The sequence below is a fragment of the Delftia sp. S65 genome (assembly GCF_016516495.1).
Taxonomy (GTDB): domain Bacteria; phylum Pseudomonadota; class Gammaproteobacteria; order Burkholderiales; family Burkholderiaceae_C; genus Comamonas; species Comamonas acidovorans.
Map to the genome: position 1 here is coordinate 1 of NZ_JACVUR010000009.1, position 56,255 is coordinate 56,255.

49 protein-coding genes and 1 pseudogene (1 of these 50 running past the window's edge) are annotated in these 56,255 nt (G+C 68.6%); 22 read left to right on the plus strand and 28 right to left on the minus strand.

Features of this window, described 5'->3' with window-relative positions; genetic code table 11:
• Window positions 1-175: 175 nt before the first annotated feature.
• From IAE24_RS10260 to IAE24_RS10270, 3 genes are all read right to left on the minus strand, one after another.
• Window positions 176-1,090: a nucleotidyl transferase AbiEii/AbiGii toxin family protein gene (locus IAE24_RS10260; RefSeq protein ID WP_097203877.1), complete on the minus strand. Its 915-nt coding sequence runs from the start codon at window positions 1,088-1,090 to the stop codon at window positions 176-178.
• Complete coding sequence (locus tag IAE24_RS10265; protein ID WP_065347312.1) at window positions 1,087-1,824, minus strand: type IV toxin-antitoxin system AbiEi family antitoxin; 738 nt, start codon at window positions 1,822-1,824, stop codon at window positions 1,087-1,089. Before IAE24_RS10265 ends, IAE24_RS10260 begins: the two co-directional genes overlap by 4 nt.
• 161 nt (window positions 1,825-1,985) lie before the next feature.
• A complete protein-coding gene (locus IAE24_RS10270; protein ID WP_012203091.1) occupies window positions 1,986-2,714 on the minus strand; it encodes a Crp/Fnr family transcriptional regulator in 729 nt (242 codons plus the stop codon).
• Window positions 2,715-3,033: 319 nt separating this feature from the next.
• On the opposite strand from IAE24_RS10270, the gene IAE24_RS10275 reads away from it, so the two are divergent.
• From IAE24_RS10275 to IAE24_RS10310, 8 genes are all read left to right on the plus strand, one after another.
• Window positions 3,034-4,971: an AMP-dependent synthetase/ligase gene (locus IAE24_RS10275; RefSeq protein WP_199962441.1), complete on the plus strand. Its 1,938-nt coding sequence runs from the start codon at window positions 3,034-3,036 to the stop codon at window positions 4,969-4,971.
• A gap of 14 nt (window positions 4,972-4,985) precedes the next feature.
• The gene (locus IAE24_RS10280) at window positions 4,986-5,771 is read left to right on the plus strand and encodes an ABC transporter ATP-binding protein (RefSeq protein ID WP_012203089.1); all 786 of its coding nucleotides are present in this window, start codon (window positions 4,986-4,988) and stop codon (window positions 5,769-5,771) included.
• A 10-nt stretch (window positions 5,772-5,781) separates the two neighbouring features.
• Entirely contained in the window at window positions 5,782-6,711 is a 930-nt protein-coding gene (locus tag IAE24_RS10285) for a branched-chain amino acid ABC transporter permease (RefSeq protein WP_012203088.1), read from the plus strand.
• Between the two features lie 21 nt (window positions 6,712-6,732).
• Window positions 6,733-7,797, plus strand: a complete 1,065-nt coding sequence (locus IAE24_RS10290) for a branched-chain amino acid ABC transporter permease (RefSeq protein WP_012203087.1) — start codon at window positions 6,733-6,735, stop codon at window positions 7,795-7,797.
• Window positions 7,798-7,876: 79 nt separating this feature from the next.
• Entirely contained in the window at window positions 7,877-9,193 is a 1,317-nt protein-coding gene (locus IAE24_RS10295) for an ABC transporter substrate-binding protein (protein ID WP_013804351.1), read from the plus strand.
• Window positions 9,194-9,366: 173 nt separating this feature from the next.
• Complete coding sequence (locus IAE24_RS10300) at window positions 9,367-10,200, plus strand: ABC transporter ATP-binding protein (RefSeq protein WP_016446597.1); 834 nt, start codon at window positions 9,367-9,369, stop codon at window positions 10,198-10,200.
• A 53-nt stretch (window positions 10,201-10,253) separates the two neighbouring features.
• Window positions 10,254-11,501: a phenylacetate--CoA ligase family protein gene (locus tag IAE24_RS10305; RefSeq protein ID WP_012203084.1), complete on the plus strand. Its 1,248-nt coding sequence runs from the start codon at window positions 10,254-10,256 to the stop codon at window positions 11,499-11,501.
• Window positions 11,502-11,742: 241 nt separating this feature from the next.
• Window positions 11,743-12,732, plus strand: a complete 990-nt coding sequence (locus tag IAE24_RS10310; protein ID WP_012203083.1) for a tripartite tricarboxylate transporter substrate-binding protein — start codon at window positions 11,743-11,745, stop codon at window positions 12,730-12,732.
• Window positions 12,733-12,840: 108 nt separating this feature from the next.
• Here the strand turns inward: IAE24_RS10310 and IAE24_RS10315 are convergent, their stop codons facing one another.
• A complete protein-coding gene (locus IAE24_RS10315; protein ID WP_016446600.1) occupies window positions 12,841-13,356 on the minus strand; it encodes a hypothetical protein in 516 nt (171 codons plus the stop codon).
• A 64-nt stretch (window positions 13,357-13,420) separates the two neighbouring features.
• A complete protein-coding gene (locus IAE24_RS10320; protein ID WP_063327373.1) occupies window positions 13,421-14,323 on the minus strand; it encodes a LysR family transcriptional regulator in 903 nt (300 codons plus the stop codon).
• A gap of 135 nt (window positions 14,324-14,458) precedes the next feature.
• Between IAE24_RS10320 and IAE24_RS10325 the strand changes: the two genes are divergently transcribed.
• Complete coding sequence (locus IAE24_RS10325) at window positions 14,459-15,442, plus strand: aldo/keto reductase (RefSeq protein ID WP_199962442.1); 984 nt, start codon at window positions 14,459-14,461, stop codon at window positions 15,440-15,442.
• 22 nt (window positions 15,443-15,464) lie between these two features.
• Here IAE24_RS10325 and IAE24_RS10330 read toward each other — a convergent pair whose 3' ends face one another.
• From IAE24_RS10330 to IAE24_RS10340, 3 genes are read right to left on the minus strand one after another with little or no spacing between them, the layout of a single operon-like run.
• Window positions 15,465-15,794, minus strand: a complete 330-nt coding sequence (locus IAE24_RS10330; protein ID WP_013804357.1) for a DUF1840 domain-containing protein — start codon at window positions 15,792-15,794, stop codon at window positions 15,465-15,467.
• Between the two features lie 33 nt (window positions 15,795-15,827).
• A complete protein-coding gene (locus tag IAE24_RS10335) occupies window positions 15,828-17,156 on the minus strand; it encodes a class I SAM-dependent methyltransferase (protein ID WP_071954256.1) in 1,329 nt (442 codons plus the stop codon).
• A gap of 24 nt (window positions 17,157-17,180) precedes the next feature.
• Window positions 17,181-17,789 carry a hypothetical protein gene (locus IAE24_RS10340; protein ID WP_043825798.1) on the minus strand — a complete coding sequence of 203 codons (609 nt, stop codon included), beginning with the start codon at window positions 17,787-17,789 and terminating at the stop codon, window positions 17,181-17,183.
• 22 nt (window positions 17,790-17,811) lie between these two features.
• Here IAE24_RS10340 and IAE24_RS10345 point away from each other — a divergent pair, with 22 nt between their 5' ends.
• Window positions 17,812-19,095, plus strand: coding sequence for an aminopeptidase (locus tag IAE24_RS10345; protein WP_199962443.1), 1,284 nt, complete (start codon window positions 17,812-17,814; stop codon window positions 19,093-19,095).
• On the opposite strand, the gene IAE24_RS10350 is transcribed toward IAE24_RS10345, so the two are convergent.
• Both IAE24_RS10350 and IAE24_RS10355 read right to left on the minus strand, forming a co-directional pair.
• Entirely contained in the window at window positions 19,047-20,474 is a 1,428-nt protein-coding gene (locus IAE24_RS10350; protein WP_099752567.1) for an ATP-binding protein, read from the minus strand. The genes IAE24_RS10345 and IAE24_RS10350 overlap by 49 nt on opposite strands.
• Complete coding sequence (locus tag IAE24_RS10355) at window positions 20,467-21,141, minus strand: response regulator (protein WP_013804362.1); 675 nt, start codon at window positions 21,139-21,141, stop codon at window positions 20,467-20,469. Before IAE24_RS10355 ends, IAE24_RS10350 begins: the two co-directional genes overlap by 8 nt.
• A gap of 163 nt (window positions 21,142-21,304) precedes the next feature.
• Between IAE24_RS10355 and IAE24_RS10360 the strand changes: the two genes are divergently transcribed.
• The gene (locus IAE24_RS10360) at window positions 21,305-22,915 is read left to right on the plus strand and encodes a phosphoethanolamine transferase (RefSeq protein ID WP_325100524.1); all 1,611 of its coding nucleotides are present in this window, start codon (window positions 21,305-21,307) and stop codon (window positions 22,913-22,915) included.
• 24 nt (window positions 22,916-22,939) lie between these two features.
• On the opposite strand, the gene IAE24_RS10365 is transcribed toward IAE24_RS10360, so the two are convergent.
• From IAE24_RS10365 to IAE24_RS10390, 6 genes are all read right to left on the minus strand, one after another.
• Window positions 22,940-23,455 carry a nucleoside deaminase gene (locus IAE24_RS10365; RefSeq protein WP_199960491.1) on the minus strand — a complete coding sequence of 172 codons (516 nt, stop codon included), beginning with the start codon at window positions 23,453-23,455 and terminating at the stop codon, window positions 22,940-22,942.
• Window positions 23,456-23,469: 14 nt separating this feature from the next.
• Window positions 23,470-24,237, minus strand: coding sequence for an ABC transporter permease (locus IAE24_RS10370; protein WP_012203071.1), 768 nt, complete (start codon window positions 24,235-24,237; stop codon window positions 23,470-23,472).
• 16 nt (window positions 24,238-24,253) lie between these two features.
• Complete coding sequence (locus IAE24_RS10375; protein ID WP_012203070.1) at window positions 24,254-25,096, minus strand: ABC transporter ATP-binding protein; 843 nt, start codon at window positions 25,094-25,096, stop codon at window positions 24,254-24,256.
• A gap of 69 nt (window positions 25,097-25,165) precedes the next feature.
• A complete protein-coding gene (locus tag IAE24_RS10380; RefSeq protein WP_071954252.1) occupies window positions 25,166-26,203 on the minus strand; it encodes an ABC transporter substrate-binding protein in 1,038 nt (345 codons plus the stop codon).
• A 55-nt stretch (window positions 26,204-26,258) separates the two neighbouring features.
• Complete coding sequence (locus IAE24_RS10385) at window positions 26,259-26,774, minus strand: nucleoside deaminase (RefSeq protein ID WP_199960492.1); 516 nt, start codon at window positions 26,772-26,774, stop codon at window positions 26,259-26,261.
• Window positions 26,775-26,784: 10 nt separating this feature from the next.
• Window positions 26,785-27,813, minus strand: a complete 1,029-nt coding sequence (locus IAE24_RS10390; RefSeq protein WP_043780730.1) for an ABC transporter substrate-binding protein — start codon at window positions 27,811-27,813, stop codon at window positions 26,785-26,787.
• 597 nt (window positions 27,814-28,410) lie between these two features.
• Between IAE24_RS10390 and IAE24_RS10395 the strand changes: the two genes are divergently transcribed.
• Entirely contained in the window at window positions 28,411-29,433 is a 1,023-nt protein-coding gene (locus IAE24_RS10395; RefSeq protein WP_199960493.1) for an isopenicillin N synthase family dioxygenase, read from the plus strand.
• 226 nt (window positions 29,434-29,659) lie between these two features.
• On the opposite strand, the gene IAE24_RS10400 is transcribed toward IAE24_RS10395, so the two are convergent.
• The 4 genes from IAE24_RS10400 to IAE24_RS10415 all read right to left on the minus strand — a co-directional run bounded on the left by IAE24_RS10400 (window position 29,660) and on the right by IAE24_RS10415 (window position 33,263).
• Window positions 29,660-29,914 carry an acyl-CoA-binding protein gene (locus IAE24_RS10400; protein WP_012203065.1) on the minus strand — a complete coding sequence of 85 codons (255 nt, stop codon included), beginning with the start codon at window positions 29,912-29,914 and terminating at the stop codon, window positions 29,660-29,662.
• A gap of 115 nt (window positions 29,915-30,029) precedes the next feature.
• A complete protein-coding gene (locus IAE24_RS10405; protein ID WP_199960494.1) occupies window positions 30,030-30,809 on the minus strand; it encodes an ABC transporter ATP-binding protein in 780 nt (259 codons plus the stop codon).
• A 61-nt stretch (window positions 30,810-30,870) separates the two neighbouring features.
• Window positions 30,871-32,079 carry a M20 aminoacylase family protein gene (locus tag IAE24_RS10410; protein WP_013804369.1) on the minus strand — a complete coding sequence of 403 codons (1,209 nt, stop codon included), beginning with the start codon at window positions 32,077-32,079 and terminating at the stop codon, window positions 30,871-30,873.
• A gap of 26 nt (window positions 32,080-32,105) precedes the next feature.
• Complete coding sequence (locus IAE24_RS10415) at window positions 32,106-33,263, minus strand: ABC transporter substrate-binding protein (protein ID WP_199960495.1); 1,158 nt, start codon at window positions 33,261-33,263, stop codon at window positions 32,106-32,108.
• A 197-nt stretch (window positions 33,264-33,460) separates the two neighbouring features.
• Between IAE24_RS10415 and IAE24_RS10420 the strand changes: the two genes are divergently transcribed.
• Together IAE24_RS10420 and IAE24_RS10425 are read left to right on the plus strand one after the other, a co-directional pair.
• The gene (locus IAE24_RS10420) at window positions 33,461-35,539 is read left to right on the plus strand and encodes a molybdopterin-containing oxidoreductase family protein (RefSeq protein ID WP_199960496.1); all 2,079 of its coding nucleotides are present in this window, start codon (window positions 33,461-33,463) and stop codon (window positions 35,537-35,539) included.
• A 90-nt stretch (window positions 35,540-35,629) separates the two neighbouring features.
• Window positions 35,630-37,369, plus strand: coding sequence for an ABC1 kinase family protein (locus IAE24_RS10425; RefSeq protein WP_199960497.1), 1,740 nt, complete (start codon window positions 35,630-35,632; stop codon window positions 37,367-37,369).
• A gap of 252 nt (window positions 37,370-37,621) precedes the next feature.
• Here the strand turns inward: IAE24_RS10425 and IAE24_RS10430 are convergent, their stop codons facing one another.
• From IAE24_RS10430 to IAE24_RS10440, 3 genes are all read right to left on the minus strand, one after another.
• The gene (locus IAE24_RS10430; protein ID WP_016446620.1) at window positions 37,622-38,596 is read right to left on the minus strand and encodes a Bug family tripartite tricarboxylate transporter substrate binding protein; all 975 of its coding nucleotides are present in this window, start codon (window positions 38,594-38,596) and stop codon (window positions 37,622-37,624) included.
• A gap of 79 nt (window positions 38,597-38,675) precedes the next feature.
• Complete coding sequence (locus IAE24_RS10435; protein ID WP_199960498.1) at window positions 38,676-39,689, minus strand: TraB/GumN family protein; 1,014 nt, start codon at window positions 39,687-39,689, stop codon at window positions 38,676-38,678.
• A complete protein-coding gene (locus tag IAE24_RS10440) occupies window positions 39,686-40,708 on the minus strand; it encodes a fumarylacetoacetate hydrolase family protein (RefSeq protein WP_034390060.1) in 1,023 nt (340 codons plus the stop codon). The genes IAE24_RS10435 and IAE24_RS10440 overlap by 4 nt, the downstream gene beginning before the upstream one ends.
• Window positions 40,709-40,834: 126 nt before the next feature.
• Between IAE24_RS10440 and IAE24_RS10445 the strand changes: the two genes are divergently transcribed.
• The 8 genes from IAE24_RS10445 to IAE24_RS10480 all read left to right on the plus strand — a co-directional run bounded on the left by IAE24_RS10445 (window position 40,835) and on the right by IAE24_RS10480 (window position 50,314).
• Window positions 40,835-41,614, plus strand: coding sequence for an IclR family transcriptional regulator (locus IAE24_RS10445; protein ID WP_012203056.1), 780 nt, complete (start codon window positions 40,835-40,837; stop codon window positions 41,612-41,614).
• Entirely contained in the window at window positions 41,607-42,779 is a 1,173-nt protein-coding gene (locus tag IAE24_RS10450; protein ID WP_199960499.1) for a DUF3108 domain-containing protein, read from the plus strand. The genes IAE24_RS10445 and IAE24_RS10450 overlap by 8 nt, the downstream gene beginning before the upstream one ends.
• A gap of 205 nt (window positions 42,780-42,984) precedes the next feature.
• A complete protein-coding gene (locus IAE24_RS10455) occupies window positions 42,985-43,278 on the plus strand; it encodes a BTH_I0359 family protein (RefSeq protein WP_012203054.1) in 294 nt (97 codons plus the stop codon).
• A 241-nt stretch (window positions 43,279-43,519) separates the two neighbouring features.
• Window positions 43,520-44,968, plus strand: a complete 1,449-nt coding sequence (locus IAE24_RS10460) for an MFS transporter (protein ID WP_034390051.1) — start codon at window positions 43,520-43,522, stop codon at window positions 44,966-44,968.
• Window positions 44,969-44,981: 13 nt separating this feature from the next.
• Complete coding sequence (locus tag IAE24_RS10465; protein WP_141830596.1) at window positions 44,982-46,523, plus strand: FGGY family carbohydrate kinase; 1,542 nt, start codon at window positions 44,982-44,984, stop codon at window positions 46,521-46,523.
• Complete coding sequence (locus IAE24_RS10470; protein WP_199960500.1) at window positions 46,520-48,202, plus strand: glycerol-3-phosphate dehydrogenase/oxidase; 1,683 nt, start codon at window positions 46,520-46,522, stop codon at window positions 48,200-48,202. Before IAE24_RS10465 ends, IAE24_RS10470 begins: the two co-directional genes overlap by 4 nt.
• A complete protein-coding gene (locus IAE24_RS10475; protein ID WP_199960501.1) occupies window positions 48,196-49,746 on the plus strand; it encodes an FAD-binding oxidoreductase in 1,551 nt (516 codons plus the stop codon). The genes IAE24_RS10470 and IAE24_RS10475 overlap by 7 nt, the downstream gene beginning before the upstream one ends.
• A gap of 1 nt (window position 49,747) precedes the next feature.
• Complete coding sequence (locus IAE24_RS10480; RefSeq protein WP_034390045.1) at window positions 49,748-50,314, plus strand: glycerol-3-phosphate responsive antiterminator; 567 nt, start codon at window positions 49,748-49,750, stop codon at window positions 50,312-50,314.
• 30 nt (window positions 50,315-50,344) lie between these two features.
• Here IAE24_RS10480 and IAE24_RS10485 read toward each other — a convergent pair.
• The 5 genes and pseudogenes from IAE24_RS10485 to IAE24_RS10505 form a co-directional block, all read right to left on the minus strand.
• A pseudogene (locus IAE24_RS10485) lies at window positions 50,345-50,497 on the minus strand (DUF1016 N-terminal domain-containing protein); the annotation flags it as partial.
• Entirely contained in the window at window positions 50,494-50,943 is a 450-nt protein-coding gene (locus tag IAE24_RS10490) for a hypothetical protein (protein WP_199960502.1), read from the minus strand. The gene IAE24_RS10490 and the pseudogene IAE24_RS10485, both read right to left, overlap by 4 nt.
• Window positions 50,944-51,276: 333 nt before the next feature.
• Window positions 51,277-52,374, minus strand: a complete 1,098-nt coding sequence (locus IAE24_RS10495; protein WP_199960503.1) for an AbrB family transcriptional regulator — start codon at window positions 52,372-52,374, stop codon at window positions 51,277-51,279.
• Between the two features lie 71 nt (window positions 52,375-52,445).
• Window positions 52,446-53,024 (minus strand): hemerythrin domain-containing protein, encoded by a 579-nt coding sequence (locus tag IAE24_RS10500; protein ID WP_123694286.1) that lies wholly within the window; start codon window positions 53,022-53,024, stop codon window positions 52,446-52,448.
• A protein-coding gene (locus tag IAE24_RS10505) for an LAGLIDADG family homing endonuclease (protein ID WP_199960504.1) crosses the window boundary here: on the minus strand, window positions 53,021-56,255 show its 3' portion. The gene runs 359 nt beyond the window's last position; only the last 3,235 of its 3,594 coding nucleotides appear in the window; the start codon falls outside the window, past its right edge; it ends in the stop codon at window positions 53,021-53,023. Before IAE24_RS10505 ends, IAE24_RS10500 begins: the two co-directional genes overlap by 4 nt.

Below are 56,255 nucleotides of genomic sequence, written 5' to 3' on the forward strand. Positions count from 1 at the left end.
CCTCACCGCCCCCGCGCCCGTACCCCGCTTCACGGGCCGCCAGGCCCCTTCGCCCCGCAGCGGCCCGGCCACCGGCCAGGACAATGCACGCATCTATGCGGCGCTGGGGCTGGATGCGCAGCAGCAGGAGCGGCTGCGGCGCGAAGGCGTGATCTGAAGGTGTGCAGTGCTGGCGTCAGATGACCAGCCGTGCGGCCAGCAGGTCCGCCTGCTCGGCGAACTTGCGGGGATGGGACGTGCGCAACTGCGCCAGGTTCTGCACCTTCCATCGCACGCCGGGCAGGTGTTCGAGATGGGCGATGTCCAGCGCCGGCCAATCGGGGGCTCCTGCGGCCAGCGACAGCAAAAAGCGCCGCTCACTGGCATCCAGCCCTTGCTGAAGCTCCCGCAGCAACCGCTCGCGTGCTGCGAGCAGAGATTGCAGCGGCACAGGCTCGGCCGTCATGCCCCGGAAGTTGTTCTCGAAATCGTGCCGGACATCACGCAAGGGAGGAAACAGCACTTCGTGCAAAGGCCGGTTGCTGCAGGCCAGATAGACCACGAAGGCGCGCCGGATGCCTGAGGTGATGCCGCCGTGCGCGAACAGCTGCATCACATCGAACAGATCACGCGGGTGCTGCCGGTCCAGGGCGGCCACGAGCTTGCCGCCGTACACGTCCTCTGCGGAGACCACGGGAATCTCCAGATCAGCCATCAGCACATCGCGCGCAGTTGGCGTGAGCGAGGCCTGCCGCACCGGCAGCACCGTGCCCCGCATGACATAGTTCACTTCGATCTTGACCTGCACGGGACCGCGGCGCACCAGCAGCTTGGTCTGGCCCGCTGCAGCCACCGGCGCATGAGTCTGAAAGCCCCGCTTCGTCAGACGTTCTGCCGATTGCCGGATGGCCTGATTGATCCGCAGCAGCGCCTCATCACGTGACGGCCTGTGGTCGGGAAACACCAGGTCCAGATCAACGGACAGGCGCGGCATATCGCGCACGAACAGGTTGATCGCGGTTCCGCCCTTCAGCGCGAACGTGTCATCCACAAACACCAGCGGCGCGACCTGTGTCAACAGGCGCGCAGTGTCGAGATAGGTCTGGTTCATGGCTTGAGCACCAACAGGCCCTCGGCCGACCGGGACACCCAGGGCCTGTCGCTTCCCGTCGGCAGCGAGGCCGTCTCCAGCCTGGCGACCCAGGGCAGCGCCCCCTCGCGCCCGAGTTGAAGGCACAGGCGCACGGTCTTGACGCTGGTGCAGCGCTGCAGAAGTTCACGCAGCACATCGGCGCGCAGGCTGTACGCGCTCTCCACCAGCTCCCTGGCTTCCTGCAGCGGCTGGCGCACGCCCACATCGCTCAGAAGCTCCAACAGCGCACGCTCCGGCGCCGAGACCTGGGCTGCACCGCTGCGTTTCTCGAACGGCCCCACGTGCAGCAAATCGCCGGGTTGTTCATCGAACAGCCGTTTGCGATGGTATTCGGCAGGGAACCGCTCCGTGAACCATGGCGGCAACTGCCCGGCGGCCCAGCCATACAGCTGCAGCACCGGCTGCTGCGCCACATACTGGCGCATGCCGTACCAGTCCAGCGCCGACTTGCCCCCCACATGCAGGCCCTCCAGGCGGCGCTGCAGCACGCCCAGGCTCGGATGCAGGGCCAGGCTGTCGTTGGGCCGGCAGAAGACCCCCCGCATCAAGCGCTTCAGCCAGCCCGCGCGCACGTAATGGACAGCCAGGTCTGCGGAGATGCCAAGCCCTGCCAGATCCTGCGAGGTGATGGGCGTGCCCGCAGGCAGCTGCGTGTAGAGCGCGTTTAATTTGCTTGCCCCGGTCGTAGTCATGCTGCGATTCAAGCACTTATTCCAAACACGGACAAGTTTGGTATTTTTCTGCAAATCGTAGTTTGGCTACGATTTTCAGTACTTTTCAAAATTCCGTGGTGGCATGCATCGGTGCTGTTTCATGCCGATGGGTACGGCGCCAAAGCGGACGCCGCGCATGCTCAGGCCGCCCGCCGCGCCGCCGCAAACAGCCCGCTGCGCAGCGCTTCCAGGTCAAGCACGCGCAGGCCGCCGTACTCCACGACGATGGCGTTTTCGCGCTGCAGCACGGACAGCGCCTCATTGACGCGCTGGCGCGACAGGCCCACCAGGTAGGCCAGTTCCTGCTGGGTGATGCGCAGCACCTCGCCCACGCCCGGGTACAGCAGCGGGTGAAAGAGCGCGGCCAGGCTGCGGGCCACGCGCAGGTCGGGGTTGGTGAGGCGGTCGATTTCGCGGGCCGAGATGAACTGGCCCAGGCGCTCGTTGAGCTGGCTCATGACGAAGCGGTTGAAACCGATGGAGTGGTCCAGCAGCCAGTGGAAGGTCTCGATCGGCAGGCCGCCGACCACGCTGCGGCGTATGGCCTGCACGTTGTAGCGATAGGGCTCGCGCTTGACGGCCGTGCCTTCGCCGAACCAGCCGCCCGGGGGCAGGCCGGCCAGGGTCATGCTGGCGCCATCGGCGCCGTCGGTGTTCATCTTGAGCAGGCCTTCGACCACGCCGAACCAGTAGGTGGGCGCGCGGCCGGTGCGGCAGACATAGTCGCCGGGCTGGGCGTCGCCGACGACCAGCGCCTTCTGGGCCCGTTCGCGCTCGGCGGGCTGGAGTACGGCCAGCCAGGGAATGCCTTCGAGTTCCTCGGGCCGGGGCGCGCGGCGGCGCTGGTGCAGTGACAGTTCTTGGCTCATGGAGTCGCGGCGAGGGTGCGCGGATCAATCATCAAAACCACCCAAGCATTGCCCGAGCCCGGTGGCTGGCGTGAGCGGGATTTCCAGAAGGACCGCGGCACGCGCACATTCCCGGATGCGCAAGCCCCCAAGCGGGACATGAGACCGTTTTGGCACCTTTTGTTACGGCGCGTTTTCCCGATGATGAGTTTCCCGCGGATTGTCGTCAAACAGACACCACGGCGTCAAAGCCAGTCCTAGGATGCAGTCCAAGCCGGTAGGTCACAGCCTGGGCATCTGCACCATGCGACCACCATTCACGAACATCCAAGGACATGGAATGACGACCACGTTCCCGCACCTGCTGCTCCAGCATGCCGCCCAGCGCCCCCAGGCGCCGGCGCTGCGCGAGAAGGAATACGGCATCTGGCAGACCTGGAGCTGGAGCGAGGCCGCCGAGACCGTGCGCCACATGGCCTGCGGCCTGGCGGCGCTGGGCCTGGCGCGCAGCCAGAATCTGGCCTTCATCAGCGACAACCGGCCCCATGTCTACATGGGCTTCATTGCCGTGCAGGCGCTGGGCGGCGTACCGATCCCGCTGTACCAGGATGCCGTGGCCGCCGAGATGCGCTTCGTCATCGAGGATGCCGAGATCGACTTCGCCTTTGCCGAGAACCAGGAGCAGGTCGACAAGCTGCTGGAGGTGCGCGAGAGCGTCTCCGGCCTCGGCCACATCATCTATGACGACCCGCGCGGCCTGCGCCACTACGACCAGCCCGGGCTGATCAGCACCGAGGCGCTGCTGCAAAAGGGCAAGGAGTGGGATGCCGCACACCCGGGCGCCTGGGATGCGATGCTGGCCGCGCTGTCGCCCGACGATGTCTCGGTCATCCTCTACACCTCGGGCACGACCGGCAAGCCCAAGGGCGTGTGCCAGACGCACCGCAGCTTTGGCGAGTCGGCACGCGGCGGCGTGCAGGTGGACCGCCTGGGCCCCGGCGACAACGTGATCTCCTACCTGCCTCCGGCCTGGGTGGGCGACCATCTGTTCTCCTTCGCGCAGTGGCTGGTGGCGGGCTTCACCATCAACTGCCCGGAGTCGGCCTCGACCGTGTCCATCGACCTGCGCGAGATCGGCCCCAGCTACTACTTCGCGCCACCGCGCATCTTCGAGGGCATGCTGACCTCGGTGTCCATCCGCATGGAGGACGCAGCGCCCTTCAAGCAATGGATGTACGGCCGCGCCATGGCCGTGGCGCGCCGCGTGGGCTCGGACATCCTGGACGGCAAGACGGTGGGCACGCTGGACCGCCTGAAGTACGCGCTGGGCGACCTGTGCATCTACGGGCCGCTGCGCAATGCCATGGGCCTGTCGCGCATCCGCGTGGCCTATACGGCGGGTGCGGCCATCGGGCCCGAGCTGTTCCGCTTCTTCCGCTCCATCGGCATCAACCTCAAGCAGCTCTACGGCCAGACCGAGACCTGCGCCTATGTGTGCATACAGCGCGACGGGCAGGTGGAGCTGAGCAGCGTGGGCCAGGCCGCACCGGGCATCGAGCTGAAGATCGCCGACAACGGCGAGGTGCTGCTCAAGGGCGTGTCCGTGCTCAAGGAGTACTACAAGCGCCCCGACGCCACGGCCGAGGTGGTGGATGCCGACGGCTGGTTCCACACGGGCGATGCCGGCGTGATCGACGCCAGCGGCCAGCTGCGCATCATCGACCGCGCCAAGGACGTGGGCAAGACCAGCCGGGGCGCCATGTTCGCGCCCAACTACATCGAGAACAAGCTCAAGTTCTTCCCCCAGATCAAGGAGGCGGTGTGCTTCGGCCACGGCCGCGACCAGGTCTGCGCCTTCATCAACATCGACTACGAGGCCGTGGGCAACTGGGCCGAGCGCCAGGGCCTGCCCTATGGCGGCTATGTGGACCTGGCATCGAAGGCCAAGGTACTGGAGATGGTGGCCGACTGCGTGGCCCAGGTGAACGCCGACCTGGCCGCCGAAGCCGGCATGGCCGACACGCAGGTGGCGCGCTTCCTGGTGCTGCACAAGGAGCTGGACCCCGACGACGACGAGCTGACCCGCACGCGCAAGGTGCGCCGCGGCTTCATTGCCGACAAGTACGGCGTGCTGGTCGATGCGCTGTACACGGGCAAGCGCGAGCAGTTCATCGAGACCCAGGTCAAGTTCGAGGACGGCCGCACCGGCAGCGTCAGCGCCACGCTGTCCATCATCGATGCCAAAACCCATTCGGTGGCTGCCACCGCCAGGGCCTGACCGGAGCCGCTGACATGACCCACAAGAAGATCGGCGATGTCATCCTCGACATCAAGAACATCAGCCTGCGCTTCGGCGGGGTGAAGGCGCTGACGGACATCTCGTTCGATGTGCGCGAGCACGAGATCCGCTCCATCATCGGCCCCAACGGCGCCGGCAAGAGCTCCATGCTCAACTGCATCAACGGCGTGTACACGCCGTCCGAGGGATCGATCACCTTCCGGGGCAAGACCTTCAGCCACATGAACAGCCGCCAGGTGGCCGAGATGGGCGTGGCGCGCACCTTCCAGAACCTGGCGCTGTTCAAGGGCATGAGCGTGATCGACAACATCATGACCGGCCGCAACCTGCAGATCAAAAGCGGCATCCTGATGCAGGCCCTGCGCCTGGGCCCGGCCCAGCGCGAGGAGATCCGCCACCGCGAGTTCGTCGAGCACATCATCGACTTCCTGGAGATCCAGGCCTACCGCAAGACCCCCGTGGGCCAGCTGCCCTACGGCCTGCAAAAGCGCGTGGACCTGGGCCGCGCACTGGCCATGCAGCCGCAGGTGCTGCTGCTGGACGAGCCCATGGCCGGCATGAACGTGGAGGAAAAGCAGGACATGTGCCGCTTCATCCTCGATGTCAACGACGAGTTCGGCTCCACCATCGTGCTGATCGAGCACGACATGGGCGTGGTCATGGACATCAGCGACCGCGTCGTGGTGCTGGACTACGGCAAGAAGATCGGCGACGGCGCACCCGACGAGGTGCGCCAGAACGAAGACGTGATCCGCGCTTACCTTGGCACAGGCCATTGAGGGGACTGACATGGGATTTTTTCTGGAAACCTTGTTCGGCGGCCTCATGGTGGGCACGCTGTACGCGCTGATCGCCATCGGCTTCGTGCTGATCTTCAAGGCCTCGGGCGTGTTCAACTTCGCCCAGGGCGCGATGGTGCTGTTCTCGGCCCTGGCCATGGCGCGCTTTTCCGAGTGGATCCCGAAGTGGATCGGCATGGAGCCGGGCTGGTTCACCAACCTGCTGGCCATCTGCGTGTCGCTGGCCATCATGGTGGTCGTGGCCTGGGTGATCGAGCGGCTGGCGCTGCGCCACCTGGTCAACCAGGAGCCCATCACGCTCTTGATGGCCACGCTGGGCATCGCCTACCTGCTGGACGGCCTGGGCCCGATGATCTTCGGCAGCGCCGTCTACAGCATCAACGTGGGCATGCCCAAGGACCCCATGTTCATCCTCGAGGGCCTGTTCCAGGGCGGCGTGCTGCTGAGCCAGGAAGACCTGTACGCGGCCTGCATCGCCGCGCTGCTGGTGGCCGCGCTCAGCGTGTTCTTCCAGAAGACCAAGACCGGCCGCGCGCTGCGCGCCGTGGCCGACGACCACCAGGCGGCCCAGTCCATCGGCATCCCGCTGTCGCGCATCTGGGTCATCGTCTGGTCGGTGGCCGGCGGCGTGGCCCTGGTGGTGGGCATCATCTGGGGCTCCAAGCTGGGTGTGCAGTACTCGCTGTCGCTGGTGGCCCTGAAGGCCCTGCCCGTGGTGATCCTGGGCGGCCTGACCTCGCTGCCCGGCGCCATCATCGGCGGCCTGATCATCGGCGTGGGCGAGAAGCTCTCCGAGGTCTACCTGGGCCCCATGGTCGGCGGCGGCATCGAGACCTGGTTCGCCTACGGTCTGGCCCTGTGCTTCCTGCTCGTGCGGCCCCAAGGGCTGTTCGGCGACAAAATCATTGATCGCGTTTGACCGTTACGGAGAACTTGCACCATGTTTTATCGTGAGAACGGTCAATTCAAGACGACCTACGCATCCGACCAGCAGATCTTCGGCGTCGCCCAGGACCGCTGGGCCATCGTGGCGCTGCTGGCCGTCGCCTTCCTGGTGATTCCCTTCAGCGTCAGCGACTACACCTTCCAGGCCGTGCTGATCCCCTTCCTGATCATGTCGCTGGCGGCGCTGGGGCTGAACATCCTGGTCGGCTACTGCGGCCAGATCTCTCTGGGCACCGGCGCCTTCATGGCCGTGGGCGCCTACGCGGCCTACAACCTGCAGGTCCGCTTCGAGGGCATGCCGCTGCTGGTGGCCCTGATCGGCGGCGGCGTGCTGGCCATGGTCTTCGGCGTGATCTTCGGCCTGCCCAGCCTGCGCATCCGCGGCCTGTACCTGGCCGTGGCCACGCTGGCCGCCCAGTTCTTCGTGGACTGGCTGGCCAGCCGCGCGGCCTGGGTGACGAACAACTCTTCCTCGGGCTCGGTGAGCGCAGGCCCGCTGTCCATCATGGGCTGGAAGATCGACACGCCCATGGAGAAGTACCTGCTGTGCCTGGGCATCCTGTGCGTGCTGGGCCTGGCCGCCAAGAACCTGGTGCGCGGCGCCATCGGCCGCGAGTGGATGGCCATGCGCGACATGGACGTGGCCGCCAGCGTGATCGGCATCCGCCCGACCTACGCCAAGCTCAGCGCCTTTGCCGTGAGCAGCTTCATCGTCGGCGTGGCCGGCGCGCTGTGGGGCTTCGTTCACCTGGGCGCCTGGGAGCCCGCGGCCTTCAGCCTGGACCGCTCGCTGCAGCTGCTGTTCATGATCATCATCGGCGGCCTGGGCTCGGTGGTGGGAAGCATCTTCGGCGCGGCCTTCTTCGTGCTGCTGCCGCTGCTGCTCACCCAGGTGCCGCACTGGATGGGCCTGCCGCTGTCCACGGCCACGGCGACCTACCTGGAGCACATGATCTTCGGTGCGCTGATCGTGTTCTTCCTGATCGTGGAGCCGCATGGACTCGCCAAGTTGTGGGCCACGGCCCGCCAGAAGCTTCGCGTCTGGCCCTTCCCGCATTGAGTTGATCTGTATCGAGACAGGGCGCCACAGAGTGCCGGATAACCGGGGAATCTTCCCCAGCCAACTAGGAGACAACGTCATGATGTTCAAGAAAGTCGCCATCGCCGCTGCCACGGTCGCTGCTGGAATCGGCGCTCTCGTGGCCGCCCCTGCCGCACAGGCCCAGGACCAGTTCGTACCGCTGCTGGTCTACCGCACGGGCCAGTTCGCGCCGCTGGGAATTCCATGGGCCGATGGCAAGCAGGACTACATCAAGCTGGTCAACGCCAAGGGCGGCATCAATGGCGTGAAGATCGCCTACGAGGAATGCGAGACGGCCTACGACACGGCCAAGGGCGTGGAGTGCTATGAGCGCCTGAAGGGCAAGGGCGGCGGCGCGGCGGGCTTCGATCCGCAGTCCACCGGCATCACGTTCGCCGTGACGGACAAGGCGCCGGGCGACAAGATGCCCATCATCACCACGGGCTATGGCCTGTCGCAGTCGGCCGACGGCAAGGTCTTCGAGTGGAACTTCCCGCTGCTGGGCAACTACTGGACGGCGGCCGATTCCATCATCCAGGACATCCTCAAGAAGGAAAAGGGCAGCCTCAAGGGCAAGAAGATCGCCCTGGTCTACCACGACTCGCCCTACGGCAAGGAGCCCATTCCGCTGCTGCAAAAGCGCGCCGCCAAGGAAGGCTTCGACCTGACGCTGCTGCCCGTGACGGCGCCCGGCGTGGAGCAGAAGTCCACCTGGCTGCAGATCCGCCAGCAGCGCCCCGACTACGTGCTGCTGTGGTCGGCCGGCGTGATGACGCCCACGGCCGTGCGCGAGGCGCAGGCCACCGGCTACCCGCGCGAGAAGATGTACGCCATCTGGTGGGCCGGCTCGGACCATGACGTGAAGGACATCGGCGCCGGCGCCAAGGGCTACAACACCGTGACCATCCACAACACGGCCGAGCACGACAAGGTGCACGACGAGGTCAAGGCCATGGTCTACGACAAGGGCCAGGGCACGGCCACCGACGCCAAGGAACTGGGCGCCATGGCCCACACGCGCGGCATGGTGATCTCCATGCTGCAGGTGGAGGCCATCCGCACGGCGCAGGAAAAATACGGCAAGGGCAAGGTCATGACCTCCGAGCAGGTGCGCTGGGGTCTGGAGAACCTGAACCTCACGCAGGAGCGCCTCAACGAGCTGGGCTTCGGCAAGATCATCCGCCCCGTCAAGACCAGCTGCGACAACCATCTGGGCACCGACTGGTCGCGCATCGCCCAGTGGGATGGCGCCAAGTGGAAGGTGGTCTCCGACTGGTACCAGGCCGACAAGTCCATGGTCGAACCGCTGGTCAAGGAGTACGCGGACAAGTACGCCAAGGAAAAGAACGTAAAAGCTAGAACTTGCACCCCCTGAGGCGCTTGCGCGCCTTCCCCCTCTCTACCCGCTTCGCGGGGGAGGGGGACGACACCCTCGGTGCGGGGCGGCCCTTCCTCGGTGTCCCTGAGTTGGGGCATTCCCCGCGCAGAGATGCTTCGAGAGTTGCGGCCCCGCACTCCGCTTTCGTATCAACGCCCATGGACGACGCCATGACCACCGCACCCACCTCCGCCCCGGCCGCCAGCGATCCGCTGCTCGTGGTCAATGGCATCGAAGTCATCTACAACCATGTGATCCTGGTGCTCAAGGGCGTTTCGCTCCAGGTGCCGCGCGAGAGCATCGTGGCCATCCTGGGCGGCAACGGCGCGGGCAAGACCACGACGCTGCGCGCCATCTCCAACCTGCTCAAGGGCGAGCGCGGCGAGGTGACCAAGGGCACGATCGAGCTGGAGGGCGAGCGCATCGAAAGCCTCACGCCCTCCGAGCTGGTGCAGCGCGGCGTGGTCCAGGTCATGGAGGGGCGGCACTGCTTCGCCCACCTGACCATCGAGGAAAACCTCATGACCGGCAGCTACACGCGCACTGACAAGGGCGAGATAGCAGCCAACCTCGAGAAGGTCTACAACTACTTTCCGCGCCTGAAGACGCGCCGTACCTCGCAGGCCGCCTACACCTCGGGCGGCGAGCAGCAGATGTGCGCCATCGGCCGCGCGCTGATGGCCAATCCGCGCATGGTGCTCCTGGACGAACCCTCGATGGGCCTGGCCCCGCAGATCGTCGAGGAGGTGTTCAACATCGTCCGCGACCTCAACAGCAAGGAGAAGGTTACCTTCCTGCTGGCCGAACAGAACACCAACATGGCCCTCAAATATTCGGACTACGGCTACATCATGGAAAGCGGCCGCATCGTCATGGACGGCGCGGCCTCGGACCTGGCCAGCAATGAGGACGTCAAGGAGTTCTACCTGGGCGTGGGCGGCGGCGAGCGGAAAAGCTTCAAGGACGTCAAGAGCTACAAGCGCAGAAAACGCTGGCTGGCCTGACCGGCGGACATTTCCCAGCCCCTGCCCCAGACCCTTCTTCCACAGGACTAGCCATGAGTGCCTTCTACGACGCGCTGGAGACGCGCACCCCTGACGAACGCGAAGCGGCGCTGCTGTCCGCCCTGCCCCGGCAGATCGCCCATGCGCAGCAACACTCTGCCGCCTTCGCCCAGATCCTGGCCGGCGTCGATGCCGCGCAGATCACCAGCCGCGAGGCCCTGGCCCGCCTGCCGGTGACGCGCAAGTACGAGCTGCTGCAGCGCCAGGCCGAGCAGCGGCCCGCGCAGATCTTCGGCGGCTTCAACGCCATTGGCCTGGGCCAGCCCATGCCGCGCCTGTTCTGCAGCCCCGGCCCCATCTACGAGCCCGAAAGCCGCCGCCCAGACTACTGGCGCATGGCGCGCGCGCTGCATGCCTCGGGCTTTCGGCCCGGCGAGCTGGTGCACAACTGCTTCAGCTACCACTTCGTGCCCGCGGGCTCGATGATGGAAAGCGGCGCCCATGCGCTGGGCTGCACGGTGTTCGCAGGCGGCACGGGCCAGACCGAGCAGCAGGTGCAGGCCATGGCCGACCTGCGGCCCGCCGGCTACGTGGGCACGCCCAGCTTCCTCAAGATCATTGTGGAAAAGTCCCTGGAGATGGGCCTGCCCATTCCCTCCGTGACCAAGGCCATGGTCTCGGGCGAGGCCTTTCCGCCCTCGCTGCGCGACTGGCTGGCCGAGCGCGGCATCGCGGGCTACCAGTGCTACGCCACGGCCGACCTGGGCCTGATCGCCTACGAGACCGAGGCCCGCGAAGGCCTGGTGCTGGACGAGCAGGTCATCGTCGAGATCGTGCGCCCCGGCACGGGCGACCCGGTGGCCCCCGGCGAGGTGGGCGAGCTGGTGATCACCACGTTCAATCCCGACTACCCGCTGATCCGTTTCGGCACGGGCGACCTCTCTGCCGTGCTGCCCGGCCAGTGCCCCACGGGCCGCACCAACGCACGCATCAAGGGCTGGATGGGACGCGCCGACCAGACCACCAAGGTGCGCGGCATGTTCGTGCACCCGGGCCAGATTGCCGACGTCGTGCGCCGCTTCCCCCAGGTGGGGCGCGCGCGGCTGGTGGTCACGGGCGAGATGGCCAACGACCAGATGCAGCTGCTGGTCGAAACCCGCGAAACCTCACCGGGCCTGGCCCAGCAACTGTCCGATGCCGTGCGCGAAGTCACCAAGCTGCGCGGCGATGTGCAGATGGTGCTGCCGGGCACCCTGCCCAATGACGGGAAGGTCATTGAAGACGCGAGGTCGTACAAGTAGCCACCGAGGCGCGGGTACGGCGGCCTCGCCGCCGAGCAGCATTCGCAGACCCTGAAAACATGACGCCTGTCAAGACTCCCAGGGTTTGCACTAGATCAATGGCAAGGGAATCTGCTGCGGCGCAATAGAAACAATTCTTAAAATCCGTCTCCTCGTGCATTCGGTTTCTCTTGCGTGTTTGCCCTCGAAGGCAAATGCGCATCGCCCCCTATCATTTGCACGCTATTTACTTGGAGACACTATGAAAGCATTGTTCAAGATCGCAGCCATTGCGCTGGCAGCCGGTGCAGCCCTTGGCGCCCACGCGCAGGACTATCCTGCCGCAGGCAAGACGATCACCCTCATCGTGCCGTTCACCGCAGGCGGCCCGACCGACAAGGTGGCCCGCGATCTGGCCGAGTCCATGCGCAAGCAGTTGAACAATGCCACCATCGTGGTGGACAACGCCGATGGCGCCGGCAGCACCATCGGCACGGCCAAGGCCGCACGTGCCCGTCCTGACGGCTACACGCTGCTGATCAACCACATCGGCATGTCCACGATCCCGTCGCTGTACCGCAAGCTGTCGTTCAACGTGCTCAACGACTTCGAGTACGCCGGCATCATCAACGACGTGCCCATGACCCTGATCGGCCGCCCCAGCCTGCCGGCCAAGAACTTCGCCGAGGTCAAGGACTGGATCGGCAAGAACCAGGGCAAGGTCAACCTGGCCAATGCCGGCATCGGTTCCGCCTCCCACCTGTGCGGCCTGATGCTGCAGGCGTCCATGAAGACGGAAATGACGCCCGTGCCCTACAAGGGCGCCGCCCCCGCGATTGCCGACCTGATCGGCAACCAGGTGGACCTGCTGTGCGACCAGACCACCAACACCACGGGCCAGATCACGGCCAAGAAGGTGCAGGCCTATGCCGTGACCACGCCCAAGCGCCTGACCATGCCCGCGCTCAAGGACCTGCCGACGCTGGCCGAAGTGGGCGTGCCCGACTTCCAGGTCACCATCTGGCACGGCCTGTACGCACCCAAGGGCACGCCGGCCGACATCGTCAAGAAGGTCAACGAGGCCATGAAGGCCGCCCTGAAGGACCCCGAGTTCATCAAGCGCCAGGAAGCCCTGGGCGCCGTGATCGCCAGCGACGGCCGCATCGAGCCCGAAGGCCACAAGAAGTTCGTCCAGGCCGAGATCGAGAAGTGGGGCAAGGTCATCAAGGCAGCCGGCACCTACGCCGACTGATCCCGAGGACCACCACCGCGACGGATCGCCCGGTTGCAACCACGATCAAGCCCGGCTTCGGCCGGGCTTTTTCGTTGGCGGGAGCCGCGCGACAGCAGCGGTGCAGGCTCAGGGCGCCGGCCCGCGCAGCGCCATCACGGCCTGCCAGCTGCCGCCGCGCTGGCTTGCGTTGTAGAGGTTGCTCTGCGTGTTGCCCGGACCTTCGTAGTAGCTGCCGCGCATCAGGCATTGCGATCCCGAGGCCGTGCAGTGCACAAGCTCGACGCCGAACATCAGCGCCGGCCGGCCGCTGGCCCGGTCCAGCACCTGCTCGCCGCCCTTGCCCACATCGCAGGCCGAAGCCGGCCGCACCTGGCTCTGGCCGCTGAGCAGGGCCAGCGTGCCGGCATCGGGGTCCAGCAGCGCCCAGCCCCGGCCGTTGCCTATGCAGTAGGCCGCCGCCTTGGGGCCGAGGTTGGAGGCGTTGTCCAGAAACAGCAGCGAATACACGGCAGCCGCCGCTCCCGGGGGCGCCTGCGGGCCGGTGGGCGCCTTGGGCCTGTCGGCACAGGCGGCCAGTGCCAGCGTGGCGGCCAGCGCGCCCAGCCAGGGCAGGAATCGGGAGGAATGACGGAGGCGGTGCATGGAAGTCCTTTCTTTCTCGCAATCTGCGTGCGTGTTTAACACGGCGCGCGGCCTCTGCTGCGGCTCAGGCCGGGCCTTCGAGTTCGGCATGCCGCCGCTCGAACAGTTCAATGAGGTGGTCGGCCACGGCACGCACGCGCCGCGAATGGGCCAGGTCGGCATGCATGGCAAGCCAGATCGGCTGGTCGGCGCCCAGCTGCGGCTCCACGCAGACCAGCCCCGCCTGCCGCGCCAGGAAATGCGGCAGCACGGCCAGGCCCAGGCCGGCCTGGGCCGCGGCCAGCTGCGCGGACAGGGTGTTGGTCTCCAGCCGGCAGGGCCGCCCGTGCAGGGCGCGCGCCATCCAGCGTGCGGCGGGCAGGTGGGCATGGCTGTCGTCCCAGCCGATGAAGGCATCGCCCTCGAACGGGTCCGAGCCGTGGGTGCCCGCGCTTCCGTTTCCGCCTGCGCGGCCTTGCACGTAGCCGGCCGATCCATACAGGCCGAAGCCCAGCGTGCCCAGGCGCCGTATCGTGAGGTGGCCGGCCTCGGGCTGGGTCATGCGCACGGCCAGGTCGGCGTCGCGCCGGTGCAGGTTCAGCGTCTGCACTCCGCTGACCAGCTGCACGCGCAGCCCCGGGTGGCGGGCGAACAGAGGGACCAGCGAGGGCGCGATCAGCGGGTTGGCCAGGTTCTCGGCCGTGGCCAGCCGCACCACGCCCGCGACCTGTGCCTGGCTTTGCGCGGCATCGCCCAGGGCCTGGGCCGCCTGCTCCAGCGCCTCGGCAGGGGCCAGCAGCGCCTGGCCGTCGGCCGTGAGCCGATAGCCGCTCTGGTGGCGGCTGAACAGCGGCATGGCCAGCGCAGACTCCAGCCGATCCAGCCGGCGCGAGACCGTGGCCACGCCCAGCCCCAGCGCGGCCGAGGCACCGCTCAGGCTGCCGGCGCGGGCAATGGCCAGGAAGATGCGGGCGTCGTCCCACTGCAATGGAATGCTCCTTTGTTTTCGGGAATGTTTTCGGGAATGCTTTCCGAAAATGGAAGATCAAAGCGCGATTTTGTCAGTAGGCAAGGCCGCTTCGGAAAACCATACTGGCCCCTTGTTTCAGCAAGAGGATATGCAATGCAACAACGCAAACTCGGCCACGATCTGCAGGTATCCGCCCTGGGCCTGGGCTGCATGGGCATGAGCGAGTTCTATGGTCCGCGCGACGACGCCCTGGCGCTGCAGGCGCTGGACCACGCCGTGGAGTCCGGCATCGATTTCCTGGACACGGCCGATGTGTACGGGCCGCACCACAACGAGGAGCTGATAGGCCGCTTCCTGGCCTCGCGCCGCCCGCGCGTGAAGATCGCCACCAAGTTCGGCATCGTGCGCAAGGCCGGCGAGTACCGGCGCAGCATCGACAACAGCGCGCAGTACGCACGGCAAAGCTGCGAGGATTCGCTGCGGCGCCTGGGCGTGGAGCGCATCGACCTGTACTACGTGCACCGCGTCGATGCCACGCGCCCCATCGAAGAGACCATGCAAGGCCTGGCGCAGCTGGTGCAGGAGGGCAAGATCGCCCGCATCGGCCTGTGCGAAGTCAGCGCGGCCACGCTGCGCCGCGCCCATGCCGTGCACCCGGTGGCGGCGGTGCAGACCGAGTATTCGCTGTGGACGCGCGAGGTGGAGGAAGAGGTGCTGCCCGCCTGCCGCGAGCTGGGCGTGGGGCTGGTGGCCTATTCGCCGCTGGGGCGCGGCTTTCTCACGGGGCGCTTTCATGGCGGCACGGCCTTCGAGCAGGGCGATTTCCGCGCCAGCCTGCCGCGCTTTCAGCCTGGCAACATCGACACCAACCAGGCCCTGGTGGGCGCCGTATCGGCCCTGGCGCAGCGCAAGGGCAGCACGCCCGCGCAGATCGCCCTGGCCTGGCTGCTGGCCCAGGGGCCGGACGTGGTGCCCATTCCGGGCACCCGCCGCATCGCCCATCTGCAGGACAACCTGGGCGCGCTGTCCGTGGCACTGACGCCCGCCGAGCTGGACGAGCTGCGGCGCGCCAGCGACGAGCTGCCCGTGGCCGGGCAGCGCTATACGGAGGAAGGCATGAAGGGCATCAACGCCTGAAGGGGCCGGTGGGGCCGCCGGCTTACCAGGTGACGTCGCTGTTCTCGGCGGCGCTGCGTCGCAGCATGTCGATCATGGGCGCGGCGCGCTGGCGCAGGCTGACGGCGTCGCGCGCGCCCGCTGCGGCGCTGTCCTGCTCGCCGTCCTGGGACTCGTCTTCATGGCTGGCCTTGCGGCGGGCGTCGTCGTCGGCGACGGCGGCCTCCAGCGCCTCTATGGCGGCGGGAATCTGCTGCACCGTGATGATGCCGCTGGCGCCGGGCGTCTTGCCGACGATCTCCAGGACCTGGCGGCCGTTGGATTCGAGCATGATGACGTCGGCCGTGGCACGGGACTTGAACTTGTAGAGCATGGCTATCCTTTTTCTGTGTGGCGTGTCATGCACTCAGCGGTACATGTACTCGCGGTTGAAAGCATAGTCCGATTGAGCCCCCACCATGGGTCCCGACTGAAGCCGTCCATCGGGATGCGTGCACAGCATCTGGTGCAGGGCGATCCAGCCGCGCTCGAATCCCATGGCGCAACCCGCCAGATAGAGCCGGTAGGCGCGCAGCACCTTGGCGGCACCTTCGGCATCGGCATGCTGCTCAAGGATACGCTGCGCCTGCGGCAGCCGGGCTTCCAGTGCGTCGGACCAGTTCCACAGCGTGCGTGCGTAGTGGGGCCGCAGGTTCTCCGTGTCCACCATTTCCAGCCCGCTGTGGCCCATGTCGTGCAGCACGCGGCTCACATGCATCAGCTCGCCGCCGGGGAAGATGTAGCGGTCGATGAACTCGCCCATGCCCGCGCCCAGCTCGGTGTTGTCCACGCCGCCCGCCGTGATGCCGTGGATCAGCGCCATGCCGCCCGGGCGCAGCAGGCGGTGCACGGTCTGGAAGTACTCGGGCAGCTGGGCCTGGCCCACATGCTCGAACATGCCCACCGAGCCTATCTTGTCGAAAGGCTGGCCGGGCGCCAGCGCGCGGTAGTCCAGCAGTTGCATGTCCACCTTGCCCTGCAGGCCGCGCTCGGCAATCAGCTGCTGCACGTAGCGGTGCTGGTTGTGCGAGAGCGTGATGCCCGTGGCCGTGACGCCGTAGTGCTCGGCCGCCCACACCAGCAGCGCGCCCCAGCCCGCGCCGATGTCCAGGAAGCGCTCGCCGGGCCGCAGGTCCAGCTTGCGGCAGATGTGGTCCAGCTTGGCCTCCTGGGCCTGGGCCAGCGTCATCTGCGGATCGCGGAAGTAGGCGCAGGAATAGACGCGGCGCGGGTCCAGCCACAGGCCGTAGAAGTCGTCGGAGATGTCGTAGTGGAACTGGATCTGCTGGGCGTCGCGCGCCAGCGTGTGCGCGGCCATGGAGCGCATGCGGGCCATGGCATGCCCCCACCAGTGCGATGTGCCGCGCACCGGATCGGACTGCAGCAGGCTGGCGGCCACCGCCATCACGTCGCGCATGCGGCCGTCGATGCGCACCAGCCCTTCCACGATGGCACCGCCCAGTGTCCCTATCTGCCCGGCCGCCAGGCTGGCCATGGCCGACATGGTCTGGAAATGCAGCACCACCTGCGCATCCGCAGGACCAGCGCGCTGGCCGGACGGCAGGATCACGGCCACGGGGACAGGGAGAGACGCCAGCCGCGCCTCGATGGAGCTCAGCACTTGTGTCATGGCGTTCATTTTTGACAGCAAGGCGCACTGCGTCAATCGCAGCCTGGGCTGTGCATGGCGGGGCATGGCGCCCCGCCACAGCGGGAGTGATCAGGCGATCAGCTGCCTGTAGTCGCGCCGTGTCTGATCCGTCACCGAAGCAAGCACTTGCTCGAAGGGCGTCTTGTGCCGTGCGACCAGGCGCAGGGATGCCACGGCGCGCGATTTGCAAAACCAATGACAGGTGTACTGCATGAGCAACAGCTCGGCCGTCATCGTGAAGGCGCGCGCACGGCGTTCGTCCTCGTTGCGGCTGTCGGCCACGCGCACGGAGGCAATGCCGCGCGCATGCAACTGCATGGCGTCGCGCAGATCGAAGGACGACGAGGGAAAGAGCCGGTCCAGATAGGGCAGCGCCACGGGCAGCGTGCTCACGCGCGTGAGCTGCGGATCGGCCGTGGCCATCTCCTTGGCAAAGCGCTGGAACTGCTCGGCCAGGTTGGCCTCGGTGTTGTCCAGCACGGTCCAGATCTGGGCACGGCGCTGCTCGTCGCTCTCACCCAGGACGCGCAGATAGCCTTCGATCAGGCCGCCCATCAGCTTCTCGATCTGGAATCGTCCCAGATACTGGGCCAGCAGCAGGGTATGCCGGCGCTGTTGCTGCGTCTTGAGCAGGTAGATTGCGATGAAGACAATGATCGCCAGCGTGAAGAAGTCCATGAAAGCAGCAAGGGGGCCAAGGGTGCGAGAAGGCTTGAGTGTAGTCAGGCGCGGCCTGCCCGCGATTTTGGTGGGCATAGGCCTGCTGCTGGGCGGCTGTGCCAGCCGGGGGACCGGTGGCGACGGACTGGGCTATTACTGGCAAAGCCTGCGCGGGCAAATGCACCTGCTGCAGGCCAGCCGCCCGATTGACGACTGGCTGCAGGACGAGAGCCTTGCGCCTGCACTGCGCGAGCGCCTGCTGTCGGCCCGGCGCATGCGCGCCTTTGCCGTGGAGCGCCTGGGCCTGCCCGACAACGCCAGCTACCGCCGCTATGCCGATCTGCAGCGGCCGTTTGCCGTATGGAACGTGGTGGCCGCGCCGCCCGACAGCCTGGAGCTGCACCGCTGGTGCTTTCCGGTGGCCGGCTGCGTGGGCTACCGGGGCTACTTTGCCGAGGCCGACGCCATGGCCCAGGCACGGCAACTGGCCGACCAGGGCCTGGAGTCCGGCAGCTACGGCGTGCCCGCCTATTCCACGCTGGGCTACCTGAACTGGCTGGGCGGCGATCCGCTGCTCAACACCTTCATCGGCTGGGGCGAGGGCGAGTTCGCCGGCCTGCTGTTCCACGAACTGGCCCACCAGGTGGTCTATGTGGCCGGCGACACGGCCTTCAACGAATCCTTTGCCACCACCGTGGAGCGCCTGGGCACGCCGCTCTGGCTGGCCACCGAGGCCGGCCCCGCCGCCCGCGCACGCTGGGATGCAGGCCAGCTGCGGCGCGCGCAGTGGCGGGCGCTGACCGGCCACACGCGCCAGACGCTGCAGCAGCTCTACCAGGACCCGCAGCAGCGCGGCCCCGCCATGGCGCAGGCCAAGGCGCAGATCTACCAGCAGTTCCGCAGCGACTACGCCGCGCTGCGCGCGCAATGGCGCAGCGCCGATGCGGCCCTGCTGACCACCGATGCACAGCGCCAGCTCTACGACCGCAACCAGGCGCGGCTGGACCAGTGGGTGGCCGATGCCAACAACGCCAGCTTTGGCGCGCTGGCCGCCTACGACGACTGGGTGCCGGCCTTCACCGCGCTGTGGAAAAAGGCGCAGACCCAGGCGCAGACCCAGGCGCCGGCCCAGGCCGGCGGCGAGGCCGCCCAGGGCTGGCAGCGTTTCTATGCCGAGGTAGAGAAACTGGCCGCCCTGCCTGCCTTGCAGCGCAACACAAGGCTGTGCGGTCTCATGCCCGCCGATGCGCTCCTGCCGCCTGCCTGCGCCCCGGATCAGGCCGGGGCGTCGGAATCCGCGGACGGATCGCGCCCCGGCAACTGAATGCGTGCCAGCAGGCCGCTGGAGCTGCCAGGCGGTGGCGACTGCAGCTCCAGGCTGCCGCCATGCTGGGCCACGATCATGGACACGATGGACAGGCCCAGGCCGTAGCCCGGCGACGCCAGCTCCCGCACGGTGCCCTGGGGCAGGCGCAGGTCGTCCACATGGCGCACATGGCGCTCGCGCGCGGTGCTCAGCGCCGCCGCATCCATGCCCGGCCCCTCGTCGCGCACCTGGACGGTGTGGCTGTCGCAGACTTCGAGCAACACCTCCGAGCCATCGCTGTAGCGCAGCGCGTTCTCCACCAGGTTGCGCAAGGCGATGGCCAGCGTGTCCACATCGCCCGCCACCGGCCCGCAGGGCTGCTCGGGCAGCACCACGTCCAGCCGCAGCTGGGTGGATTCGTCCTGCTGCCAGAACTCGGAGGCCACCATGCTGGCCAGCGCGTCCAGCCTCACCTCGTCCTGCGCCAGCGCCGAGCCCGAGGCCGCGCGCGACAGCTGCAGCAGCTTTTCCGTGCGCTGGCGCAGCCGCTCCAGCGCCTCATAGGCCGCGCGCACATCGGTGTTGTCCACGCCCCTGTCCAGGGCCGTCTGCAGGCGCAGCGTGGCCACGGCCAGCGGCGTGCGCAATTCGTGGGCCGCATTGGCAGCCATGGAGCGCTCCACCTGCAGCGCATGCGACAGGCGCTGCATCAGGTGGTTGATGCCCCGGCCCAGCCGCCACAGCTCGCGCGGCATGGCGTCCAGGTCCAGCGGCTCCAGGTTGGAGCCGCCGCGCTCACTCAGCTGCAGCTGCATGTCGCGCAGCACGCGCAGGCGCCGCCGCGCGGTCACGCGCAGCGCCCAGCCCATGAGGGCGAGCATGACCAGCATCACCGAGCCCAGCGCCAGCAGCGCCCGCTGCAGCGCCTCGCTGCGCTCGACCATGGGATCGGCCAGCATCAGGAACAGCGGCTGCCGGGGATGGGCCACCACATAGATGCGCCAGCCCTCGCGCTCGTAGAAGCCCTCGCGCATGGGCACGGCAAAGGCTGCCACGGGGGCGGCCTGGGTGCGCAGCAGCACGTTGCCGCGGCCGTCCTGCAGCTGGTAGACCAGATCCTCGGCCTCGTCGCCCGGCTGCGAGGCCACATGCGGGCGCTGCACGCCCTCGCGCGAGTGGTCCTCCTGTTCCAGCTGGTGCACGGCCACCTCCAGCAGGCGATGGCCGCTGTCGATCATTTCCTGGTCGAAGTTGTGGTGCACGATGTGGCTGACATACCAGGCCAGCGCCAGCACGCAGGCCAGCCAGACGGCGGCCAGGGCCAGTGTCAGCTCGCGGGCCAGCTGGTCGGCCAGACGGGGCGGCAGCGCCAGGCTGTAGCGCTGCGGCTCATCCATGCTCGAGGGCCAGGCGGTAGCCGGTACCGCGCACGGTCAGGATGCGGTCGCGCCCGAGCTTGCGGCGCAGCCGGCTGATGAAGACTTCCAGCGTGTTGCTGTCGGCCTCGGCATCGAAGCCGTAGAGCGCATCGAGCAGATGCTCGCGCGCGTGCACACGCTGCGGCTGGGCCGTGAGCACGCGCAGCAGCGCCCATTCCTTGGGCGTGAGCAGCAGGGTGCGGCCGGCATCGCGCACCATTTCGCGGGCCAGGTCGATCTCCAGCGTGCCCATGCGCAGCACCGCGTCCTGCCCGGCCTGCATGCCGCCGCCGCGCCGGCTCACGGCGCGCAGGCGGGCCAGCAGTTCCTCGGGGTCGTAAGGCTTGACCAGATAGTCGTCGGCCCCCGCGTCCAGCCCGCGGATGCGGTCGCTGACCTGGTCGCGTGCCGTCAGCACGATGGTGACGGGAGGCTGCTCCAGCCGGCGCAGCGTGGGCATGAGCGCCAGGCCGTCGCCGTCGGACAGGTGCAGGTCCAGCAGCACGGCCGCGTAGCTGGCACCGGCCAGGCAGGCGCGCGCCTGGGCCAGAGAAGGCACGCTGTCGATCAGAAAGGCCTTGGAGCGCAGATAGCTGCCCACCGCCTGGGCCAGTGCCTCATCGTCTTCGACCAGCAGGATTCGCATGGGAGGCTGGGCCTTCGCACATCAGGGTGTGCACCGGGTACGGGCGCAACAGAGGGGACGGGAGGGGTTCAAGCTGAACGGAGTCTGAACGCGGGGTTCAGATGTTCTTAAGCTGCGAATTCTACGCTCGCGGCCATGTCAGAACGCCTGCTCGCCCCAGGCAGTGGCCCTGGTGCTGGCGCTGTGGCTGCTGGCCACCGCGAACTGGGCGCTGTGGCTGCGCCTGCCCCACCTCGAAGGCTATGACGGCAGCCTGGCCACCCTGGTGCTGCGCCTGCTGCCGCTGGGCCTGGGCGGCATCCTGCTGCTGCTGTCGCTGACGGCCTGGCCGCGCGGCATGAAGCCGCTGTGGATCGCCCTGCCCTGGATTGCCGGCTCGGCCCAGTACTTCATGACCGCCTACGGCACGGTGATGGACGGCGGCATGATCAACAACATCCTGCAGACCGACCTGCGCGAGAGCAGCGACCTGTTCAACCCCCAGTTGCTGCTGCAGCTGCTGCTGGTGGCCGGCCTGCCCACGGCCTGGCTGCTGCGGCTGCGCATCATCCGCCCGCGCCGCAGCACGCAGACGGTGCTGCGCACGCTGGGGCTGCTGGCCGCCTCGGTGGTGCTGCTGGCGGCATCGGTCTTTGTCTCGTACCGCGAGCTGGCCCCCGTGATCCGCAACAACCTGTGGATGCGCCACATGCTCAACCCCGTGAGCCCCGTGCTGGCCTCGCTGGACGCGGTGCTCAAGCCCATCCTGCGGCCCAAGCGCCCGTTTGCCAGCATTGCGGCCGGCGCCACGCTGGGCGCCACCTACGCGGCCGAGCGCAAGCCGCCACTGTTCGTCATCGTAGTGGGCGAGACGGCACGCGCCGCCAACTGGGGCCTGAACGGCTATGCGCGCGACACCACGCCCGAGCTGGCCAGGCGCAAGGTGCTCAACTGGAGCAACGTGACCTCCTGCGGCACCAGCACGCGCGAATCCGTGCCCTGCATGTTCTCGCACCTGGGCCGCACGGGCTTCTACAAGAGCAAGGTGGACTACGACAACCTGGTGGACGTGCTGTACAACGCCGGCCTGGCCGTGCTGTGGGTGGACAACCAGGCTGGCTGCAAGGGCGTGTGCGAACGCATTCCCAACGCCAGCACGGCCGACCGCCTGAACACGCCCGACGGCAAGGCCCTGTGCTCCAGCGACGGCGAATGCCTGGACGGCATCCTGCTCAGCGGCATCGACGAACGCATCGCCGCCCTGCCGCGCGAGCGCCGCGAGCGCGGCGTGGTGCTGGTCATGCACGAGATGGGCAGCCACGGCCCGGCCTACTACAAGCGCTCCACGCCCGAGACCAAGGTCTTCCAGCCCGAATGCCTGACCAACGCGCTGTCCAGCTGCACGCGCGAGCAGGTGGTCAACGTCTACGACAACTCCATCCGCTACAACGACCACTTCCTGTCGCAGACCATCGACTGGCTGGCAAGCCAGCAGTCCCGCTACCAGACCGGCATGGTCTACATGTCGGACCATGGCGAGTCGCTGGGCGAGATGGGCATCTACCTGCACGGCATGCCCTACGCCATGGCGCCCGACGAGCAAAAGCACATTCCCATGATTGCCTGGCTGGGCAACCTGGGCGAGCGCACCGGCGTGTCCGAGCGCTGCGTGCGCGGCCAGCTGGACGCGCCGCTGTCGCACGACAACCTCTACCACACCACCCTGGGCCTGCTGGACGTGACCAGCCCCACCTACCAGAAGCCCCTGGACGCGCTGGCCGGCTGCCGCAGTTGAGCGGGCGCGGGGCGCAGCCGCCGTTCAGCGCTGCTGCCAGAAGCCCCGGTGCGGCTCCAGCATCTCCTCGTGCAGCGCAGGCACCGGGCCGATGACCTGCACGGCGCGCTGCCCGCGCGCGAAGACCTCGCGGCAAGGCAGGGACAGCGTGGGGTTCTCGGGATGGTCGCCCGTCAGCGCCAGCAGCGCCGTTTCCTCGGCGCCGTAGAGCACACGGCCTATGCCGGCCCAGTAGATGGTTCCGGCGCACATGGCGCAGGGCTCGAAGGTGGTGACCAGGGTGCACTGCGCCAGGTAGGCGCCCGGATAGTTGGCGGCGGCCGTGCGCGCCAGCGTGGACTCGGCATGGTTCACCGTGTCGATGTTGCCCTGCTCGGCCAGCACGGTCTCGCCGTCGGGCGCCAGCAGCAGCGCGCCAAAGGGGTGGCGACCCATGGCCATGGCCCGCCCGGCCACGGCGCCTGCGCGGCGCAGCTGGCGAGCGGCCTGTTCGTCGGTCAGGGGCGTCATGGAAGGCGGCGTCGTGGGTGCGGGCATCATGGCCGGATTCTCCTTCACTCGCCCTGCGAGCCGCGCCGTGCCCAGCCGGTGGTGCGCTTTTCGATGGCGCTGAACAGCTCGTACATGACCATGGCCATGGCGCCCACCACGATCAGGCCGGCAAAGGCCAGGCCCATCTGCATGGACGAGCCGGCCGACACCAGCAGGTAGCCGATGCCCTCGTTGGCCGCCGTCATCTCGCTGACCGTGGTGCCCACGAAGGCCAGGGTGATCGCCACCTTCAGCGAGCCGTAGAAGTAGGGCATGGAGCGCGGCAGGCCGACCTTGATCAGCACGTCCCAGCGCCGGGCGCCCAGCACGCGCAGCACATCCTCCAGCTCGGGCTCCAGCGTGGCCAGGCCGGTGGCGATGTTGACCATGATGGGAAAGAAGCTGATCAGGAAGGCCGTGAGGATGGCCGGTCCCGCGCCGATGCCGAACCAGACCACCAGGATGGGCACGAAGGCCGCCTTGGGCAGCGCGTTGAAGGCCGTCATCAGCGGATAGAACGCCGCATAGGCCAGGCGCGAGGAGCCGATCAGAAAGCCCAGCAGCACGCCCACCACGATGGCGATGCCGAAGCCCGCCATGGTCACCCAGTAGGTGCGCCAGGCGTGGGCGGCGATGATGCCGCTGAACTCGGCCAGCTGCCGGCCGATGGCCCAGGGGCTGGGGAAGATGAATTCCGAGACCTCGAAGGCCGAGCAGATGACCTGCCACAGCAGGATGACCGCCAGCAGCAGCACCCAGGGCGCCCAGCGTTCCGCGTATTTCTTGTGCATGTGAATCTCCCCCGTTCTATTGTTGGATGGCCGCGCCGGTCTTGCGCATGGCGCCGATGTGGCCGCGCAGCTCGTGCACGATGTCGGTGAATTCGCGCGTGTAGGTCAGCTCCAGCTCGCGCGGGCGCGGCAGCTCGATGTCGCGGCGCACCACGAAGCGGCCCGGGCTCTTGCTCATCACGTACACGGTGTCGGCCAGGAAGACGCTCTCGCGCAGGTCATGTGTGACCAGGATGACGTTGAAGCGCTGCTCGGCCTGCAGGTCGCGCAGCACGCACCACAGCTCCTCGCGCGTGAAGGCGTCCAGCGCGCCGAAGGGCTCGTCCAGCAGCAGCATCTGGGGCTCGTGGATCAGCGCGCGGCAGATGCTGGCGCGCTGCTGCATGCCGCCCGACAGCTGCCAGGGGTACTTGTCCTCGTAGCCGCCCAGGCCCACCTTCTGCAGCAGGGCGCGCGCACGCGCCTCGTACTCCTTGCGCTTTTGGCGGAACAGCGAGCGGTGCGGCTCCACGATCTCCAGCGGCAGCAGCACGTTGTCCACCGTGGTGCGCCAGGGCAGCAGCGAAGGCGCCTGGAAGGCCATGCCCGAGATCTTCAGCGGCCCGGTTACGCGCTCGCCGTTGACCATGACGCGGCCCATGGAGGGCATCTTCAGCCCTGTGGTCAGCTTCATGAAGGTGGACTTGCCGCAGCCCGAGGGGCCGACGATGGCGATGAACTCGCCGCGCCGCACCTGCAGGTCGATGGCCTCGACCGCGAAGTGGTTGGCGCGCAGCAGCTCCTCGTTGTAGGCAAGCCAGACGTCGCGGAACTCGACGAAGAAGGCGTCGTCATCGCCGTGGGATGTGGAGGAATTCATGGCAGGCAGCAGGCAAGGGCCGTGCGCGCCACCCGCTGGCGCACGCGCACGGTGTCAATCACTTTGTCGTCACTTCTTGGGCAGGATGTTCAGCTCGGCCGCAGACGGCAGGAAGCTGCCGTTCCAGACCTCGGACGGGTTCACGCGCGTCTTGGTGGCATAGACATCGGAGACCTGCGATGCCATCAGCGACAGGCGTGTGGGCACGACCTGGCCAAAGCCCTCGGCACGCGCGTCGGCGCTGTTGACCACGGTGTCGATGGCCAGTTGCAGGCGGCGTGTCTCCAGTTGGGTGTTGACGATGCCGTCGCGCTCCTTCACGTAGGCAATGGCCGCGCCCGGGTTGGCGATGACTTCCTTGGCCCCCTTGGCGAAGGCCTGCAGGAAGGCCTTGATGGCGGCCGGGTTCTCCTTGATCAGCTTCGGGCTGGCGATGATGGCGTTGCCGTACAGCTTCACGCCGAAGTCCGCATAGGGCATGACCACCACGTCGGCGGCCTTGATGCCGCGCGCCTCCAGGTTCAGCAGCGAGGTGAAGGTGAAGCCCGTGATGGCATCCACATCGCCGCGCACCAGCATGGTCTCGCGCAGTGGCGGGTCCATGGCCGTCCACTGCACGGTGCCGACCTGGTTGGCCTTGGCGAACAGCGGGAAGGCACGGCGGCCCGCATCGAACACGGGTGCGCCCAGCTTCTTGCCGGTGAGGTCGGCCGTCTTGGCGATGCCGCTTTTCTTGAGCGCCATCACCGAGGCCGGCGTGTTGTTGTAGACCATCATCACGGCCACGGGCTTGTTGGGCATGTCCGGGTTGTTGGCCTGGAACTCCATCAGCGCCGCGATGTCGGCAAAGCCCAGGTCATAGGCGCCCGAGGCCACGCGCTGCACCACGCCGCCCGAGCCGCTGCCGGCATCGACGGTGACATCCAGGCCCGCGTCCTTGAAGTAGCCCTTGGCCACCGGCTGCAGGAAGAAGGCGGCCGGCCCCTCGAAGCGCCAGTCCAGCTGGAACTTCAGCGGCGTGGCCGCGTGGGCCTGTGTCTGGGCCGTTGCCAGGCCTGCGCTGGCGGACAGGGCCAGGACGGTGTGCAGGAACAGTCGTTTTTGCATGGTGGGCTTCCTCTCTGGTGGTCAAAAGAAACGGTGGGGACGGAGCGGGGCCGGATCAGCTTTTCCAGGCGCCCTGGTGCGATGCGGCGGCCTCGCCGATCAGCGCCGGGCCTATGCATTCGATGGCGTGGGACGAGGCGGCGAACACATCGCGGCAGGACAGCTCGGCATCCTTCTGGTCCAGGCACTCGCCGCGGAATTCGCGCAGGCGCACGGCATCTATGCCGTAGACCACGCGGCCTATGGCCGACCAGAAGATGGCGCCCGCGCACATCACGCAGGGCTCGGCCGATGAATACAAGGTGGCTGCGGACAGCACCTCGCGGTCATGCAGCGGGCTGGCCAGGCGGATGGCCGACAGCTCGGCATGGGCCGTGCAGTCGCCGCTCTCGCCATTGGCGTTGGAGGCCTCGGCGAGCACGCGGCCATCGGCGGCCACGATGAGCGCGCCGAAAGGGCGGTTGCCGCGCTTGCGCGCGCGGTCGGCCATGGCGATGGCGCGGCGCAGGTACAGGCCGTCGCGCTCGTCGAGCGAAGCCTCAAGGGGCAGTGAAACGGTGGCGTGGTCCATGTGCGATCCCTCAGGCCTTGGCCATGCGCGCGGCCAGCGGCGGCAGCAGGCTGCGGTTGAACAGCGCATCGGCCGACACGGGTGCCTTGAGGCCGAAGGCCTGGCTGACCTGCTCGGCCTGGCGGGCCAGCAGCTGCGGGTCGATGTCGCCCAGGCCGTGGCGCTGCGTATCGGGCGCGGCCAGGTATTGCGAGGTGATGGCCCAGCGCGCCAGTTCCAGCTTTTCATCCAGGATGGGCTCGCGCTGGCGCACGGCGGCCACGGCCAGCGCGGGCTGGGCCAGGCATTCGATGAGGGCGCGGTTGCTGGCGCGCAGGAATCCCGCCACCAGCGCCGGCTGCTCGGCCACCAGCGCGCTGGAAGCCAGGATGGCGTTGCCATACAGCTGCACGCCCGCATCGGTATAGCGCAGCACCGACAGCTCCTCGGGCTTGATGCGCGCGAACAGCGACACGGCCGAGTCATGGAAATAGGTGGCCGCATCCACATCGCCGCGCACCACCACGTTGTCGCGCGCCGAGAACTCCGTCGTGGTCCAGGCGAACAGGTCGGCCGGCAGGTTCTGGCGCTGCGCGACCAGGGGCCAGACGCGGCGCGTGGACTCCACGGCGGCGGCGGCCACCTTCTTGCCCTTGAGGCTGGCGAACTCGCCCGTGATGCCCCGGTCCTTGCGGCCGATGATGGCGAACGGCGCGCGGTTGTAGTACTGGTAGACGGCCTGCACCCGCGCCGCGCCCGCGTTCTGCGCCTGGAACTCGATCAGCGAGCTGATGTCGCCCAGGCCCAGCTGGTAGGCGCCACTGGCCACCCGCGTGATGGATGCCACCGAGCCCGAGCCCACGTCGATGCTCACGTCCAGCCCCTCGTCGCGGTAGTAGCCCTTTTGCAGCGCCACGAAAAAGGGCGCGGTCTGCGAGGTCACGCGAAAGTCCAGCGTGAACTTCAGCGGTGTCAGCGCCTTGCCCTGGGCGAAGGCACCGGGCATCACGGCACTGGCAGCGGGAAGGGCGGCGGCGGCAAGGAAATGGCGGCGTTGCATGGTGGAACTCTCAGTCGCTATCAACATGGGGACCGGCCGCTGGCATGGGGCCGGGCGGCTGGCGTGACATGAGCAATTTCCGGGCAACGCGCACTGGGCGCGTGCTGAACGCTTCTACTCAGTGATGCTTGTATGCAAAGTGCGTACCACCCCCTGAGTCGCTTCGCGCCTTCCCCCTCTCTCGCTGCGCGGGAGGGGGACGACACCCTCGGTGCGGGGCGCCCCTTCCTCGGTGTCACTGGGCTGGGCCGCGCCGGTTTTCGACGCGGCGGGCATGCATCAGATTGGTGCCAGACGGTTCCGATGCGGCGCGTGCACCAAGCTGCCCGGCCCTCTTGCACCACGATGGAACGCAGGTGGCCTTGAACAGGCCTGCGCGGGCTGGCGCGCTGTTTGCTTGGGTGGTTGGCAAGAGTAGAAGCGTTCAGCTTGCCGGCCTGTGCCGGCGCGGGTCATTGCTCTTGAAGCGGGTGCGGGAGCGGCGTGGCTGCGACCTGTGCCTTGTCAGCCACTTCAAGAGCGACGGGCGGGATCGGCGTCTTTTTGCGCCGGCCGCTGCGTGCCTTGCCACTGCCTTTGCGGCAAAGGAAACAGACCATGAACATGCTTGCCAACCCCACCCTGACTTCGGCACCGGCTTCAGATTACGCCTTGGGTGAACTCGCCAAGGAGGCCCGCATGGGCGGCCAGGGGCAGGAGACGCGCGCACGGGAGGTGCGGGTGATCGACATCTCCGACTTTGACCGCCGCAAGGCCGAGATTGCCGATGCGATCTGGCAGGCCTCGGTGGAGATCGGCTTCTTCCAGGTGTCGGGCCACGGCATTCCCCAGCCCGATATCGATGCGGCCTTCGGGCGTGCCGAGCAGCTGTTCGCCCTGCCGCGCGAGGTGAAGGCGCAGTGGCCGCTGTCGCGCAATGCGGGCTGGGAGCACAAGGCGCAGATCCGGCCTTCCACGCGCACGCCCGACCAGAAGGAGTCCTACCAGATGACGCGCCCGCGCATGGCCGGCCTGTGGCCCACGGAGCAGGAGCTGCCGGGCTTTCAGCAGGCCACACTGGGCTTCGAGCGCCAGTGCTGGCAGGTGGGCATGCGGCTGCTGTCGTGCTTTGCGCACAAGCTGGGCTTTGATGCGGACTTCTTCACGCGCGCCCACCACCCTTCGGTGCCCGCCTACCAGAGCACGCTGCGCATGCTGCATTACTTCGCGGTCGATCCCGCGCTCAAGGACGAGCTGGGCCTGTGGCGCGCAGGCGCCCACACCGACTTCGACTGCCTGACCCTGCTGTTCCAGCGCGCGGGCCAGGGCGGCCTGCAGGTGCTGCCGGGCAAGGAGATGGAAGGCCAGCAATGGACGCCCGTGGACCCCGTGGAAGGCGTGATCACCTGCAACATCGGCGACATGCTCACGCGCTGGAGCGACGACCAGCTGCCCAGCAACTTCCACCGCGTGCGCAACCCCCTGCCCCATGAATACCAGGGCGCGCGCTACAGCCTGGCCTTCTTCTGCCAGGCCAACGAGGACGCGGTGATCGAGGGCCCGCAAAAGAAGTACCCGCCGATCACGGGCGCGGAATATCTGCGCCAGCGCATCAGCGCGAACTTCTCGAACAAATATTGATCCCCCTGAGCGGCTGCGCCGCTTCCCCCTTCTCGCTTCGCGGAGGGGGACGACGCCTTCGGCTGGGCGCCCCCGCCGCGAGGCGGCTCTTGCTCGGCGTCCCTGAGTTGGACCGCGCCAGTTTCCAGCGCTCCACTCTTTGACATAGTGTGGTGTGGCCTGGCCGGAAACGACAAGGCCCCGGATTCCGGGGCCTTGTCTGTGTCTGCGATCGGTGGTGGTGTGATCAGCGCAGCGACTCGATCAGGTCGATGTACTGCTGCTTGGCATCATCGGCCGAGGTGTCCTTGAGCTTTTCCCAGGCGTCCCACTTGGCGCGGCCGACCATGTCGGTGAAGCTGGGCTTCTTGGCCTCGTTGTCGCCTTCGGTGGCCTGCTTGTACAGCGCGTAGAGCTTGAGCAGCGTGGCGTTGTCGGGGCGCTCGCTGATCGAGGTGGAGTTCTTGACGGCAGCCTCGAAGGCGGCATTCAGATCGGACATAGCGGGTCTCCTGGTGGGCGGTTCGTGTAGCGGCACAGTGTAGCCAAAAAAGCAGGAATTTAGAACGACCGTGCTTTTTTCACCGTCATCCGAACCGAGACCGGCCATGCCGCTCCTACGCTGCGCTGCACAGGTGCCCGGCCATGGCCCATCGGTCTGCCTCGCAAGGCACGGGGGTCGGCGGCTGGTCCCGGGCGCTGCCCGGTTGCAGGATGCGGCCGTGCTCCATCACGACCACGCGGTCGGCGACGGCGAAGGCCTGCTGGCGGTCCTGGGTCGCATAGACGGCCGTACAACCCAGGCTGCGCAGCAACCAGGGAATTTCCTCGCACAGGCGCTCGCGCAGGTTGCAGTCGAGGCCGGACAGGGGTTCGTCCAGCAGCACCAGGCGCGGGCGCTCCACCACGGCGCAGGCCAGCGCCGCACGCTGCTGCTGGCCGCCCGACAGGCTGCCGGGAAGACGCTCGCCCATGCCCTGCAGCCCGACCAGGCCCAGGGTCTGCTGCACCCGCTCGTGGATCTGCGCGCGAGGCAGGCCGCGCATTTCCAGCGCGAAGGCCACGTTGGCCTGCAGGCTCATATGGGGCCAGAGCGCACGGTCCTGGAGCACCATGCCCAGCCCGCGCCGCTCGGGCGGCAGGGACTGCGAGGCGCTGGCCACGCACTGCCCGCCCATCCAGACTTCGCCGCGGCTGGGCTGCTCCAGCCCGGCCAGAATCTTGAGCAGGGTGGTCTTGCCGCAGCCCGAAGGACCCAGCAGGGCCAGCACCTCGCCGGGGGCGATCTGCAGGCTGATGTCCTGAAGCACGGCGCGCTCGCCGTAGATGCGCTTGAGCTGCCGGGCTTGGACGGCCACGCCCTGCGCGGCGGCCGTGGAGGATTCGGTGGAGATCACAGGGACCGCATGCTAGGTGCGGTGTGTGACATGCCGGTGTCGGCCGGCCCCTGCAAGGGCCTCAGCGCGTGGGCTCGCTCAGCCAGCGCTGGGCCAGCTTCACCCAGAACGTGGCGCCCTGCGGGATCAACTGGTCGTTGAAGTCGTAGCTGGGGTTGTGCAGCGTGCAGGGACCGCCGCCGTGGCCGATGGCGCGGTGGTCGCCGTCGCCATTGGCGATGAAGCAGTAGGCGCCGGGCTTTTCCAGCAGCATGAAGGCGAAGTCCTCGGCGCCCATCGAGGGCTCCTGGGGCAGCACATTGGCCTCGCCCACGACCTCGGCCATGACGCGGCGTGCGAACTCGGCCTCGGGCGCGGAGTTGATGGTGGGCGGGTAGTTGCGCACGAACTCGAACTCGCAGCGCGTGTCATGCGCCGCGCAGATGCTCTCGGCCAGGGTCTTCATGCGCCGCTCGATCAGGTCCAGCACCTCCAGCGTGAAGGTGCGCACCGTGCCCTGCAGCTCCACGCTGTCGGGCACCACGTTCGTGGCCTCGCCCGCGTGGACCATGGTCACCGAGACCACGCCCGCCTCGATGGGCTTGACGTTGCGGCTGACGATGGTCTGCAGGCCCAGGATGAGCTGGGCCGCCACGGGCAGCGGGTCGATCACCATGTGCGGCATGGCCGCGTGGCCGCCCTTGCCGCGCACGACGATGCGGAACTCGTTGCTGGACGCCATGGCCGGGCCCGGGCCCACGGCCATGGTGCCGGCCTTCATGCCCGGCCAGTTGTGCATGCCGAAGACGGCCTGCATGGGGAACTGGGTGAACAGGCCGCCCTCGACCATCTCGCGCGCGCCGCCGCCGCCCTCTTCGGCCGGCTGGAAGATCAGGTGCACCGTGCCCTCGAAGCTGTCGCGGTGCGCGGCCAGGTACTGCGCGGCGGCCAGCAGCATGGCGACATGGCCGTCATGCCCGCAGGCATGCATTTTTCCGGCGTGGCGGCTGGCGTGCTCGAAGGTGTTGAACTCCTGCATGGGCAGGGCGTCCATGTCGGCGCGCAGGCCGACGGCGCGGCCGCTGGCGCCGCCGTCACGGCCGTGGATGGTGCCCACCACGCCCGTGCGGCCCAGGCCGCGGTGCACGGCAATGCCCCATCCCTCCAATTGCCGGGCCACGAGGTCGGCGGTGCGGATCTCCTCGAAACACAGTTCGGGATGGGCATGTATGTCGCGGCGCAGCGCGGTGATCTCGGGTGCGCGGTCCAGCAGTTCCTGCAGCAAGGCCATGGGGTTCTCCTTCTAGAGCTGCAAGCCTACACCCGGACCTTGCCGTCGCCGGTCAGCATGGACAACTCCACGAAGCGCGGCTTGCCGGACTGCGGCTTGAAGACCAGCGGGAAGCCGGCCACCTGCTGGCCGTGCATGGCGTCGAGCGCGGCCACCAGGCCGTCGCGCGTGGGCTTGCCCGAGGCCGAGGCCTGGCGCAGCGCATCGGCGAACACGCGCGCCGCCAGATAGCCTTCCATGCTGGAATAGTTGGGCGTCAGCTTGCCGCCGCCCTTCTGGATGGCCGCCAGGAAATCGCGCGTGATCTGGCGCGAGGTCTGGAAGGGCGAGGGCACGACCTGGGTGACCACCACGCCTTCGGCATCCTTGCCCAGCGTCTCCGACAGCGCCTGGGCACCCACGAAGGACACGTTGTAGAACTGCCCGCCAAAGCCTGCCTGGCGCGCCGCACGCACAAAGGCCGCGCTGGCCGAGTAGGTGACGATCTGCACGATCACATCGGCGCCCAGCGGCACCAGCGTCTTGACGGCCGCCGCCACATTGTTCGAGTTGCGCTCCACCGTGGCCGCGCCCACGGGCTCCAGCCCCTTGGCGGCCAGCGCCGCCTTGACACCGGCCAGGCCCGACTCGCCATAGGCATCGTTCTGGTGCAGCACGGCCACCTTCTTCAGGCCCAGGCCCGTGAGGTGGCGCACCATCAGCGCCGTCTCGTCGGCATAGGAGGCGCGCACGTTGAAGACCAGGTGGGCCAGCTGGGGCTGGCGCAGCGCGTCGGCGCCCGTCAGCGGTGCGAACAGGGGCACGCGCGCCTTTTGCAGCAGCGGCAGCGCGGCCATGCTGGTGGAGGTGCCCACGTAGCCGAACAGGGCGAACACGTCGTCGGACAGGAAGCGCTGGGTATTGGCCACGCAGCGCTCGGGCTCGTAGCCGTCGTCCATCACGCGCAGTTCGACGTTGCGCCGGGCAATGCCCCCCTGCGCGTTGAGCTGCTCGAAGTACAGCTTGGCGCCTTCATGGAAGGGCTGGCCGATCTGCGCTGCAGACCCGGTCAACGGGCAGGACTGGCCCAGCACGATGGTGCCACCCGCGTCCTGGGCGCGCACTGCGCCGGTCCAGGTGGCGGCGGCAGCCGTGCTGGCTGCGATGAACTGTCTGCGGCTGAACGCCGTCTTGGGTCGGAGCATGAACTTGCCTGTTTTTGTCGCTGGAATCGGCGCCGTTGCTGCGTGCAGCCGGCTGCAAGGGTCCGCATAATAAAGACAAGCGGCGATTGCGGCATGCAAGACCGGCACCGCCCCTTGCCCGTGACGGCCTTTTCCCGTTTTCCCGGCTTTCACGGTTTTTTCGCAAAGTACCCACCCTGTCCGAGACCGCTGCCACCATGTCCTCCGCCACGCCCCCACTCCAGGCCACCTCACAGGTGCTGGGCGCCTGCCCCCATGACTGCCCCGATACCTGCTCGCTGGTGACCACGGTCGAAGACGGCATCGCCAAGAGAGTCCAAGGCAACCCCGCCCATCCGCACACGGGCGGCGTGCTCTGCGCCAAGGTCAGCAAATACACCGAGCGCAGCTACCACCCCGAGCGCGTGCTCACCCCGCTGCGCCGCGTGGGGCCCAAGGGTTCCGGGCAGTTCGAGCCCGTGGGCTGGGACGAGGCGCTGGCCGACATCGCCGCGCGCCTGCAGTCCCTGGCGGCGCGCGATCCCGAAACCATCCTGCCCTACAGCTACGCAGGCACCATGGGCCTGGTGCAGGGCGAGAGCATGGACCGGCGCTTCTTCCACCAGCTCGGCGCCTCGCTGCTGGACCGCACCATCTGCTCCAGCGCCGGGGGCGAGGCCCTGAACCTGACCTATGGCGGCAAGCTGGGCATGCGCGTGGAGCATTTCACCGAAAGCCGGCTCATCCTCATCTGGGGCAGCAACAGCATCGGCAGCAGCCTGCATTTCTGGCGCTATGCGCTGGAGGCCAAGCGCAACGGCGCACGCCTGGTGTGCATCGACCCGCGCAAGACCGAGACCGCCGACAAATGCCACGAGCACCTGCAGCTGCTGCCCGGCACCGATGCCGCCCTGGCACTGGCCCTGATGCACGAGCTGATCACGCACGGCTGGCTGGACCATGACTACATTGCGCGCCACACGCTGGGCTGGGAGGAACTCAAGGCCCGCGCCCTGCAGTGGCCGCCCGAGCGCGCGGCCCAGGTCTGCGGCCTGCCCGTGGAGCAGATCCGCCAGCTGGCGCGCGACTACGGCACCACCACGCCCGCCGCCATCCGCCTGAACTACGGCGTGCAGCGCGCGCGCGGCGGCGGCAATGCCGTGCGCGCCATCGCCTGCCTGCCGGCCCTGGTGGGCGCCTGGCGCCACCGTGCGGGCGGCCTGCTGCTGTCCGCCTCGGGCGCCCTGCCCGCGCAGCGCGCCCGACTGCAGATGCCGCACCTGCTGGGCGAGCGCCGCCCGCGCACCATCAACATGAGCACCATCGGCGACGCCTTGCTGCACAAAGGCGGCAACGGCTTCGGGCCGCGCGTGGATGCCATCGTGGTCTACAACAGCAATCCCGTGGCCGTGGCGCCCGAGTCGGCCAAGGTCGTGGCCGGCTTTGCGCGCGAGGATCTGTTCACCGTGGTGCTGGAGCAGTTCATGACCGACACGGCCGACCTGGCCGACTACGTGCTGCCGGCCACCACGCAGATCGAGCACTGGGACATCCACGGCAGCTACGGGCATACCGACGTGCTGCTCAACCGCCCCGCCATCGCGCCGCTGGGCCAGGCGCGCAGCAACGGCCAGATCTTCCGCGACCTGGCCGCGCACATGGCGCGGCATGACGACGCCTTTGCCGCTGCCCATTTCCAGACGGGAGACGAGCAACTGTGCCGCGAAGCCTTCGAGGGGCGCGGCGTGGACTTCGACGAGCTGATGGACAAGGGCTTTGCCACCCTGGCCCTGCCCGAGGCTCCCTTTGCCGAGGGCGGCTTCGCCACGCCCTCGGGCCGCTGCGAGTTCACCAGCGCCGAGCTGGCGCGGCGCGGCATGGACCCGCTTCCCGACTACCTGCCCAACTACGAAACCGCCGAAACGGATGCGCGCTACCCGCTGGCCATGATCTCGCCGCCGGCACGCAACTTTCTCAACAGCAGCTTCGTCAACGTCAAGAGCCTGCGCACCATGGAAGGCCGCCCGCTGGTGGAGCTGCACCCCGACGACGCCGCCCCGCGCGGCGTGGCCGAGGGCGACCGCGTGCGCGTCTTCAACGACCGGGGCAGCTACGAATGCCACGCCACCCTCAACGGCCGCGCGCGCCGGGGCGTGGTCAACGGCCTGGGCATCTGGTGGCGCAAACATGGCGACAACGGCACCAACGTCAACGAGCTCACCCACCAGCGCCTGACCGACCTGGGCCGCGCGCCCAGCTTCTACGACTGCGCGGTGCAGGTGCAGCGGCTGGCCTGAGCCCCGCCCCGGAGGCGGGCGATTCCTGCGCAATGGCGTCCGGCGCATCGGCACAATGGACCGCATTGCCACCACCGACAGGAGATGCCCATGCTGCAAACCGCCGTGGTCGCCGTGCGCGACCGTGCCCGGCTGCAGGAAATCGTCGGCGTGCTGCTGCGCTTCGGGCTGGCCGACCTGGTCGACACGCTGGGCCTGGCCCGCTTCGCGCCACGCGGCAGCCAGCCCCATCCCGAGCATCCGCTGGATGCCAGCCGCCCGGAGCGCCTGCGCATGGCCCTCGAACACCTGGGTCCCAGCTTCGTCAAGCTGGGCCAGATCATGGCCACGCGCTCGGACCTGCTCGCGCCCGAATGGACGGCCGCCCTGCAGCAACTGCACAGCCACGCCGCCCCGCTGCCCTGGGAGACGGCCCAGCCGTTGATCGAACAGTCGCTGGGCCTGCCCGTGGAGCAGGTGTTCACGCATTTCGATCCCGTGCCGCTGGCCTCGGCCTCCATGGCCCAGGTGTACCGCGCGCGGCTGCCTGCGGCTGAAGACCGGGAAGACCGGGAAGACCAGAAAGACGGCCGTGCGGCCAGCGCTGCCGACATCGAAGTCGTGGTCAAGGTCCAGCGCCCCGGGCTGCGCCCCCAGATCGAGGCCGACCTGCGCCTGCTCGAGCACCTGGCGCTGCTGGCCCAGGAACAATGGCCGCAACTGGCACGCTACCGCCCGCGCGAAGTCACGCGCCAGCTGGGCCAGGCGCTGCGCGAGGAACTGGATTTCACCGTCGAAGCCCACAACGGCGACGCCGTGGCGCGGCACTTCGCGGCCCAGCCCGAGATCGTCGTGCCGGCCATCCACTGGGCATTGAGCGGGCCGCGCCTGCTGGTGCAGGACTTCGTGCCGGGCGTGCCAGCCTCGGCCGTGGGTGCGGACCCCGCGCTGGACGGCCCGCTGCTGGCGCGCCGTGGCGCCTGCGCGTTCCTGCAGATGGTGCTGCGCGACGGCCTGTTCCACGCCGACCCGCACCCTGGCAACCTGCTGGCCCTGCCCGGCAACCGCGTGGGCTTCATCGACTTCGGCATGGTCGGGCGGCTGTCTCCCCAGCGCCGCCGCCAGGTGCTGGGCCTGATGCGCGCCCTGGTCGAGGGCCAGGGCCGCAGCCTCTCGGGCGTGCTGCTGGAATGGGCGGCCGAAAGCGAAATGCCCGGCCGCGCCCCGCCCTCGGCCGCACGCATCGAGGCTGCCGTGGACCGCTTCGTGACCCGCCATGGCCCCGGCGCCAGCAACGGCCGCCTGGTCATGTCCCGCGCCCTGCAGGACTTCATGGCCCTGGCCCGCGAAACCGGCGTGGCCCTGCCCGCCGACATGGCCCTGCTGCTCAAGGCCCTCATCACGGCCGACCAGGTGCTGCTGCAGCTGGACCCGCAATTCGACGTGGTGCAGACGGCCACGCCCCTGGTCAAGGCCCAGCTGCTGCAGCGCTACTCCCTGCGCAGCCTGGCGCGCCAGCGCCGCGCCGCCATGGCGCAGTGGCTGGAACTGGCCGACGACGCGCCGCACACCCTGCGGCTGGTGATGCAAAGACTGCGCTCGGGCCGGCTGCAGGCCGATCTGGACATACGCCACATCGACCGGCTTTCACTGGCACTGGAACGCGCCGCCACCCGCCTGGCCCTGGCCGTGGTCTCCGGCGCCTTCATCCTGGGCCTGGCCCCCGGCCTGCTGACCATGGGCCCGCGCCTGTGGGGCATCCCCCTCTTCGCCGCCCTGGGCGTGGCCGGCGCCGCCGCCAGCCTGGCCGTCCTGTTCATCACCATGCGCAGGCAGAAGGCGCTGGATTGATGGCTGGATTGATCGCTGGATTGGCGATCAGGAACGCCAAAAAAAAGCAGCACCAGCGCATCAGATCAAAGCCGGGCGCCGCCCCCAAAACCGCCACGGCCCAACCCAGAGACACCGAGGAAGGGCCTACGCCGGCCGCGCCGCCCCGCACCGAGGGTGTCGCCGGCTGCCCGTACGCCCCCTCCGCGAAGCGAGAAGGGGCGCCGTGCAACGGGCGACGTGCAACGGGAAGCGGCGCAGCCGCTCAGGGGGTCAGTCCAATTTGACGCCAGCGCTCTTGATGATGGCCCCCCAGCGCTTGGACTCCGCGCGCGACATGGCCAGGAACTGCTCGGGCGTGCCGGGCAGCGCCTCCATGCCGAAGTCCTGCATGCGCTTGACCACGGCGGGGTTGGCCAGCGCCTTGTTGAGCTCGGCGTTCAGGCGCTGCACCACGGCGGGGGGCATCTTGGCCGGGCCCAGAATGCCCTGGAAGGCATAGACCTCGGTATCGGGCACGCCGACCTCGGCCAGCGTGGGCAGCTCGGGCAGGCTGGGCACGCGCTTGCCCGTGCCAATGGCCAGGGCGCGCACCTTGCCCGACTGGATCACGGGCAGGCCCGAGGCCAGGTCCAGGAACATGCAGGGCACCTGGCCGCCCATCACGTCGGCCAGCGCAGGCGCCGCGCCGCGATAGGGAATGTGAGTGAGGAAGGTGCCCGTGCGGTTCTTGAACATCTCCATGGCCAGGTGGTGGGGCGAGCCGTTGCCGGGCGAGGCGTAGTTGACCTGGCCCGGATGCGCCTTCACGTAGGCCAGGAATTCCTTGAAGGTCTTGGCCTCGAAGTTCGGGTTCACCACCAGCGCCATCGGGAAGCGGCTGATGCCGCCGATGTAGGTGAAGTCCTTTTCGGGATTGAAGGACAGCTTGCTGAACAGGTGCTCGTTGTAGGCCAGCACGGCGTTGTCGGCCGACATGATGGTGTAGCCGTCGGGCTTGGCCGTGGCCACGATCTGGGCGCCGATGTTGGTGGAGGCGCCGGGGCGGTTGTCCACCACGATGGTCTGGTTCAGCGTCTGGCGCATGGCCTCGGCCACGGTGCGCGCCAGCACGTCGGTGCCGCCGCCGGGCGGATAGGGCACGACCCAGCGGATGTTGCTGGCGGGCCAGTCCTGCGCCTGTGCAAAAGGCGCGGCCATGCCGGCGGATGAGGCCGCCACGGCGGCCAGGAATTGTCTACGGTCCATTGTTGTCTCCTGTGGGATGGGTGTGATGGTCCTGGCCGCGCCCTGTTGCTCTTGTTCATGGAGGCGGCGGCCGTGTGTTTCAGGGCGGGCTGGCTGCGGGGAACTCCACGCGCTGCACCTTGAAGCCCTGGGCCGCCAGCAGCGCCGGCAGGCCGCGCGTGCCCACCATGTGCAGGGCGCCCACGGCGGCGAACACGCTACGGCCGGAACGGATCTGCCGCGCCACTTCGCGCGCCAGGCCGGGGTTGCGGCCATAGACCATGCGGTCGTAGTCGACGCGCTCGGCGGCATTGGCCATGCAGTCGCACCAGTCGGGCAGGCTCTCCAGCAGATGGATGCGGCCATCGGCCCAGACGCGTGCGATCAGGCCCAGCTTCTGGGAGGCGATGCCGCTTTCCAGCTGGCGCAGGCCGGACTCCACCGTCTCGGCCACGCGCGCAGGGTCGTCCGAGACCAGTTCGCGCAGTTGCAGCTCGGGTGTCTCCAGCGACAGCACGGGCTTGCCCAGGGCCAGCGCCACGCCGGCCAGCGAGAAATCGATGCCATAGGACGCGTCCAGCCCCTCGCTGCGGCCGGCCAGCGACAACAGGGAGATCACCTGGGCGTCGGGGCGCAGCAGGGCCAGCTCGGGGCCGGCGCAGGCCAGGCGCCTTTGCTCCTCAAGCCGGCGCTGGAGATCGCCGCGCAGCGGCGGCGCATCCGGCCGCGCCTGCATGCCTGCGAACAAGACCTTCATGACCTCGGGATCGAGGATGTTCAGCTCCAGCGCCAGGCTGTCGGAGGCGCGCAGCGCGTCCGACACCGTGGGGCCGGGCACGCTCCAGTCGAGCTTGGCCGCGTGCATGGTCCCGTAGAGCCAGCTGGTGCGGCCCCGGTGCTCGATGCGCCACAGCAGCCCACGGTCCTGCGCCTTGCGCTGCATGGCGCGGATCTCGTCCGGGCTGGGCATGCGCGCCTCGGGCGGGCAGGTGACGGGATCCGCGGCCGGGGGCTCCGCGAATGCTGCGGCCAGCGGCGACAGCGCCAGCGCGGCCAGGCCGGCGCGCAGCGACCTGCCCGCCAGGCGCCACCAGGGTGCGCAGACGCGGCTCATTCGGCAGGCTCGACGATGTTCTGGTCGATGGCGCCGAAGATGCTCTGGCCGTCCTTGCCCTTCATCTCGATGCGGATGGTGTCGCCAAAGCGCATGAACTCGGTCTTGGGCGCGCCGTCCTGGATGGTCTCTATGCAGCGCTTCTCTGCGATGCAGCTGTAGCCCTTGGGCCACTCCATGCGCCGGTTCTTGCCCTTGCCGCTTTCCACGCCCTTGTTGCTCACGGTGCCGCTGCCCACGATGGAGCCGGCGCGCACATTGCGCGTCTTGCAGATATGGGCGATGAGCTGGCCGAAGTGAAAGCTCATGTCCTCGCCCGCATCGCACATGCCGACCTTGCGGCCGTTCCAGGTGGACTGCAGCGTCAGGTGCAGGCGCCCGCCCTTCCAGGCGTCGCCCAGCTCGTCCAGCGTCACGGCCACGGGGCTGAAGGAGGTGGCAGGCTTGGACTGGAAGAAGCCGAAGCCCTTGGACAGCTCATTGGGGATCAGGTTGCGCAGGCTCACGTCGTTGGCCAGCATGACCAGGCGCACGCCGCCCAGCGCACGCTCGGGCGTGGCGCCCATGGGCACGTCGGCGGTGATGACGGCGATCTCGGCCTCGAAGTCGATGCCCATGGACTCGCTGGGCACCACCACATCGTCGCAGGGGCCCAGGAAATCGTCGCTGCCGCCCTGGTACATCAGCGGGTCGGTGTAGAAATTGGCGGGCACCTCGGCGCCGCGCGCCTGGCGCACCAGCTCCACATGGTTGATGTAGGCCGAGCCGTCGGCCCATTGGTAGGCGCGCGGCAGCGGCGCCATGCACTGGCGCGGATCGAAGGCAAAGGCATGGACCGCCTTGCCGCTGTTGAGCAGGTGGTACAGGTCCTGCAGCTGGGGCGCCATGTAGCTCCAGTCGTCGAGCACCTGCTGCAGGCGGCTCGCTATGCCGGTCGCATAATGGGCCTGGCTCAGGTCGCGTGACACCACGACCAGTTGCCCGTCCCGCGATCCGTCCTTGTATGTGGCAAGTTTCATGCTGCTCCCCCGTGCCGCCGCCGCGCGCCACGGCATCCGGGCAGCGGCCTGGATACCCATGGCGACGCAGCCACGAATTACGATAAGTTAAATTGATTTAACTAAACAAAACCAAATTCTATTGCAATGGACAAGGAACGCGCAGGGATTCAATCGGTCGAGGTCGGTTTTACATTGCTGGAGGCGCTGACGCGCGCCCGGGGCCCGCAGATGCTCAAGGACTTGGCGTCCGACGCCGGCATGAGCGCCGCCAAGGCGCACCGCTACCTCGTGAGCTTCCAGCGCATCGGACTGGTCACCCAGGACGCGCGCACCTCCCGCTACGACCTGGGCCCGGCCTCGCTCAAGCTGGGACTTGCCTCGCTGGCGCGGCTGGACCCCGTGCGGCTGGCGCGCGAACGCATGCCCGCGCTCATGGAGCGCATCCACCACACGGCGGCCATCGCCGTCTGGGGCAACCACGGGCCGACCATCGTGCACTGGGAGGAAAGCGCCCAGTCGGTCACCGCCAACCTGCGCCTGGGCGATGTCATGCCCATGCTGGCCTCGGCCACCGGGCGCTGCTTCGCAGCCTGGCTGCCGCGCGAGGTCACGGCCCCGCTGCTGGAGCCCGAAGTGGACAAGGCCCGCCGCATCCAGCGCAAGGACCTGCCGCTCACCCCAGAGGCCATAGACGCCATGCTGGCCGAGGTGCGCGAGCGCGGCACCGCCCGCGTGGTCGATACCGTGCTGCCCGGCATCGTGGCGTTTTGCACGCCGGTCTTCGACTCCTCGGGCCATATCGTGCTGGGCCTGACCACGCTGGGCTCGATTGCCACTTTCGACCCCGAATACGGCGGCGCCATCGACGCGCCGCTGCGCGAGGCATGTGTGCAGCTGTCCCAGGACCTGGGCTGGAATGCCTGAAATGCACCTACGCCAGCGCGCCCTGCCTGCCCTCACCGCCGTGGTGCTGGGCGTGCACGCCCTGGCCCTGCTGGGCCTGCCGCTGTGGAGCCAGGTGTCAGCGCCGCACACCGAGGTGGCAGCCATGCAGACGCGGGCGCTGTCCCTGCCCGAGCCACCCGCCCCCCCGCCTGCAGCGCCCGTACCTGCACCGAAGGCGCCTGCGCCCAAGCCGCAACAGCCTCGCCCCAAGGTCCAGCGCCCGGCACCCGCCGCACCCGCGCCCACGCCCGAGCCGCTGGACACGCCCATCCGCGAAACCGTCGAACCCTTGCCGATGGCCGCAGCGCAGGAGCCTGCCGCATCGGACGCCTCGGAAACCGCCGCTGCCGATGCCGGCAGCGGGGCAACCTCGGCCATGCCGCCGGCGCCGCCCGCTCCCAAGCCCGAACCCGAAACACCGTCCACACCCTCGGCCGGCCCGGCCCAGGGCATGGCCATCACCTCGCCCGACGGCACGCCGCTGGCCTCCGACGCCCCCGTTCCCGTGCAAATGCCCGATCCCGCGCGGCTGTCGTTCGCCGTCACCGGCCAGGCCAAGCGCTTCAACTACTCGGCCAGTGCCGAGCTGGTCTGGCGCCATGCCAACGGCCAGTACCAGGCCAGCCAGGAAGTCAGCCTGTTCCTGCTGGGCTCGCGCTCGCAGACCAGCGAGGGCCGCATCACCGACAGGGGCCTGGAGCCCAGCCGCTTCAACGACAAGGCACGCAAGGAGCAATCGGCGCAGCTGGCGTTCGACCAGAACCTGGCGCACTTCAGCACGGGCGCGCCCGATGCCGCCATCGCGCCCGGCGCGCAGGACCGGCTCAGCGTGTTCCTGCAACTGTCGGCCCTGCTGGCGGCGGCGCCGCAGCGCTACCCGGCGGGCACGCAGATCAGCTTCATCACCGTCAGCGCGCGGCGCGCCGACCGCTGGACCTTCCGCGTGGGCGAGACCGAGACGCTGGACCTTCCCTCGGGCAGCACGCAGGCGCTGCGGCTGGACAAGATCGCGGCGGCCGGCGATGACCAGCAGGCCTCGCTGTGGCTGGCGCCGTCCATGCAATACCTGCCCGTGCGCATCCGGCTGGCGCAGGACAACGGCGACTTCGCCGACCTGCAGCTCAAGGGCCGCCAGGCGCCCTGATCGCGGGTAGGCCGGCACTTGCAGGCACCGCTGCCGCCCGCCTACCACAGCGCGGCCTGCGGCGCACGCCGCCGCGCATGCCAATCCGTGGAATACTGCATGCAAGTGCCTGTGATAGATCGGGACCCCCACGGTTCTTGAAATCCGGCGCTTCGCAGCCATGTAGGCTGTGCGACGCCCGGCAACGGGCCAGAAAGGGAACACCATGCAAATGCTTTACGACTCCGAATCTTTTGTGGTGCTCCATCTGCGTCCCGACATGGATCCGGATGCAACGGCTGGCAATGAGGCAGTCGATACCGCCCGTCAACTGCCACGCCACGGCTTCGAGATCGTGGACAAGCGCTCGGGCAAGGAGGTCTACCTGGACGGCTCCTGGGCCGAGATGTTCCAAAAGCAGATCATTGCCTGGCAGCTCGACGCCCCCACCGAGGAAGAGGTGGAAGACGCGCTGGATCGCTACGCAGGCCTGGCCCAGCAGCCCGTCGTGGTCCACTGACAGCACACAGCGCACGGCCCCCTGAAGGGGCTGCGTGCCAAGCCCGCCGCAGGTTCTCTGCGGCGGGCTTTTTCTTTGGGCGCGGCCATTGCGCGGACCCTGGTGCTTTCACCGATCCGCAGCCTGCGCCTCCTGCCTAGAATCCTGAGCGCAGGTTCAAGATTTGAAGACCATCTGTGAGATGGTCTTGTCGCGCCTGTGTGGTGTGCGCCGGCCTCTTGCAGACAACCAGGAGGCAGCGATGCAAACCACAGGCCACAGCATTCGTGGCGTTCAGGATGTCATCTCGTACATCGACGCACGCCAGGGCATTTCAGGCCGCGCCGGCACCATCTGGTGGCTGGCACTCGGCGGCCTTTTCCTCGACGCCTTTTCCAACTCCGCGCTCAGCGTGGGCCTGGGGCCCATGACGCGCGACCAGCAGCTCACGCCGGCCGAGGTGGCCTGGATGACGTCGCTGGCCTCCTGGGTGTCCATCGCCTTCAACCCCATCGGCGGCTGGATGGCTGACCGCTGGGGCCGCATGCGCCCGCTGGTCATCGCCAAGGTGCTGGCCGTGGCCGGTGCGCTGCTGGTCAGCATGGCGCCCGACTACGCCACCATCCTCTTCGGCCGCTTCTTCGTGGGCGCGGCCTATGGCATCGACTTCGCCATCGCCATGGCGGTGCTGGCCGAGTTCACGCCCGCCCGCCTCAAGAGCCGGCTCAATGTCTGGCAGGGCATGTGGTACATGGCCGTGTGCAGCAACCTGGTGCTGGCGCTGTGGTTCCACTCCTGGGACGTGGGCGATTCGCTGTGGCGCTACTCGGTCGCGGCCACGGCCGTGTTCGGCGTGTTCATCCTGGGCATGCAGGCCGCGCTGCTGGTGGAAAGCCCGACCTGGCTGGCACGCAAGGAGCGGCTGGACGACGCGGCCCGCGCCATGACGCGCATCTATGGCCAGACCTTCAGGGCAGCGCCCCTTGCCGAGCGCCTGCCCGTGCTCAACCCGGCCCGGCGCGGCCTGGCCAATGTGCTGCTGATCTTTCGCGGCATCTACCTGCCGCGCACGCTGCTGGCGGCCACGGTGCAGATAGGCCAGTCCATCCAGTACTTCGCCGTGGGCTGGTACCTGCCGCTGATCAGCGCCTCGCTGTTCGGCAAGGACTTCCGCGAGGCCACGCTGGGCGCGCTGGTGTTCAACGTGTTCGGCATCGTCGGCGGCTTCCTGTCGCCCGTCATCGGGCGCCGGCTGGGCCTGCGGCGGGCCTCGGCCTTCGGCTTTGCGCTGGTGTTCCTGATGCTGCTGGTGCTGGGCCTGTTCAACGGCCGCATGCCCATCTGGCTGGCCGTGGCCGTGCCCTCGCTGTTCATCCTCTTTCATTCGGGCGGGCCCGGCGCCAACGGCAAGAGCCTGTCCACGCTGTCGTTCCGCAGCGAGCTGCGCGCGGGCGCCAACGGCGTGATCGGCGCGCTGGGCGCCATGGGCGCGGCGCTGGGGCTGCTGGTGTTCCCGCTGTTCCGCCAGCAGTACGGGCTGGAGAACACCTTCCTCATCCTGTCCGTGGTGCCGCTGCTGGCCAGCATCGTCTGCTTTTCCATCCGCTGGGACCCCACGCGCACCACCGTGAACCCCGACGACGAGCCCGGCGCGCCCCAGTTCGCGGACGACGCAGCCCCGCCCGCCAAGGTCGCTCAAACCACCGCCTGAAAGAGACCACCCCATGCACCATGAAGCCGTGATCCTTTGCATAGACGAAGGCACCTCGGGCACGCGCGCCGCCGTCGTGGGACGCGACGGGCAGGTGTCCGCCCAGGACTATCTGCCGCTGGAAATCCACTGCCCGCGCCCCGGCGTGGTCGAGCAGGACGCCGACCTGCTGCTGGAGCGCACGCTGGACGTGTGCCGCCGCGCCATCGCCCGCGCCCAGGGCTGCGGCCAGCAGATCGTGGCCCTGGCCATTGCCAACCAGCGCTGCTCGGCCGTGCTCTGGGACACGGCCACGGGCCGGTCGCTGGCGCCCATCATGGTCTGGCAGGACTCGCGCCACCGCGACGAACTGGCCCTGCTGGCCGGCGATTGGGATGCCCGGCTGATCCGCCACGCGGGCCGGCCCGTGGGCGTGCGTTCGCCCTACCTGTGGGCCGCGCGCAAGCTGCGTGAGGATGCGGCCGTGGCCCGTGCCTGGCAGCAGCGCCGCCTGGCCTTCGGCACCATCGACTCCTGGCTGCTGTGGCATCTGTCGGATGCGCGCGCCGTGGTCACCACGCCCACCAATGTGACCTCGGGCAACGCCTATGCGCTGGGCGATCACCGCTACCTGCAGGACTGGCTGGACGCGCTGGAGTTTCCCGCCGAGCTGCTGCCCCGCCTGTGCGAGGACGTGCAGGACTTCGGCCGCACGCGCACCGAGCTGCTGGGCCTGGCCGTGCCCATCCTGGCCTGCGCGGGCGACCAGCATGCGGCCGCCGTGGGCCTGGGCTGCCTGGAGCGTGGCCAGGCGCTGTGCGTGCATGGCACGGGCAGCTTCGTCGATGTGCTCACGGGAACAAAGCTGCCCGCGCATGACGCGGCCCACGAAAGCTCGCTGACCATGACGGCGCGGCGCATGGGCGGTGTCTCGCGCTATGCCATCGAGACCTACGTGCCCACCACGGGCTCGGCGCTCAACTGGATCTGCGAGAAGCTGCAGTGGTTCGACAACCCACAGCAGATCAGCACCCTGGCGGGCGAGGCCGAGACGCCGGCCGACCTGGTCTTCATCCCCGCGCTCACGGGCCTGCGCCTGCCGGCCATGGAGCCGGGCGCGCGGGCCTCGATCTCGGGCGTGTCCATGGCCACCTCGCGGCCGCAGCTGGCGCGCTCCATCCTCGAAGGCATTGCGCATTCCGTGGCCTCCTGCGTGCAGGCGGACGAGGCGGCCTCGGGCACCGAGGTGGGCGAGCTGCTGGTGGGCGGCGGCCTGTCAGGCAGCGATGCGCTGCTGCAGATCCAGGCCGACCTGGGCGGCCTGCCCGTGCGCCGCCTGGCCGATACCGACAAGGCCAGCCTGCGCGGCATCGCCTTCATGGCCGGCAGCGCAGGCCTGCTGTGGGACGGGCTGGAGCAGGCCTGCGCCACGCTGCGCACCGAAGCGGTCTTCACCCCGCGCATGGCGGCCGACGAGCGCGGCGAGCGCCGCCGCATCTGGCGCGCCCGCGTGGGCGACGAACTGGCCCGCGCCCGGGCCCCCGGGCGCAGCGCCGCCCTGGAGGGCTGTGCATGATGCAATGGCCCTTTGGCAAGGAGCGCAGGGACAGCGCCGCACTGACCCAGACCGCGCCGCTGCAGCTGCAGCGCGCGGACCAGCTCGCGCGGCTGGGTGACGAGGCCTTCGACCTGCTGGTCATCGGCGGCGGCATCACCGGCGCCTATGCGGCGCTGGACGCCAGCCTGCGCGGCCTGCGCGTGGCGCTGGTGGAGAAGGACGACTTCGCCTCGGGCACCTCGTCCAAGTCCTCCAAGATGGTGCACGGCGGCCTGCGCTACATCGAGCAGGGCAACCTGGGACTGGTGCGGCACTCGCTGCTGGAGCGCCAGCGCCTGCGCCGCAATGCGCGGCACCTGGTGCAGCGCCTGCCCTTCCTGTTTCCCGTGATGGAGCGCGACGGCGTCTTCGACGCCCGCCTGGCCAAGGCCTTCGGCAGCCTGCTGTGGACCTATGACCTGGCCGGCGGCTGGCGCGAAGGCATCCTGCATCGCAAGCTCGGCAAGGCCGAGGTGCTGTCGCACTGCCCGAGCTTTCGCGAAGAGCAGCTCCTGGGCGGCTACATGTACTTCGACGCGCGCGTGGACGATGCGCGGCTCACGCTGGCCGTGGCACGCACGGCGGCCTTCCACGGCGCGGCCGTGCTCAACCACTGCCAGGCCACCGCCGTCACGCGCAACGCCCACGGCGGCGTGGATGGCGCCATCGTCCAGGCCGATGGCCGCGAGATCACGGTGCGCGCGCGCAGCGTGGTCATGGCCACGGGCGTGTGGCTGCGCGACTGGGATGGCCGCAAGCCCGGCCAGGAGCCCCGGCTGCACGTGCGCCCCGCCAAGGGCGTGCACGTGGCCATTCCCTGGCTGCGCATACGCAACGACTGCACCGTCACCATTCCCGTGCCGGGCCGCAGCCGGCGCGCCACCATCACGCGCTGGGGCGATGTCTCCTACCTGGGCACCACCGACGAGGACTACACGGGCGGCCTGGACGATGTGCACTGCACGCGCACCGAGCTGGATTTCCTGCTGGAAGGTGCCCGATCGGCGCTCAAGGTGGACCTCTCGCCCGAGGACGTGGTCGGCTCCATCGCCGGCTGCCGCCCCCTGGTCGGCCCGCCCGGCGGCAAGACCGTGGAGATGAAGCGCAACCACGAAATCCATGTGGCAGCCGACGGCCTGGTCACCATCGTGGGCGGCAAGCTCACCACCTCGCGCCACATGGCCGAGCAGACCGTGGACGCCGTCGAGAAACTGCTGGGCCGGCGCACGCGCTGCACCACCACCTCGGCCTTTGTGCTGGGCGCGGCCGGCTACGACGCCCAGGCCATCACGGCCACGGGCGGCCTCTCGGCCCACCTGGGCGAGCGCTACGGCACGGAGGCGCGCTTCGTCAGCGACCTGCTGGCCGTGCGGCCCGAACTGGCCCGGCCCATCGTGCAGGGCCTGCCCCATACCGAGGCCGAGGTCCTCTACGCCGTGCGCCACGAAATGGCGGCCAGCGTGGACGACGTGCTCTCGCGCCGCCTGCGCGCCCGCCTCATGGCGCGCGATGCCTCGGCCCACGCCGCGCAGCGCGTGGGCGACATCCTGGCCGATGAACTGGGACTGGCACCCGCGCAGGTCGCGCAACAGGTCCACGACTACCGCCGCGCCGTGGAGCGCGAAAAACAGATTTTGATGGGAGACATCCAATGCTGAGCAAAGACGCAATCGCCCGCGGCTACAACCGCCGCAACTACGTGGTGGGCGCCCCCACGACACCGGGCTGGGCGGCGCAGGCCGCACCCGCAGCCGCCCGCCCTGCCTCCGAAGGTCCTGCCTGCGGCCTGCAGCACGAGCCCGTGGCCATGCCCGAGGCCGTGCTCGCCGCGCTGCGCACCGCCTGCGACCGCGTGCAGACCGAGCGCGCCGACATCGTCGCCGGCACGCGCGACTGGTGGGCGCGCACCATGGTGGCCGAGACCTCGGGCCACCCGGCCACGCCGCAGGCCGTCATCGCCCATGCATCCACCGTGGAGCAGGTGCAGGCCGTGATGCGCATTGCCGACGCGCACGCCATTCCCGTCACCGTCTCGGCCGGGCGCAGCAACGTCACGGGCGCGGCCCTGCCCCTGCGCGGCGGCATCGTGCTGGACCTGTGCGAACTCAATCGCTTCATCGCCATGGACGAGCAAAGCCAGATCGTCGAGGTCGAGGCCGGCATGTTCGGCGACGTGTTCGAGGAAACCATCCAGCGCCGCCACGGCATGACCATGGGCCACTGGCCCTCGTCCTTCGGCATCAGCACCGTGGGCGGCTGGGTGGCCTGCCGGGGCGCGGGCCAGCTGTCCACGCGCTACGGAAAGATCGAGGACATGGTCCACGGCATGGACGTGGTGCTGGCCGATGGCCGCCTCGTCACCGTGGGCGGCTACGCGCGCGCGGCCATCGGCCCGGACCTGCAGCAGCTGTTCATCGGCTCGGAAGGCACGCTGGGCGTGATCGTGCGCATCCGCTTCAAGCTGCACCGCCTGCCCGACCACGGCCGCGCCATCGCCTATGGCTTCGCCAGCTTTGCCCAGGGCCTGGAGGCCTGCCGCCAGATCCTGCAGCAAGGCGCCAACCCCGCCGCGCTGCGGCTGTATGACGCGCTGGAAAGCGGCGTGCAATTCGGCCGCAGCGACCTCAACGTGCTGCTGATCGCCGACGAAGGCGCACCCGAGATCGTCGATGCCGTCATGGCCATCTGCGAGCGTGTGTGTGCACCTTTGGGTGAACGGCTGGACGGCACCGCCACCCTGGAGCGCTGGCTGGACACGCGCTACCTGACCGGCAAGAGCGCCGAGGGCTTCAAGAAAGGCCCGGGCTTCGTCGCCGACACGTTGGAGATGTGCGGCCCCTGGAAAGACCTGCCGGCCATCTACGAGGAAGTGGTCGCCGCCCTGCAGGCCATCCCCGGCACCCTGGCCGGCTCGGCCCACCAGTCGCATGCCTATGTGGATGGCGCCTGCCTGTACTTTTCGCTGCGCGGCGAGGTGGCCGTGGACCAGCGCGCCCAGTGGTACCGCGCGGCCTGGGACGCAGCCAACGCCGTGCTGCTGCGCCACGGCGCCACGCTCAGCCACCACCACGGCGTGGGCCTGCTGCGCGCGCCCTACATGCGGCAATCGCTGGGCCCGGCCTTTGCCCTGCTGGAGGCCACCAAGCGCATGCTGGACCCCAAGAACCTGCTCAACCCCGGCAAGCTGGGGCTGGACCTCTGACATGGGCCGCCCGGACAACTCCCTGGGCGCGCGGCTGGCGCGCCGCCCCGTCATCGCCACCCTGTACGGAGCCGAGCAGATGGACGCGCTGCTGGCCAGCCAGGCCGAAGTCGCCATCGTCGCCAACATCGAACTGCGCCGCCTGCGCTCGGTGATCTCCACCATCACCGGGGCGGGCAAGATCGCCATCGTCAACATCGACAGCTGCGACGGCATCTCGCCCGACAAGGGCGGCGTGGACTACCTTGTGGACCTGGGCGCCAGCAGCCTGCTGTCCACGCGCGTGGCCACCATCCAGCGCGCCAACAAGGCCGGGCTGCTGACCATGCAAAAGGTCTTCGTCACCGACCGCTCCACCTGGCCGCGCAGCATCAAGGCCGTGGAGCAGAGCGACCCCAACCTCGTGCAGATCATGCCCGCCCCCATGCTGGCCCACATCACCGAGGCCGAGCGCCGCATCCTGCCGCCCCTGGTGGCCTCGGGCTTCGTCTGCAGCCAGGATCAGGTCCAGCAGGCGCTGGCCGGTGGTGCGATTGCGGTATCTACCAGCGACAGTGGGCTGTGGTGAGGAGCGGCGATCGGATTTCCGAGACACGGTCTCGGAAATTGCAGCCCAGGGATACGCCAGGACGAAGCGCCGCATGTTCTCCAGATTGTCCGGACTGAGCCCTCGCCCGAATCGAGCCGCCAGATCAGCGGACAGGCTTTCCACCGACGGCCTGCCAGCGCCAGCCCGTCGCCTGCGCCTCAGGCCGCACGCCGGTTCTGCATCTTCACGCGCTCCACCAGGTCCTTGAGCAGGTCGAAATGCAAGCGCATGCCCTTGAGCGAGCGGCCATAGCGTGAGCGGGGCAGCTTGAAGGCCTTGCCGGCCAGGTGGATGGCGCTGGCCGCCAAGTGCCATTGCTGCTCAAACACCTCATGGCTTTGCGGCGGATCGTCCTGCATGTGCCGTATGTGTGCCAGCGCCAGTTCCACGGCGCATTCCACCTCGAACTGGCGCGCATTGCGCCCGCGCCTGCCGTGGCAGGCCTGGGTCAGCGCCACCAGTTGGCCCTCCGCCATGATCAGCGAGACACGCATGGCCTGCTGCCAGGTGGGCCAGGTGGGCCAGGTGGGGGATGGGGTGGTTTTTTCTGTTTCCGGACGAGGCTGCGCCTGCACTGCCATGCGGGCAGTGTTTTTGGGGGATGCCATGGGTCAGCCCTCTCGTTGGAAGAGGCCGGTCAAGATGAATGCGCTCATGGTTGCAGCTCCTGGTTGAGACTGAAAAACCACGCGCTGCGTTTCTACGCGCAACGGGTGGAGTGTGGCGGTTAGAAACATGGAACCAGCCATGCGGACATCCTTACGGGTAGCCCCCACCACACCCCATAACTTGCGGACGAGCGCAAGCGCACATCCTGAAATCGGGTATGGACAAAGCCCCGCTTTACGGTGGGGGCTGCACGCTGGTTCAAAGGTGTTTCTACGCACCGGGCCTTTCGGCTTGCCGCCAGTGTAGCGGCACGGCGCAGGGTCAGGATGGCCTTATTGCACCGTCCGACCCGCCATGCGCCCGCGCGCCTCCACCCAGCGGAACAGCGGCGCCACCAGCAGCAGCACGGCGATCAGCCGGCAGACCTGGAAGGCCGTGACCACGGGCACGCCCAGCTGCAGCACCTTGGCGGTGATGGCCATCTCGGTGATGCCGCCCGGCGAGGTACCCAGCAGCAGCGTGACCCAGGGCAGGTCCACGGCCAGGTGCAGCAGCCAGGCAAAGGCCGCGCAGATCGCCATGAGCCCCACGGTGCCCACGGCCACGGAGCCCAGCCAGCGCGGCGCGGTGTGCAGGAATTCGCGCTTGAAGCGCACGCCCAGGCTGATGCCGATCACCAGTTGCGCCGCATTGACCAGGGCCTGGGGCACGGCCGACAGTTCCTGGCCGCACATGGTCAGCAGCATGGACACCAGCAGCGCGCCCAGGAACCAGGGATTGGCACGCTTGAGCCGGTCCATGGCCCAGGCGCCCAGGCCCGTGAGCACGGCCAGCAGCGCCAGCCCCGGCCATTCGACGATGCGGATGCTGGGCGGCGTCAGCCCCTCCAGGCCGTGCAGGCCGCTCCACTGCAGCGCAAACGGAATGCTCACGGTGACGATGACCAGGCGCAGGCTGTGGCTGGCCGCCACCAGGTCGGTGCGCGCGTTCTCGCGCTCGGCCAGCAGCGTCATCTCCGACGCCGCGCCAATGGCGCCCGCGAAGTAGGTGGTGGCGCGCATCTCGCCAGCCGGTATCTGCGGCATGCGCGGCGCATGCACGCGGTACAGCCAGGCGCCGAAGCCCCAGCCCAGCAGCAGCGCCCAGACGATGGCCACGGCGATCGCCCACCACAGCCCCGCGATCAACTGCACCACGGCCGGCGTGAAATACAGGCCCAGCGAGGCGCCGATGATCCACTGCCCGCCGTTGCGCAGCCGGCCCGCGCTGGCCGTGGGCGCGCCCAGGATGGAGGCCAGCGAGGTAGCGATCAGCGGCCCCAGCATCCAGGGCAGCGGCGTGCGCAGCCACAGGCACAGCTGGGCGGCGGCAAAGGCGCCCAGCAGGGTCAGTGCGATGCGAAGCAGGAAAATGTGGCGGCGCTCGGGCATGGCAGGCGAGGCGGGGCAGGTCCAAAGCCTGCGAGTATCGCCGCGCCGGCTCCCGCGCGCTGCCGGCGGCGCTATCTCCGTGACAGGTCCGCGCCGCGCCGCACGGCCATCTCACGGCCCATGGCCGCCTGCGTTGCCTCTGGCAGCAGGCCGCGCGCCTGGGGGTAGGCCAGCCGCTCTTCATTCTCGACATGGCTGGCATAGCAGGCCGCGAAGCGTTCGAACACCGCCTCGTCAGCCGCGCCAAAGCCCTGGCAACGCCCCTCGGCCATGTCCAGCAGCGGCTGGCGCGCCAGCGCCCAGTCGGCGCTCATCAGGCCGTGCTCGCGCTGCAGGCGCTGCACCAGGGCCACAGTCTGCGCATCGCCCTGCTCCAGCAGCGGCGGGAAGACATGCAACTCTTCGTCCTCATGGTGCAGCGGCGCCGCCTGGTCGAAGTAGCGCAGGATGTCGCGCGCCGCCTGGCGTGCGCTGTCGTCGCAACCTTTGGTCTGGAGATGCACGCGCAGCCGGTCCAGCAGCGCCAGCATGCGCAGCACGCGCTCGTGGCAGGCTTCGAGCATTTCGAAGGGCTGGTCGAAGCCCGTGCCGGGCGCGCGCCAGCCGGGCACGGCATCGCCCTGCGGGCGCGGGGCCACGAACACTTTCATCCACAGCTCCCCAGATGGCCGCAGGCCGTGCAGTACTCGCAGCCGTCCTTGCGGATCACGGCATGGGCGCCGCATTCCTCGCATTTGCGGCCGGCCATGACCATGGGGTCGGTGGCCAGAGCTTCGGGCTCGGGCAGCGGCGATGGGGCGGGCGGTACGCCGCTGCCGCGCCGGGCCAGGATGTTCTGCACCGCATAGGCGATGGCGGCCACCTCGGAGTCGTGCCACATGGGCACGCGCGTGCCGTCGTCGCGCTGGTGGGTGCCCAGGCGCACGGGGCCCCGGTCCCAGGCCACCTTGCGCATGTCGCTGAGGGCGCGCTCCAGGAAGCCGCCGCGCGCGGCCAGTGACAGCAGGCGCATGCTGGAGGTCACCCATTGCTGGGACTCGCCGCTCTGGCCCACGGGCATGAAGAATTCGATGGCGCGGTCCACCGTGCGGCCATCGGGCAGCACCACGGGCAGGAAGGAGACGACCAGGTACAGGCGCTTGGGACCTTGCTGGGTCCAGTACTCGATCTTCTCGGCCACGGCGTCCAGCGCGCCCTGGGGGCGGCTTTCTATCACGGTGCGCAGCGGGTCGGGTGCGGAAGCCGCTAACCCTGCCGGCGCGGGGGAGGCCGGCTTTTCAGCAGATTCAGGCGCATGGGTTTCGAGCACGGCGCCCAGAATGGTGTTGGGCCGGTAGGTGGCCAGGCCCTTGAGGCCGGCCTTCCAGGCCTGGCGGTACAGGTCCTTGAAGTCCTCGTAGGGATAGTCGGCCGCCACGTTGACGGTCTTGGAGATCGCCGTGTCCACGAAGGGCTGCACGGCCTGCATCATGGCGATGTGGCCGGCCGCAGGCATCTGCAGCGCGCTGACGAAGTAGTCGGGCAGCTGCTGCACGTCGCCGCCCAGCGAGCGGTACAGGCGCCAGGCATGGTCTTCGACCGCGTACTCGGCGCTGCCGCCATCGGCCGTGCGCTTCTTTCGCTTGTAGGTCCAGGAGAACGGCGGCTCTATGCCGTTGGAGGCGTTGTCGGCAAAGGCCAGGCTGACCGTGCCCGTGGGCGCGATGGACAGCAGGTGGCTGTTGCGTATGCCGTGCGTGCGTATGCGCTGGCGCAGCGCATCGGGCAGGCGGCTGGCGAAGGTGCCTTCGGCCAGATAGCCATCGGCGTCGAACTTGGGGAAGGCCCCCTTCTCGCGCGCCAGCTCCACCGAGGCGCCATAGGCCGCATCGCGCATGCGCTCGGCAATGCGCGCGGCCATGGCCCGGCCCTCGGGCGCGTCGTAGCGCAGGCGCAGCATGGCCAGCGCATTGCCCATGCCCGTGAAGCCCACGCCGATGCGCCGCTTGGCCTCGCTTTCCTCGCGCTGCTGCGGCAGCGGCCACCAGGTCAGCTCCAGCACGTTGTCCAGCGCACGCACCTGCACGGCCACGGCACGCTCGAAGGCCTCGAAGTCGAACACAGGCTCGCCCGCAAAGCCGAACGGATGGCGCACGAAGCGCGTGAGGATGACGGGGCCGAGGTCGCAGCAGCCGTAGGAGGGAAGCGGCTGTTCGCCGCAGTTGTGCACATACAGGCCATTGGCGTCGAAGGCGTGGCAGTCTGCCACCGTGACGTCATAGACCATTTCCTCACCGTCGCTCTCCAACACCTGGACGGTGGCAGTGAAGCGCTCACGGTTCGGGGTACGCCGGTACTGGGCCAGGGCCTGCTCCAGCCGTTCGGCCTTGTCGGTGTCCGCAAGGCCTATGCGGTCGGCAAAGATGCCAAGGTTGTCGCCGCTGATGACCAGTTCATGCTGTGGCTGGGTTGCATAGTCGCGCTGGCCGCCTTTGCCGTCGGGCATGGCGCGCAGTTGGGCTGGCCGACGGTTCTCATAAATCGTCGACGCCATGCCCTGGCGCAGCAGCATGCGCTGCACGGTACGCAGCAACTCAGAATCGCTCTGTGACAGGCGCAGGCTCACGCCCTTGTCCTGTGTGCCCTGGACCGATCCATCGGCATCAAACAGGCCGCGCAGCAGCCCTGCGGAAAATGCAGAAGAGGCCGCTTCCATGGACTTGGTGATGCACTTGCGCCCTGGCTCCATCCCCATGCCAAGCGCCAGATCGCGCAATGCGGCACTGGCCATGCGCGCCTCGCCACGTCCCGCCACTGGCCGCTGGAATCCACGGAAATCCGCGCGGTGGCGCAAGCTGGCGGCTGCAGCCTCGGCGGCCTGCATGATGCCTGCCGCGCCCGTCGCGGCATAGGCCAAAGCACTGCTGGCGTTGCCTGCGACCTGGCGCAGCTCGGGCGCCCATACGCTGATCACCGCCTTGTCGGCCTTGAGGGTTCCATCGCCTATCAGCAGGCCCAACAGGTAGCCTTCGGCCTCGGTGCCCCGCCCATCCCAGCCTTGAAGCGCACGGTGGTTGTGCAGCAGTACCTCATCGCCTGCCTGCAGTTGGGCGGCCGGAGTCCATTCAGCCTGCAACGCATAGCGCGTGCGGCGAGCGACACGCCGCACCAGATGGTCTGCGGTCAGGCGCAGCACCTGGCCCTCGCGTGTGGTCAGCCGCAGCACCGGCTTGCGGCCGGTGGCAAAGAAGCCCGCGCTTTCGGTGGCGTAAACCTGGCCGTCGACCACGGCGCCAAATGTCTTTCCGACGAGGTCTGCAACCTGGGCTGGTCCCGACTCGGTGAGTACCCAGGTATCTGCCGTGACGCAAGGATTCGTCGCCGCGATCTCCTCGCAGTAGCGCAGGTTGTTGTCGTCGTTGATGTGGTCCAGGAAGAGGATACCGGGCTCGGCGAAGTCGTAGGCCGAGCGCATGATGGTGTCCCACAGCGTGCGGGCGGGCAGGGTCTGGTAGACCCACTGGCCGTCGGCGCGCTGGTGGGCACCCTGCTCCAGCAGGGCGGTGCCGGGGCGGGCGCGATGCACCAGGTGCCAGGGCTGGTCTTCGGCCACGGCCTGCATGAACGCGTCGCTGACGCCGACCGAGACGTTGAAGTTGTTCCAGCGGCCCGGCGTGCGCTTGGCGGTGATGAATTCGAGCACGTCGGGGTGGTCGATGCGCAGCACGCCCATCTGGGCGCCGCGCCGCGCGCCCGCGCTTTCCACGGTGGCGCAGGACTGGTCGAAGACGTTGATGTAGCTGCACGGGCCCGAGGCCAGCGAGGCGGTGGCGCGCACCTCGGCGCCACGGGGGCGGATGCGCGAGAAGTCGTAGCCCACGCCGCCGCCGCGGCGCATGGTT

Bases quoted from the DNA above. Each gene is read 5' to 3' on its own strand.
- IAE24_RS10500 (WP_123694286.1), bottom strand. From the start codon at position 53,024: ATGAAAGTGTTCGTGGCCCCGCGCCCGCAGGGCGATGCCGTGCCCGGC.
- IAE24_RS10445 (WP_012203056.1), top strand. From the start codon at position 40,835: ATGGACAAGGAACGCGCAGGGATTCAATCGGTCGAGGTCGGTTTTACA.
- IAE24_RS10275 (WP_199962441.1), top strand. From the start codon at position 3,034: ATGACGACCACGTTCCCGCACCTGCTGCTCCAGCATGCCGCCCAGCGC.
- IAE24_RS10370 (WP_012203071.1), bottom strand. From the start codon at position 24,237: ATGCACAAGAAATACGCGGAACGCTGGGCGCCCTGGGTGCTGCTGCTG.
- IAE24_RS10495 (WP_199960503.1), bottom strand. From the start codon at position 52,374: ATGCCCGAGCGCCGCCACATTTTCCTGCTTCGCATCGCACTGACCCTG.
- IAE24_RS10465 (WP_141830596.1), top strand. From the start codon at position 44,982: ATGCACCATGAAGCCGTGATCCTTTGCATAGACGAAGGCACCTCGGGC.
- IAE24_RS10280 (WP_012203089.1), top strand. From the start codon at position 4,986: ATGACCCACAAGAAGATCGGCGATGTCATCCTCGACATCAAGAACATC.
- IAE24_RS10335 (WP_071954256.1), bottom strand. From the start codon at position 17,156: ATGCCCCGCCATGCACAGCCCAGGCTGCGATTGACGCAGTGCGCCTTG.
- IAE24_RS10325 (WP_199962442.1), top strand. From the start codon at position 14,459: ATGCAACAACGCAAACTCGGCCACGATCTGCAGGTATCCGCCCTGGGC.
- IAE24_RS10425 (WP_199960497.1), top strand. From the start codon at position 35,630: ATGCTGCAAACCGCCGTGGTCGCCGTGCGCGACCGTGCCCGGCTGCAG.
- IAE24_RS10310 (WP_012203083.1), top strand. From the start codon at position 11,743: ATGAAAGCATTGTTCAAGATCGCAGCCATTGCGCTGGCAGCCGGTGCA.
- IAE24_RS10305 (WP_012203084.1), top strand. From the start codon at position 10,254: ATGAGTGCCTTCTACGACGCGCTGGAGACGCGCACCCCTGACGAACGC.
- IAE24_RS10475 (WP_199960501.1), top strand. From the start codon at position 48,196: ATGCTGAGCAAAGACGCAATCGCCCGCGGCTACAACCGCCGCAACTAC.
- IAE24_RS10455 (WP_012203054.1), top strand. From the start codon at position 42,985: ATGCAAATGCTTTACGACTCCGAATCTTTTGTGGTGCTCCATCTGCGT.
- IAE24_RS10285 (WP_012203088.1), top strand. From the start codon at position 5,782: ATGGGATTTTTTCTGGAAACCTTGTTCGGCGGCCTCATGGTGGGCACG.
- IAE24_RS10430 (WP_016446620.1), bottom strand. From the start codon at position 38,596: ATGGACCGTAGACAATTCCTGGCCGCCGTGGCGGCCTCATCCGCCGGC.
- IAE24_RS10395 (WP_199960493.1), top strand. From the start codon at position 28,411: ATGAACATGCTTGCCAACCCCACCCTGACTTCGGCACCGGCTTCAGAT.
- IAE24_RS10265 (WP_065347312.1), bottom strand. From the start codon at position 1,824: ATGACTACGACCGGGGCAAGCAAATTAAACGCGCTCTACACGCAGCTG.
- IAE24_RS10330 (WP_013804357.1), bottom strand. From the start codon at position 15,794: ATGCTCTACAAGTTCAAGTCCCGTGCCACGGCCGACGTCATCATGCTC.
- IAE24_RS10440 (WP_034390060.1), bottom strand. From the start codon at position 40,708: ATGAAACTTGCCACATACAAGGACGGATCGCGGGACGGGCAACTGGTC.
- IAE24_RS10460 (WP_034390051.1), top strand. From the start codon at position 43,520: ATGCAAACCACAGGCCACAGCATTCGTGGCGTTCAGGATGTCATCTCG.
- IAE24_RS10480 (WP_034390045.1), top strand. From the start codon at position 49,748: ATGGGCCGCCCGGACAACTCCCTGGGCGCGCGGCTGGCGCGCCGCCCC.
- IAE24_RS10270 (WP_012203091.1), bottom strand. From the start codon at position 2,714: ATGAGCCAAGAACTGTCACTGCACCAGCGCCGCCGCGCGCCCCGGCCC.
- IAE24_RS10365 (WP_199960491.1), bottom strand. From the start codon at position 23,455: ATGATGCCCGCACCCACGACGCCGCCTTCCATGACGCCCCTGACCGAC.
- IAE24_RS10355 (WP_013804362.1), bottom strand. From the start codon at position 21,141: ATGCGAATCCTGCTGGTCGAAGACGATGAGGCACTGGCCCAGGCGGTG.
- IAE24_RS10295 (WP_013804351.1), top strand. From the start codon at position 7,877: ATGATGTTCAAGAAAGTCGCCATCGCCGCTGCCACGGTCGCTGCTGGA.
- IAE24_RS10290 (WP_012203087.1), top strand. From the start codon at position 6,733: ATGTTTTATCGTGAGAACGGTCAATTCAAGACGACCTACGCATCCGAC.
- IAE24_RS10415 (WP_199960495.1), bottom strand. From the start codon at position 33,263: ATGCTCCGACCCAAGACGGCGTTCAGCCGCAGACAGTTCATCGCAGCC.
- IAE24_RS10390 (WP_043780730.1), bottom strand. From the start codon at position 27,813: ATGCAACGCCGCCATTTCCTTGCCGCCGCCGCCCTTCCCGCTGCCAGT.
- IAE24_RS10470 (WP_199960500.1), top strand. From the start codon at position 46,520: ATGATGCAATGGCCCTTTGGCAAGGAGCGCAGGGACAGCGCCGCACTG.
- IAE24_RS10420 (WP_199960496.1), top strand. From the start codon at position 33,461: ATGTCCTCCGCCACGCCCCCACTCCAGGCCACCTCACAGGTGCTGGGC.
- IAE24_RS10350 (WP_099752567.1), bottom strand. From the start codon at position 20,474: ATGGATGAGCCGCAGCGCTACAGCCTGGCGCTGCCGCCCCGTCTGGCC.
- IAE24_RS10435 (WP_199960498.1), bottom strand. From the start codon at position 39,689: ATGAGCCGCGTCTGCGCACCCTGGTGGCGCCTGGCGGGCAGGTCGCTG.
- IAE24_RS10315 (WP_016446600.1), bottom strand. From the start codon at position 13,356: ATGCACCGCCTCCGTCATTCCTCCCGATTCCTGCCCTGGCTGGGCGCG.
- IAE24_RS10490 (WP_199960502.1), bottom strand. From the start codon at position 50,943: ATGGCATCCCCCAAAAACACTGCCCGCATGGCAGTGCAGGCGCAGCCT.
- IAE24_RS10340 (WP_043825798.1), bottom strand. From the start codon at position 17,789: ATGGACTTCTTCACGCTGGCGATCATTGTCTTCATCGCAATCTACCTG.
- IAE24_RS10375 (WP_012203070.1), bottom strand. From the start codon at position 25,096: ATGAATTCCTCCACATCCCACGGCGATGACGACGCCTTCTTCGTCGAG.
- IAE24_RS10300 (WP_016446597.1), top strand. From the start codon at position 9,367: ATGACCACCGCACCCACCTCCGCCCCGGCCGCCAGCGATCCGCTGCTC.
- IAE24_RS10380 (WP_071954252.1), bottom strand. From the start codon at position 26,203: ATGCAAAAACGACTGTTCCTGCACACCGTCCTGGCCCTGTCCGCCAGC.
- IAE24_RS10410 (WP_013804369.1), bottom strand. From the start codon at position 32,079: ATGGCCTTGCTGCAGGAACTGCTGGACCGCGCACCCGAGATCACCGCG.
- IAE24_RS10400 (WP_012203065.1), bottom strand. From the start codon at position 29,914: ATGTCCGATCTGAATGCCGCCTTCGAGGCTGCCGTCAAGAACTCCACC.
- IAE24_RS10385 (WP_199960492.1), bottom strand. From the start codon at position 26,774: ATGGACCACGCCACCGTTTCACTGCCCCTTGAGGCTTCGCTCGACGAG.
- IAE24_RS10450 (WP_199960499.1), top strand. From the start codon at position 41,607: ATGCCTGAAATGCACCTACGCCAGCGCGCCCTGCCTGCCCTCACCGCC.
- IAE24_RS10260 (WP_097203877.1), bottom strand. From the start codon at position 1,090: ATGAACCAGACCTATCTCGACACTGCGCGCCTGTTGACACAGGTCGCG.